This is a genomic window from Olivibacter jilunii (assembly GCF_900607235.1).
GTDB classification, from domain to species: domain Bacteria; phylum Bacteroidota; class Bacteroidia; order Sphingobacteriales; family Sphingobacteriaceae; genus Olivibacter; species Olivibacter oleidegradans.
In genome coordinates this window covers 57,672-115,342 of record NZ_LR027855.1, presented here as the reverse complement: position 1 = coordinate 115,342, position 57,671 = coordinate 57,672, and the positions used below count along the sequence as shown (strand labels likewise).

47 protein-coding genes and 1 pseudogene (2 of these 48 cut by a window edge) are annotated in these 57,671 nt (G+C 40.7%); 26 read left to right on the top strand and 22 right to left on the bottom strand.

What is annotated here, in order from left to right:
* The 4 genes from E0E36_RS21900 to E0E36_RS21885 all read right to left on the bottom strand — a co-directional run.
* On the bottom strand, nt 1-1,363 hold the 5' portion of the coding sequence (locus tag E0E36_RS21900; protein WP_130857758.1) for an LA_2272 family surface repeat-containing protein. It extends 248 nt beyond the left edge of the window; 1,363 of the gene's 1,611 nt are visible here — the first part of the coding sequence; the start codon lies at nt 1,361-1,363; the stop codon falls past the left edge of the window.
* Between the two features lie 60 nt (nt 1,364-1,423).
* Nucleotides 1,424-2,440 (bottom strand): FecR domain-containing protein, encoded by a 1,017-nt coding sequence (locus E0E36_RS21895; protein WP_130857757.1) that lies wholly within the window; start codon nt 2,438-2,440, stop codon nt 1,424-1,426.
* Entirely contained in the window at nt 2,437-3,036 is a 600-nt protein-coding gene (locus E0E36_RS21890) for an RNA polymerase sigma-70 factor (RefSeq protein ID WP_198140273.1), read from the bottom strand. The genes E0E36_RS21895 and E0E36_RS21890 overlap by 4 nt, the downstream gene beginning before the upstream one ends.
* A 447-nt stretch (nt 3,037-3,483) precedes the next feature.
* Nucleotides 3,484-4,317, bottom strand: coding sequence for a universal stress protein (locus E0E36_RS21885; protein WP_013666661.1), 834 nt, complete (start codon nt 4,315-4,317; stop codon nt 3,484-3,486).
* Nucleotides 4,318-4,478: 161 nt separating this feature from the next.
* On the opposite strand from E0E36_RS21885, the gene E0E36_RS21880 reads away from it, so the two are divergent.
* The 5 genes from E0E36_RS21880 (at nt 4,479) to E0E36_RS21860 (ending at nt 10,023) form a co-directional block, all read left to right on the top strand.
* Nucleotides 4,479-5,387: a UbiA family prenyltransferase gene (locus E0E36_RS21880; protein ID WP_013666662.1), complete on the top strand. Its 909-nt coding sequence runs from the start codon at nt 4,479-4,481 to the stop codon at nt 5,385-5,387.
* Nucleotides 5,388-5,394: 7 nt separating this feature from the next.
* The gene (locus E0E36_RS21875) at nt 5,395-6,042 is read left to right on the top strand and encodes a class I SAM-dependent methyltransferase (protein ID WP_130857756.1); all 648 of its coding nucleotides are present in this window, start codon (nt 5,395-5,397) and stop codon (nt 6,040-6,042) included.
* 107 nt (nt 6,043-6,149) lie between these two features.
* Nucleotides 6,150-8,156, top strand: coding sequence for a BamA/TamA family outer membrane protein (locus E0E36_RS21870; protein WP_130857755.1), 2,007 nt, complete (start codon nt 6,150-6,152; stop codon nt 8,154-8,156).
* Nucleotides 8,157-8,176: 20 nt separating this feature from the next.
* Nucleotides 8,177-9,268 (top strand): sensor histidine kinase, encoded by a 1,092-nt coding sequence (locus E0E36_RS21865; protein WP_130857754.1) that lies wholly within the window; start codon nt 8,177-8,179, stop codon nt 9,266-9,268.
* A gap of 8 nt (nt 9,269-9,276) precedes the next feature.
* Nucleotides 9,277-10,023 (top strand): LytR/AlgR family response regulator transcription factor, encoded by a 747-nt coding sequence (locus E0E36_RS21860; protein WP_130857753.1) that lies wholly within the window; start codon nt 9,277-9,279, stop codon nt 10,021-10,023.
* Here E0E36_RS21860 and E0E36_RS21855 read toward each other — a convergent pair.
* Nucleotides 10,020-10,556: a 5' nucleotidase, NT5C type gene (locus E0E36_RS21855; RefSeq protein ID WP_242627365.1), complete on the bottom strand. Its 537-nt coding sequence runs from the start codon at nt 10,554-10,556 to the stop codon at nt 10,020-10,022. The genes E0E36_RS21860 and E0E36_RS21855 overlap by 4 nt on opposite strands.
* 87 nt (nt 10,557-10,643) lie before the next feature.
* Between E0E36_RS21855 and E0E36_RS21850 the strand changes: the two genes are divergently transcribed.
* Nucleotides 10,644-11,393, top strand: coding sequence for a DeoR/GlpR family DNA-binding transcription regulator (locus E0E36_RS21850; protein ID WP_130857751.1), 750 nt, complete (start codon nt 10,644-10,646; stop codon nt 11,391-11,393).
* Nucleotides 11,394-11,651: 258 nt separating this feature from the next.
* Complete coding sequence (locus E0E36_RS21845; RefSeq protein WP_013666669.1) at nt 11,652-11,831, top strand: histone H1; 180 nt, start codon at nt 11,652-11,654, stop codon at nt 11,829-11,831.
* 245 nt (nt 11,832-12,076) lie between these two features.
* Here E0E36_RS21845 and E0E36_RS21840 read toward each other — a convergent pair whose 3' ends face one another.
* Genes E0E36_RS21840 through E0E36_RS21825 form a run of 4 tightly spaced genes read right to left on the bottom strand, consistent with a single transcriptional unit; the run spans nt 12,077 to nt 16,603 of the window.
* Entirely contained in the window at nt 12,077-13,303 is a 1,227-nt protein-coding gene (locus E0E36_RS21840) for an ABC transporter permease (protein ID WP_013666670.1), read from the bottom strand.
* A 23-nt stretch (nt 13,304-13,326) separates the two neighbouring features.
* A complete protein-coding gene (locus E0E36_RS21835; protein ID WP_013666671.1) occupies nt 13,327-14,073 on the bottom strand; it encodes an ABC transporter ATP-binding protein in 747 nt (248 codons plus the stop codon).
* On the bottom strand, nt 14,073-15,245 hold the full coding sequence (locus E0E36_RS21830) for an efflux RND transporter periplasmic adaptor subunit (protein ID WP_130857749.1): 1,173 nt from the start codon (nt 15,243-15,245) through the stop codon (nt 14,073-14,075). The genes E0E36_RS21835 and E0E36_RS21830 overlap by 1 nt, the downstream gene beginning before the upstream one ends.
* A 23-nt stretch (nt 15,246-15,268) precedes the next feature.
* Entirely contained in the window at nt 15,269-16,603 is a 1,335-nt protein-coding gene (locus E0E36_RS21825; RefSeq protein ID WP_242627364.1) for a TolC family protein, read from the bottom strand.
* A gap of 248 nt (nt 16,604-16,851) precedes the next feature.
* Here E0E36_RS21825 and E0E36_RS21820 point away from each other — a divergent pair, with 248 nt between their 5' ends.
* Nucleotides 16,852-17,904 (top strand): sensor histidine kinase, encoded by a 1,053-nt coding sequence (locus tag E0E36_RS21820; RefSeq protein ID WP_130857748.1) that lies wholly within the window; start codon nt 16,852-16,854, stop codon nt 17,902-17,904.
* Entirely contained in the window at nt 17,901-18,635 is a 735-nt protein-coding gene (locus tag E0E36_RS21815; protein ID WP_130857747.1) for a LytR/AlgR family response regulator transcription factor, read from the top strand. Before E0E36_RS21820 ends, E0E36_RS21815 begins: the two co-directional genes overlap by 4 nt.
* A 7-nt stretch (nt 18,636-18,642) precedes the next feature.
* Here the strand turns inward: E0E36_RS21815 and E0E36_RS21810 are convergent, their stop codons facing one another.
* Together E0E36_RS21810 and E0E36_RS21805 are read right to left on the bottom strand one after the other, a co-directional pair.
* Nucleotides 18,643-19,317, bottom strand: a complete 675-nt coding sequence (locus tag E0E36_RS21810; RefSeq protein ID WP_013666676.1) for a response regulator transcription factor — start codon at nt 19,315-19,317, stop codon at nt 18,643-18,645.
* Nucleotides 19,314-20,915, bottom strand: a complete 1,602-nt coding sequence (locus E0E36_RS21805; protein ID WP_130857746.1) for a sensor histidine kinase — start codon at nt 20,913-20,915, stop codon at nt 19,314-19,316. Before E0E36_RS21805 ends, E0E36_RS21810 begins: the two co-directional genes overlap by 4 nt.
* Before the next feature lie 182 nt (nt 20,916-21,097).
* On the opposite strand from E0E36_RS21805, the gene E0E36_RS21800 reads away from it, so the two are divergent.
* Together E0E36_RS21800 and E0E36_RS21795 are read left to right on the top strand one after the other, a co-directional pair.
* Nucleotides 21,098-22,489, top strand: coding sequence for a DUF4270 domain-containing protein (locus E0E36_RS21800; RefSeq protein ID WP_130857745.1), 1,392 nt, complete (start codon nt 21,098-21,100; stop codon nt 22,487-22,489).
* 6 nt (nt 22,490-22,495) lie between these two features.
* On the top strand, nt 22,496-23,494 hold the full coding sequence (locus E0E36_RS21795) for a Kelch repeat-containing protein (protein ID WP_013666679.1): 999 nt from the start codon (nt 22,496-22,498) through the stop codon (nt 23,492-23,494).
* Between the two features lie 99 nt (nt 23,495-23,593).
* On the opposite strand, the gene mgrA is transcribed toward E0E36_RS21795, so the two are convergent.
* Both mgrA and E0E36_RS21785 read right to left on the bottom strand, forming a co-directional pair.
* The gene (gene mgrA, locus E0E36_RS21790) at nt 23,594-24,625 is read right to left on the bottom strand and encodes an L-glyceraldehyde 3-phosphate reductase (protein ID WP_130857744.1); all 1,032 of its coding nucleotides are present in this window, start codon (nt 24,623-24,625) and stop codon (nt 23,594-23,596) included.
* A gap of 116 nt (nt 24,626-24,741) precedes the next feature.
* Nucleotides 24,742-25,650 carry a L,D-transpeptidase gene (locus E0E36_RS21785; protein ID WP_242627363.1) on the bottom strand — a complete coding sequence of 303 codons (909 nt, stop codon included), beginning with the start codon at nt 25,648-25,650 and terminating at the stop codon, nt 24,742-24,744.
* A 187-nt stretch (nt 25,651-25,837) separates the two neighbouring features.
* On the opposite strand from E0E36_RS21785, the gene E0E36_RS21780 reads away from it, so the two are divergent.
* Nucleotides 25,838-26,974 carry a putative sensor domain DACNV-containing protein gene (locus E0E36_RS21780; protein WP_013666682.1) on the top strand — a complete coding sequence of 379 codons (1,137 nt, stop codon included), beginning with the start codon at nt 25,838-25,840 and terminating at the stop codon, nt 26,972-26,974.
* Nucleotides 26,975-27,226: 252 nt separating this feature from the next.
* Here E0E36_RS21780 and ku read toward each other — a convergent pair whose 3' ends face one another.
* Complete coding sequence (ku, locus tag E0E36_RS21775) at nt 27,227-27,982, bottom strand: non-homologous end joining protein Ku (protein WP_130857743.1); 756 nt, start codon at nt 27,980-27,982, stop codon at nt 27,227-27,229.
* Between the two features lie 223 nt (nt 27,983-28,205).
* Between ku and E0E36_RS21770 the strand changes: the two genes are divergently transcribed.
* On the top strand, nt 28,206-28,427 hold the full coding sequence (locus E0E36_RS21770; RefSeq protein ID WP_013666684.1) for a DUF2795 domain-containing protein: 222 nt from the start codon (nt 28,206-28,208) through the stop codon (nt 28,425-28,427).
* Nucleotides 28,428-28,499: 72 nt separating this feature from the next.
* Here E0E36_RS21770 and gdhA read toward each other — a convergent pair whose 3' ends face one another.
* Nucleotides 28,500-29,840: an NADP-specific glutamate dehydrogenase gene (gdhA, locus tag E0E36_RS21765; RefSeq protein WP_130857742.1), complete on the bottom strand. Its 1,341-nt coding sequence runs from the start codon at nt 29,838-29,840 to the stop codon at nt 28,500-28,502.
* Between the two features lie 201 nt (nt 29,841-30,041).
* Here gdhA and dinB point away from each other — a divergent pair, with 201 nt between their 5' ends.
* Nucleotides 30,042-31,199: a DNA polymerase IV gene (gene dinB / locus E0E36_RS21760; RefSeq protein WP_130857741.1), complete on the top strand. Its 1,158-nt coding sequence runs from the start codon at nt 30,042-30,044 to the stop codon at nt 31,197-31,199.
* A 1-nt stretch (nt 31,200) separates the two neighbouring features.
* On the top strand, nt 31,201-34,143 hold the full coding sequence (gene dnaE, locus E0E36_RS21755; protein ID WP_130857740.1) for a DNA polymerase III subunit alpha: 2,943 nt from the start codon (nt 31,201-31,203) through the stop codon (nt 34,141-34,143).
* A gap of 230 nt (nt 34,144-34,373) precedes the next feature.
* Here dnaE and E0E36_RS21750 read toward each other — a convergent pair whose 3' ends face one another.
* Nucleotides 34,374-35,762 carry an exonuclease domain-containing protein gene (locus E0E36_RS21750; RefSeq protein WP_130857739.1) on the bottom strand — a complete coding sequence of 463 codons (1,389 nt, stop codon included), beginning with the start codon at nt 35,760-35,762 and terminating at the stop codon, nt 34,374-34,376.
* A gap of 260 nt (nt 35,763-36,022) precedes the next feature.
* On the opposite strand from E0E36_RS21750, the gene E0E36_RS21745 reads away from it, so the two are divergent.
* From E0E36_RS21745 to E0E36_RS28230, 3 genes are all read left to right on the top strand, one after another.
* Entirely contained in the window at nt 36,023-39,199 is a 3,177-nt protein-coding gene (locus E0E36_RS21745) for a SusC/RagA family TonB-linked outer membrane protein (RefSeq protein ID WP_130857738.1), read from the top strand.
* 12 nt (nt 39,200-39,211) lie between these two features.
* The gene (locus tag E0E36_RS21740; protein WP_013666690.1) at nt 39,212-40,759 is read left to right on the top strand and encodes a SusD/RagB family nutrient-binding outer membrane lipoprotein; all 1,548 of its coding nucleotides are present in this window, start codon (nt 39,212-39,214) and stop codon (nt 40,757-40,759) included.
* Nucleotides 40,760-40,940: 181 nt separating this feature from the next.
* The gene (locus tag E0E36_RS28230) at nt 40,941-41,075 is read left to right on the top strand and encodes a hypothetical protein (protein ID WP_256377680.1); all 135 of its coding nucleotides are present in this window, start codon (nt 40,941-40,943) and stop codon (nt 41,073-41,075) included.
* A gap of 9 nt (nt 41,076-41,084) precedes the next feature.
* On the opposite strand, the pseudogene E0E36_RS28075 reads toward E0E36_RS28230, so the two are convergent.
* Nucleotides 41,085-41,138 (bottom strand): annotated as a pseudogene (locus tag E0E36_RS28075) (hypothetical protein); the annotation flags it as partial.
* A gap of 399 nt (nt 41,139-41,537) precedes the next feature.
* Here E0E36_RS28075 and E0E36_RS21730 point away from each other — a divergent pair.
* Nucleotides 41,538-41,912: a hypothetical protein gene (locus tag E0E36_RS21730; RefSeq protein WP_130857736.1), complete on the top strand. Its 375-nt coding sequence runs from the start codon at nt 41,538-41,540 to the stop codon at nt 41,910-41,912.
* An 89-nt stretch (nt 41,913-42,001) separates the two neighbouring features.
* On the opposite strand, the gene E0E36_RS21725 is transcribed toward E0E36_RS21730, so the two are convergent.
* Both E0E36_RS21725 and E0E36_RS21720 read right to left on the bottom strand, forming a co-directional pair.
* Complete coding sequence (locus E0E36_RS21725; RefSeq protein ID WP_130857735.1) at nt 42,002-43,264, bottom strand: alkaline phosphatase family protein; 1,263 nt, start codon at nt 43,262-43,264, stop codon at nt 42,002-42,004.
* Nucleotides 43,265-43,353: 89 nt separating this feature from the next.
* Nucleotides 43,354-43,797 (bottom strand): hypothetical protein, encoded by a 444-nt coding sequence (locus tag E0E36_RS21720; protein WP_130857734.1) that lies wholly within the window; start codon nt 43,795-43,797, stop codon nt 43,354-43,356.
* 777 nt (nt 43,798-44,574) lie between these two features.
* On the opposite strand from E0E36_RS21720, the gene E0E36_RS21715 reads away from it, so the two are divergent.
* Nucleotides 44,575-45,192, top strand: a complete 618-nt coding sequence (locus E0E36_RS21715) for a hypothetical protein (RefSeq protein ID WP_130857733.1) — start codon at nt 44,575-44,577, stop codon at nt 45,190-45,192.
* Nucleotides 45,193-45,512: 320 nt separating this feature from the next.
* Here E0E36_RS21715 and E0E36_RS21710 read toward each other — a convergent pair whose 3' ends face one another.
* Nucleotides 45,513-48,143, bottom strand: a complete 2,631-nt coding sequence (locus E0E36_RS21710) for a TonB-dependent receptor (RefSeq protein WP_130857732.1) — start codon at nt 48,141-48,143, stop codon at nt 45,513-45,515.
* A 621-nt stretch (nt 48,144-48,764) separates the two neighbouring features.
* Between E0E36_RS21710 and lpdA the strand changes: the two genes are divergently transcribed.
* From lpdA to coaA, 5 genes are all read left to right on the top strand, one after another.
* Nucleotides 48,765-50,153: a dihydrolipoyl dehydrogenase gene (gene lpdA / locus E0E36_RS21705; protein WP_130857731.1), complete on the top strand. Its 1,389-nt coding sequence runs from the start codon at nt 48,765-48,767 to the stop codon at nt 50,151-50,153.
* A 96-nt stretch (nt 50,154-50,249) separates the two neighbouring features.
* Nucleotides 50,250-51,314: a patatin-like phospholipase family protein gene (locus E0E36_RS21700; RefSeq protein WP_013666697.1), complete on the top strand. Its 1,065-nt coding sequence runs from the start codon at nt 50,250-50,252 to the stop codon at nt 51,312-51,314.
* A gap of 90 nt (nt 51,315-51,404) precedes the next feature.
* A complete protein-coding gene (locus E0E36_RS21695; protein ID WP_130857730.1) occupies nt 51,405-52,637 on the top strand; it encodes a nucleoside recognition domain-containing protein in 1,233 nt (410 codons plus the stop codon).
* Nucleotides 52,638-52,736: 99 nt separating this feature from the next.
* A complete protein-coding gene (locus E0E36_RS21690; RefSeq protein WP_013666699.1) occupies nt 52,737-53,144 on the top strand; it encodes an OsmC family protein in 408 nt (135 codons plus the stop codon).
* A gap of 129 nt (nt 53,145-53,273) precedes the next feature.
* The gene (gene coaA / locus E0E36_RS21685; protein ID WP_130857729.1) at nt 53,274-54,230 is read left to right on the top strand and encodes a type I pantothenate kinase; all 957 of its coding nucleotides are present in this window, start codon (nt 53,274-53,276) and stop codon (nt 54,228-54,230) included.
* Nucleotides 54,231-54,413: 183 nt separating this feature from the next.
* Here coaA and E0E36_RS21680 read toward each other — a convergent pair whose 3' ends face one another.
* Together E0E36_RS21680 and E0E36_RS21675 are read right to left on the bottom strand one after the other, a co-directional pair.
* The gene (locus E0E36_RS21680; protein ID WP_013666701.1) at nt 54,414-55,295 is read right to left on the bottom strand and encodes a mechanosensitive ion channel family protein; all 882 of its coding nucleotides are present in this window, start codon (nt 55,293-55,295) and stop codon (nt 54,414-54,416) included.
* Nucleotides 55,296-55,299: 4 nt separating this feature from the next.
* Entirely contained in the window at nt 55,300-56,163 is an 864-nt protein-coding gene (locus E0E36_RS21675; RefSeq protein WP_013666702.1) for a helix-turn-helix domain-containing protein, read from the bottom strand.
* Nucleotides 56,164-56,433: 270 nt separating this feature from the next.
* Between E0E36_RS21675 and E0E36_RS21670 the strand changes: the two genes are divergently transcribed.
* Nucleotides 56,434-57,671, top strand: the 5' portion of a protein-coding gene (locus tag E0E36_RS21670) for a heavy metal translocating P-type ATPase (RefSeq protein WP_130857728.1). Its footprint extends 865 nt past the window's final position; 1,238 of the gene's 2,103 nt are visible here — the first part of the coding sequence; it begins with the start codon at nt 56,434-56,436; its stop codon lies beyond the right edge, outside the window.

Sequence of the window (57,671 nt, the reverse complement as noted above, 5' to 3'; positions counted from 1 at the left end):
AAAGTTCTACCGCAAAATAATTATCTTGATTTCTTCTTCTAAACTCATGCCCCAATCCGAAGCCCGTAGCAAAAGTTTGCTCACCATTCCAGCTTCCGTAGCCCGCAGAAAGAATGCTGTATAAATTTGCGTTTCCACTTTTAAATGCCAGATTGGTATACAGGACCTCATTACTTGATACACTCAGTCGTTTCATTCCGTTTTTTGAAATATTAACCAATCCAATGCTGATTCCCGAAGAGGTATCAGCCATATTTATTAAACCAAATTGTAAGCCGTGGTTCGTTTTCGTCCTATTGAGAATTCCGGCAATTTGTACGCCCCTTAGTTCCTCAGCATAGTTCATTATGCCGGCCAATTGAACGCCATTTGCATGTTTTTTAACAAAGTTAAAGACGCCGGCGGCTTGAAAACCCTTTAAGCTATCAATAACCGTATTATAAATTCCGGAGAGTTGAACCCCCGACATATTACCCCCTACCATATTGACAGCACCCGCCGCCTGAACATATTTCACGTGATAGCGATCGATATTGAATATTCCAGCCAACTCTACGCCATTGACTCCCGCGGTGTAACCACCAATGAGATTAGCCGAGAACTTGTTGACGACCTGACCACTCATCATGCCATGTGAGCTTAAGCCGGGAGTTAGCGAAACCTGTACGGGGGTATAGGCGAAAAAGTTTCCCAGATTTAATGCATTTAGCTTTTGTTTAGAACTTAAAAATAAACGAGCGAGCGCGGTATTGGAGACAGATTCTTCCCCATCTCCCATATATCCATAATGCCCACTACTATTGATGTTTTTTCCTAGGTTGACGGTAGGCAAGAAAACGGTGGTGGTATCTTTGTAAAGTTCTTTGCTAACCGTTAAAATCATGGGATTTCCGTCCTTGGTTTTCAGCTTTAATTTAAAATAACCCTTTCTATCGGTCATCGTTCCCACGAGTAGCCGTTTTTCATAAACGCTGGCATTATGGATTCCTGCTCCGGTTTTTTCATCCACTACATAGCCTTTAATGGTATATATTTTTTTTCCTTCGCCCAATTCTTCAGGCATGAGCGTTAAACGAAATGGAGCCGGACGGATAATTAAATGATTCGGACTCTCTTGATATTCGTAACTATCACCCAGTAATGTATTGAGTGCCGTCTTTACGTCGCCATTGAAATGCTGGATGCTAACCAAACTGTCACTTCGGATAATGCCGCTGCTATAAGAAAAATGAAAGCCACCTTGCCTTCCGATATCTTCCAGTACGGTTACAAGTTTTTGTTGGCTCACATGAAGTTTAACCGGCTTAAAAAGATAGTTTTGACTAAAAGCGGTGAAACCCGCTAAAGACAATACGAATGTCAATAGCAGGCTTTTACAAGAATGCAATAATTGGTTCTCCAAGGGGATAGCGATTATGTTATATTATAACGTTTCTTTTTTTAATATAATTGTTTTACCATTTTTTTCCATTTCCAATCGTAATGTTTTACATAACGTATGCAAGATGCCGGGTAAAGAATCATTGTCAAAGGTAGTAGTTATTGGCAAATTGCCTGTGGCTATATTCTCCGGTACAATCCGCACTTGATAAACTTCGTTGAGTACTTCTACAAATCGCCACAAAGGGGTCCCGTCTAATTTAAACATCCTACTTCTGTAGTAGTCATACAGTTTATCGTGTTGCTTTTCCTGTTTAAGGCCCTTTTGTTCTACCATTGCAATGGCTTTTTCGTCTGGCTTTAATTTGATAATTACATCTTCTCGACTTACTTGAACAGCTCCGGTCTCCACAATAACCTCCGTCAATTTTCTGTTGCTTTTTACATTAAACGAAGTGCCCAGTACGTTGATCGTCAAATCTTTTACGGCTACATTGAAAGGGCGTTTCTTGTCGCTGGCCACATCAAAAAAAGCCTCCCCCGACATATATACTTTGCGTTGGCCGTTAAATAAATCTTCGGTATAGCTGAGTTTAGCATGACTGTTAAGTGTTACAACGGTTCCGTCCGGTAAAGTATCGGTTAGGGGCGTTTCATTAGCCGTCACCTCAATGCTATGCAAATACGGATGCTTTGGTGCTATAATGTAAAGGTAAATACCTGTCATTAAACCCATAACCGCTAGGATGCTTGCCGCTACCCTTAACCATCCCGTACCCTTACCTTGATATTCTTGAAGATGTGGTATTGAATCGCCCTCGTCGACATCTTCTGGGGGTCTTTCAAAGCGTTGATCTCTCAGCAGTTGAAACCTTTTCCATGCTATATCTTCGTCCATAGGTTGCTGCAACGCAAGCTGCTTGCTGGTATCCCAAATCAATTTGAATTGTTCAAACTTTTTCCGGTTGGCCTGGTCCTCTGCAAGCCAAGCTTGTACATCTTGATCTTCCTCAGGAGATGCTTCCTTAAGAAGGAATTTTATAAGTAATTCATCTTTCATTGCCCGAGAAATAATTTTAGTAAACAATAAACCATAAGCGGCAAATAATCAGCCAATTCCGTCCGTAATATTTTCAGTGCCTTTCCCATTTGATTCTCCACGGTCTTAATCGATATCTCTAGTCTGTCTGCGATCTCCTGATACTTTAACTCCTCAAAGCGACTCATCTGAAAAACTGTTCGACATTTTTCCGGTAATACGTTTAAGGCCTTTTGAAGTTCCCTTTTTAGTTCGTTTTCATGCAGCTGATTAGCAGTATGTTCGTAGGTGAAATCATTTACATAAGTAATATGATCTTGGTGTCTTTGTTTTACCTGCCAATGCTTAATGGTGTTCATGCAATCATTGTAAGTAGCTCGATATAGGTACGATTTTAGTGAGCTTCGTATGTCCAGATTCTCTCTTTTTTCCCAGAGTTTTAAAAAAAGTGATTGTACGATCTCCTCTGCTGCAACGGCATCTTTTAAAATTGTAAAAGCGTAAGCATGTAGACTATTGAAGTGCTGTTTAAAAACATTTTCGAAAATTTCTTCATTCCCCTGTTGCAACAGGTTAAGCGTGACGTTGTCGCTCTGCATATTTAATTGTGTTAGCATATAAGCTATATCAAGTCAAACTTAGATAAACTCGCTGTCATATACAATTCTTGCGCGTATCCTAGCACGTTTATCATTTTCTTCCTCTATTTTTTTATGAAATACCGATAACCTTCCTCATTCCGCTTCCCTTCTTTGCTACTATGACAACCGTTCCTTCATCTACCCCTATGGCTTCAATTATTTTTTTATTAGGGAAATAGTTGAGTGGTTGAGTAGAAAAGTAGTTTATTAGCCAATGTGATGATGAGCCAATTAGCCAATGTGATAATTATTCATTCGTGTTCACTTTAAAGGCATTCATGAGCTCCCTACGGTCGGTTAGCTGATGTGATGATGGGCTTTTGTGGGCTTAAAGCTTACTGCTTATAGCTTATACCTTAAGGCTTACTATAAAGCTTACTGCTTATAGCCTAATGCCTAATGCCTAAAAGCCTAAAGCCTAATTCACGCCTGCTTTGCTAAAAGTAATGGTATATGGGTTACATAAGCCATCCGCTCGGTAATGTCTGTTAAGAAGAGGCTTTCAAAAAAGTTTCTTTTCTTCTCAATATGGACGATTAACGAGATGTCATGCGACTTGGAGAACTCCAATATTTCCCTTACAATATCAATTTCGCTGATGGCATAGTACTTGGGATTGTATCGACTAATTTTTTCCTTTACAGCGGTAAAATTATGATTGTGCAAGGTTTGTAGCGGTATGCCTTCGCTTTCATGACTGAGCACGTAGAGTTCGAGGTGGTTATGGAAATGCAAAGGATTCAATAAATTGGTTATTGTTTGCGCCTGTTTAGGATCTTGCAGATCGATCACCGATGCGATTTTAGTGATAGGTGTAAGCTTTGCAGACTCGGGCACAATTAATAGGGGCCGGTTGACAGTTTTAGCGATCTTTATGGTATTGCTTCCTATTAGGGTTTGCTCAAGTTTACTTTTACCGGTTAAACCCATCACCACGTAGTCCACCTGATATTTGTTGATTAAATCATTGGTAAGCTCATCCAAATCACCTTCTTTTGCTAAGTAGGTCAATTCGGTGTCCGTATGTTTTAAAAATTTCAGTTCATTAACCAATCGCTTTAAATGCGTCATCGATTCCTCTTTGGTTTCGTGTGTTTTATTTACTACCAACGGACTGCTGGGAATTGATGTAATACTCGGCAACTTATTGAATAATAATATACGTGCGATTTTCAACTGCTTCGCTAAGATAGCAGCGTATTTCGCAGCATGTGTGGCTGCGTCAGAAAAATCCGTTAGTACTAAAAGCGTCTTCATAAAATTAAATTTAAACTCAAGCGCTAACACTTAAAGCAATATACTAATAAGCTAAGTTAATATGCAAGTCATCCGATTAAATTTCCGCAAAAGTATGATGAAAAAAACTCCGGTCAATCAGATACAAAAACTGTATTTTAGCTTCCATATCCGTTGAGGGCATGATAGATCGCTTTATTAAATTTGTGTTTTTTGGAAACATTTTTGTCGGTATTCTGGCCATCGCCTTATCGCTGGAAACCGCCGTTCAACTTGCCATTCCTTTTAATAATACAGCTTATTATCTGCTTTTGTTTTTTGCAACGATGGCATACTATACATATGCTTATATCAATGTAACAGTAAGCAGTAGACATAACAATCCGCGCACCCAATGGTATCAACAAAATATCCGATTTGCTAAAGGAAACTTAGGATTTTCCATTTTGATCAGCCTACTGCTTGCTTTAGGGCTGATTTGGCAAAACATACAGTCGTTGAGCTCCCTACATTGGATTTATTGGTTGATTCTTATTATTGTACTCGTTGCAATTATTTTATATTACGGACTTTTACCCCGATCATTTATGGCGCTGAATATTCGAAATTCGGGTTTATTGAAGGCCTTTATCATCGGATTCGTCTGGGCATGTTGCGTCAACCTTTTTCCTATTATTATGTTGAAAATACAGCACCCGCTAAATTCGGTCGATCCCTTTCTTGTGCTATGGCTTTTTGTTAAAACCTTTATGTTCTGTACGGTAAATGCCATCATGTTCGATATTAAAGATTATGCAGAGGATGCCAATAAGCAATTAAAAACGTTTGTCGTGAGATTTGGTCTTCGAAATACAATCTTTCAGCTATTAATTCCATTGCTATCCGTAGGTGTCCTATCCATGGTCATTTTCGGCTATTATAGGCATTTTAGCTTCATTCCTTTAGTGATCAATATTTTCCCTTTCGCCTTATCTTTGGTAGTGGCTTATTCTATGCATAAGCGGCATCGGATACTTTATTACCTAATTGTTATTGACGGTTTGTTACTGGTGAAAGCAATTTGCGGAATATTTGCCATGCAATTTGTGTAACAATACGATGAAGAATAACTATGATAATATTGCGCCCTTATATGATAGGTTAAGCCGATTGGTGTTCGGGCGGGCGCAGGTCAACGTTCAATTAGATCTGATACACAGCATTGCAGCGGATAGTCGTATTTTGATTGTTGGAGGTGGATCGGGATGGATACTGGAGGCGCTGGCCAAGTTACATCCCGAAGGTTTAACGATAACCTATGTGGAAATTTCAGAAAAAATGTTGCGAATGGCCCGAGATCGTAATTGTGCTAATAACAAGGTTGTATTTGTTGAGCAAGCCATTGAAGATTTTGAGGCACTTCAAAATTCTTATGATGTGATCATCACTTCCTTTTTGTTCGATAATTTTTTGCGACCAAAAGCGGAAAAAGTATTTGGTCATTTGACGAGATTACTGGCAAGCGAAGGCCTCTGGCTTTATGCTGATTTTTATCTTGATCCGAATAAGAAAAACGGCTGGAAAAAGGGAATGCTCAAACTTATGTATAAATTTTTTGGGTATCTGTGCCAAGTTGAAGCACGCAATCTCATCGATATGAGCCCCTATTTTCAGCGCAACCGGTATCAGATGCTTTTCTCTTCCCTACACTATGCCGGTTTTATAAAGGGTATTGTTTATAAGAAATCCAAAACTGGTCCCGAATAAATAGCTGTTGGTAGAATTAGTGCTTAAGTTGGTGTATTCTATTTCGCAATTCGGTAAATGTCTTTTATTTTAGTCCGGTTTCCATGCTGTGAATTAACATATTTTACATGATTTTTTCGTTGAGTTTAAAAAAAGAAGTTATAAAACAGATTGCTTGTTTCCTACTCGCACTCATCAGTGTCTTTACGGTACATGGCCAAAAGGCAATCACCTTGCAAGAGCGTGTCAATCCTACGTTGTCCCTTTCCGTGAGCGAACTACCCGACCGGATCTTATTTCAGGACATGCGTACAAAGGCTATAGTGAATGAATTATTGGTGCCTGGAAGAGGTGTAGGCGGTTTGTTGACCTTTTCGCCGGACGGACAGTTTTTGGTAGCCTCGGGGAATGACGGACAAACCACAATTTACGCACTAAGTAGAGATATCATACGCCAGCTTGCGCGGCTTCCTTTTAAAACGAAATTGGCTGCTTTTAGCCCTGTAAAAAAAGAATGCGTATTTGTTCATTCCGTGAAAACTTTTAATGCAAGAATGACCAAGTATGATACAAACACATGGAAAGCGATTGCGACTAGGAATATTGCATCCGACATTAATGCGGTCGGTATCAGTTACGATGGTAAGTTGATTGGATTTACAAACAATCGGCTTATCCAGTTATTAGATTACGAGTCGCTAACCAAAGTAAACGTTAACTGGGAAAAAGAAAAGCAACGCTTATTGATCTTCCATCCCAACAAGCAAGAAATAGCAAGTGTAACGGCAGAAAATAACATACAGATTCGCGATTTTCAAGATACCTTAATTCGGGAAATCAAAACAGGCTCATCAAAAATTACTTGGTTGGGTTACGATCGTGTCGGCGAAAATATAGTTAGCGTTGATGTGGACGGTCGCCTATCCATTTGGAATCCCGTTCAAAAAAACAAGGAGCAAGAACTATCAAATATTTTTACTCCTCCAGGTTTTACTAAAGATAATAATATACTCATAAAAAAAGAACAAGGTTGGACAACAGTTCCCATAGACATAGAAGCTTCACAGGAAATACATGATCGCTTGTCTTCTTCTAAAAACCATGAAGGGAAAAGGCTGAAATTTTTGCCACAACCCATCATTGGGTTCAAGCGAGAAGCAGGTTTTATTGTAGGTGCGGGCGCTACGATGATTTGGTACCCAAAGACCGGTCATGCTTCCCGATTTTCACAACCAACCATCTTTGCTCCAATTGTCAGTTACGGCTTCAATGGAAAGCAATTGGCAGTGGGCGCTTATATGGAAGCTTACTATAAAGAAAAGTGGTATTTTACGAACAATTTCTTGTTTACAAACAATGCAAAAAACTATTTTTTCGGCATTGGAAGAGAAAGCAACGATCGTCATAAAACGGCCTATGTTTCGGACAATTTTGTGTTAGAAGGATCGGTGAGCAGGATTTTATCCGATCAGTTCTTTGTAGGAATTAACTATAAATTGAGAAAAGATAATGAATTGGATTTTGAGGAAAAGCCCACGTCCAATTTTCACGGCGGCCAAGGAGGTTGGCTTTTTGGTATCGGTCCTACCCTACGCATGGACAAGCGAAATGATGTTCTATTTCCCACAAAGGGAAGTAGGTTAGAGATTAATTATTACTGGTTTAATCAAGAAATTATCAGCGATTATCAGTATCAGGAATTGAAATTTGATTATCGGAAATTTATACCTGTAGATTGGCTTGTACAAGGCGATGTATTAGCTTTCCAAGGAATGTTTAACGCAACGTGGGGAGGTGAAGCTCCTTTTTATCAGCTGCCTTATATAACCGCCGATAGAGCATTTAGGGGCGTTTGGCGAAATTTATATATCGCAGAGCAGGTGTTTAGTGTGCAAGCGGAGTATCGATCTTACTTTTCAAGCGCCGACCGTCGCTTTGGATATGCCATTTTCGCCGGTTTGGGAGATGGTGCAAAAAATTTCTTTAAAGATTACAAAGCCTCCATTAAGGCATTCTATGGTGTTGGCTTTAGGCAACAGCTTATTCCAAGATATCGATTGTATACCCGTGTCGATTTTGGTTTAACAAGTAAGGGCGATTTTGGCGCTTTTGCGGGCACCGGTGTTGCGTTCTAAAACGAAATTTTAAGGGAAGGATGATGCAGCAACTTAAAATATTGATTCACAAGCAGTGGAAACGTTTTGCTGTTCTTTCCCTGTTTGGTGTATTTTTATACTGTTTTGTTTTTTTTATTTCTTATGTGTCTAATCCGCAGGAGGCGGTATTTTACTTTGGTAGACGCTATGGTTTTGTTATAAATGCCATCCTTTTTATAACAGAAAATGTATTGTCGTACTTTTTTCTAATTTTTTATATTATACTTCCGGTTATTCGCGAAGGAAAATGGAAAAAACCAATCCTCTGTTTTATTATCCTCTACCTTATCAAATTTAGCTATGGATATTTTGATTCTTTGGAAACCAACTCCATGCATTCGGTTCGTCATATACAAGACTCCAAAACGCTCATTCCGGAAGATAGCTTTGCATGGTTTATGCTATGGTTCATTGTGTTTTCCATTTTTGATATACTCATTTGCATTGGCGCGTCTTTAACCATCGAGTGGTGGCATCGGAAAAGGCAGCAAATAGTTTTAGAAAAGCAAAGGGCACAGGCCGAATTGAGCGCTCTTAAACATCAGATTAATCCTCATTTTTTATTCAATTCCTTAAGTTTTATTTATTCAAAGAGTATTCGACTCGATGAAGATCTGGCCAAGGCTGTATTGTTGTTGTCTGATATTATGCGCTATGCTTTAACCGTAGAGGAAGATAAGGAAGGAAAGGTGGTGCTCGAAAAAGAGATTGTACACTTGCAGAACATTATTGAAATTAACCAGAAAAGACTCAATAGTCGACTGAATATTAAGTATGACGATCAGGTGAAGAATAAGCAACTCAAGATTATCCCGTTAGTTTTGATAACCTTGGTAGAAAATGCATTTAAGCATGGCGATTTGTTGGATGTTAAATATCCACTGGAAATCAACTTGTTAGAACAAGACCAACATTTCTTTTTCTCCATAAAAAATAAAAAGGGAGAAGGACGCAAGGAACTTTCGAATGGTATAGGCTTAAGTAATATCCGGCAGCGGTTACATTTAATCTATGGAGATAAACATCGCTTTGTAGTGCAGGAAGATAAAGCGACATTTTCCGTATTATTGCAAATTCCGATCGAACAATAGTTTTAGCCATGATAAAAGAAGATACCCGCCAAAGGATGAGCTGCTTTGTAATTGACGATGAAGAACACGCGATTGATCTTTTAACACATCATATCGGAAAAGTTCCATTTCTGGAGCTAGTTGGCTCGTCTACGGAGCCAGTGAGCGCTTTGTCGGCAATCAAAGCAAAGCCGGTTGATCTACTTTTTTTGGATGTGCAGATGCCCTACCTTACCGGAATAGAGTTACTTAACGTCCTAAATATGGATGTACAAGTTGTTCTCACAACAGCTTACACGGAGTATGCACTCACGGGCTATGAATTTGCTGTTGTTGATTATTTGCTTAAACCTATTTCCTTTGACCGATTTTTGCAGGCTGTTAATAAAGTTCAAAATCATCAAGATAACAAAAACGAAGTTGAACTACCAGGTAGTCCGTACCTCTTTATAAAAACAGATCGCAAAGGAAAACTATTTAAAATAGACGTAAGTAAGATTGTCATCATTGAAGGACTTAAAAACTATATTTCTATCTATTTAGATCATGGCGAACGAATCATTGCATTCATTACCATGAAGGAAATAGAAAAGCATTTAAGCAAAACGGCTTTTATGAGAATTCATAAGTCCTATATTATCGCACTAAAGCATGTTCGTGCGATAGAGGGAAACCAAATTAGGTTAGCTTATTATCCTCAAAGAAGTATTCCTATTGGAAACATCTTTAAGGACGCTTTTTCAGCTTGGCTAGATAAAAAGACCTTGTCTCGTTAATTTGTAGGGACTACGTCCAGTATATCAAGTATTTCCTGCCAATTATTAGCGCGAAGATGATGGGTTATACCGGCATTATGACCAGCGCTAAACAAAATGGGTTTTCCTTTGCAGAAATCCAGATTCTTACAATAGTCATCAATCATAAAGTCGGTATCAATAATACTTTTGTCTCCGCAAAAAATGATGTTGTGCCAGTGAATAAATGGAAAATGTTCAGCAAGCCATTCCTTCTTTTCAAATAGAGAAAGTGGAAATTCCATCGCGGCAGAAACAATGTAAACTTCATATCGCGTCTGAAGCCTCCTTACAGCTCCCACTGCTCCCGCCATTACCGGTATCGTTCTAAAAAAACCCGGTGTATAAAGGTATTTAAATATAGATCCGTTTGGCAAAGCTTCCGCCTCGGGGACATTATGGAAGATGTCCTTCGTTAAACGCTTTCCATATTCCTGCTCATAATAATGTAAATACTGACTTTCCGTGTCGGCTAAGACGCCATCCATGTCAATAGCAATTGATCGTTTTTTCATATATTGCAATTTAATGCAACAAAAATACATAATATTTGCAATTTATTGCAATATATTTTTATTAACTTTGCATTAAATTGCAAAAAGATGATCAAAGCAGAAAGGCAACAGCGATTAACGGAGCACATAAAGAACAAACAGTCGGCGCAACTGAAGGAGTTAAGTGAGTTACTAAATGTTTCGGAAGATACCGTGCGGAGAGATATCAAGGAGTTGTCCGACCTAGGAATTGTGAAAGCTGTGCGGGGAGGTGCCATTGCTCACTCGCCGGTTCCCCATCACTATCGCGATCGGGAACATTTACAACTGGAACAAAAGCGATTAATTGCTGAAAAAGCGTTAAATTTTATTGAGGATGGACAAGTAGTGTTTTTTGACGGGGGAACATCAAGTTTGGCGGTGGCCGCTGCCCTCCCCCCCGAGCGGAACATTGTTGTTGTTACAAACAGTTTTCCCATTGTCAACGCATTGGAGGATCACCCCTTAGCAGAAGTTATATTTTTAGGGGGGCGTTTAAATAAAGGTGCCTTTACGACTGTCGGTGCTGATACCGTAGATGCGATTCGTACGATTAAATCAGATCTGGCTTTTTTGGGAATTTGCAGCATTGATTTAGTAGCCGGGATCACTACGCGTGATTATGATGATTGTATTATCAAGCGAAATATTGTAGCCAATGCGAAATATGTAATAGCCTTGTCAACCGTTAATAAAATTGCTACGGCCGAACCTTTTTTCGTAGGACCGGTTCATTCGATCGATCTGATTTTGACCGATGCAGAACTCGACGCTACACTGCAAGCCGCGTTTAAAGATGAAGGCGTTTCTATACAGTAGAACCGATAGCGTATATAAAACGCTACAATAAATGTAATGAAGACTCTTTTGGGATCGGTCATGCCGAATTGATTCCATGACGTTTTATGGCCTATTTTAGATAAATCAATGCATTTTTATTGCTTTTTACCATTTTTTTTAAAAAAAACTGTGTTTTTAGCTCATTTAAAGCGATTTGGTACGAAAAATGTGGTTTGTAGCCCATTAGGGCAAGATCATCTTGTCGTCAAATTATCACTTAAATAAAAAATTACTACAATGGACAAATTTGGAAAGTTAAAAGAGCTTATTAGCTCAGTTGAAGTTGATGCCGACAAATTCTACAACAAAGGAAATGCAGCTGCCGGTACACGGGTACGTAAAGCAATGCAAGAGTTAAAGAATCTTGCCCAAGAGATTCGCAATGATGTTACCTCTATCAAAAATTCGGGTAAATAATCATTAAAAAATTATTACCTATGAAATACCGGAGCCCGAGGAAATCGGGCTTTTTTGTTTTAAGCATTAGGCTATAAGCTTTAGGCAGTGTCGACTATAAGGGCATTGGTACAAGGCCTGCCTACCGGCAGGCAGGCAAGTATCAGGATTTCCTATCCCGTGTCTTATGTCTTATATCCGATGTCTTTCATCTTATGTAGTACCAACGATTCAACAGCTCATCCACCACTAAAAACCCTACGATACTACTCATATCTCAAAGCTTCTATAGGGTCCAGTGCTGCGGCTTTTACCGCAGGATAATAACCAAAAAAGACACCGGTAATAACACAGACAAAGAATGAAATGACGATTGATGATTCGGAAATCAAGATCGGCCAATGAACGAGACTGGATATCGTGAAGGAGGCTATAATTCCAAGTATTGCTCCCATTACACCGCCTGTCATGCTAATAACGACGGCTTCCGTTAAAAACTGCCACAAAATATCCCGGCCACGAGCCCCTATTGACAGCCGTAATCCAATTTCCCGTGTACGTTCTGTAACCGATACATACATAATGTTCATGATACCAATTCCGCCAATGAGAAGTGAGATACCGGCTACTGCAGTCAATAAGGAGGTCATCATGCCGCTTGTTGAACTGAGCATTTGTATAAGTTCGGCCATGGTGCGTACTTCAAAATCATTTTCAGTACCTTCCCGAATACGGTGATTTTCTCTTAAGACGGTTGTGATATGTTCCATTGCTTGATTTGACAAAGCTTCGTTCGGTGTTGCTGCATAAATATTTTGAAGATAGGTTGTAGCCAAGATACGTTTCATGACGGTTGTATAAGGAGCAATGATGATATCATCCTGGTCCTGTCCGAAAGTATTTTGCCCTTTTGCATTAAGTACACCAATAATCTGAAAAGGAATTTTTCCAAAACGGATAATCTGGCCCACAGGATTCTCGTTTTCTTTGAACAAATTATCAACAACGGTTTGGCCTATTAAACAGACCTTGGCAGAAGCCTTCACTTGTTCTTCCGTAAAGTTTGATCCATCCTTTATACTTAATTGGCGTATCTGTAGGTAGTCGCTGGAAACACCTTGTAGCGATGTTGGCCAGTTATTGGCTCCCCGAATTGCCTGTCCGCTACTGGAAACACCAGGTGAAAGCGCGTTAATTTCACTTACCTCCTGCTTGATCTTGTTAACGTCGCTAAGGGTGAGCGATTGCACACTGGCTGCGCCTAGACGAACACCGCCCGGCATCGGACTGTTGTTGTAAGGCATAATCGTAATCATATTAGAACCCATGCTTGAGAAGGTATTCTGTATACTTTGTTTGGACCCTTCGCCAATAGACATCATGGTAATCACAGCGGCGACACCAATGATAATGCCCAGCATGGTAAGAAAGGCTCTCAGTTTATTCCTTTGAATCGCCCGGAGCGCTATGCGTAATAAATTGACGTAATTCATAAATTGAATTTTCTGCAAATGCGTTAATAATCATCATTTGTCGGTAAGGCAGCCAAGGCCTCTTTAGCGGAACGAATCGCCGTATTTGGTGTATCTCGTTGAATCTTTCCATCCCGCAATAGGATGGTTCGGCTGCTGAATGATGCAATGTCAGGTTCATGTGTGACGAATACAATGGTCTTTTGTTGCTCTTGATTCAACTCTTGCATCAAGGTCATAATTTCGTACGAGGTCCTCGTATCGAGATTTCCCGTTGCTTCATCTGCTAAGATCATCACAGGCTCATTCACTAAAGCTCGGGCAATAGCCACACGCTGTTGCTGCCCACCTGAAAGCTGGCTCGGCGTATGATCATACCGGTCTTGCAGTTTTACCATTTCCAGTGCATGCATCGCTTTTTCCTGCCGCTCTTTATGAGAAATGCCGGATTGGTACAATAAGGGTAGTTCCACATTTTCCAATGCCGACGTTCTAGGCAATAAATTGTAGGCCTGAAAAACGAAACCAATTTTATTGTTTCTCAATTTGGCTAATTCATCCCGATTTAAACTTTTAACATTAATTCCATCTAAAAAATACTCACCCGAACTCGCTTTGTCCAGGCAGCCTAAGATATTAAGCATGGTGGATTTACCCGAACCACTACTTCCCATGATCGTAACAAATTCACCCGTATTTACATCGAAGTTTACACCTTTCAAGGCACGTACCACCTGCGATCCGACGAGAAACTCTCTTTTCAGATCCTTAATATTTAATATCGCTGCCATTATCGTCTTCTCCTTGGTGTCGGCAAGAAAGGGTTTGACCCCATATTTTCCGGTGTACCTTGTCCGGTACTCACAATAGCTGTTATAATGCTATCTTTGGCGCCTACCCCTCCTTCTACCTGAACCTTTGTATTATCATTAATGCCTACTTTGATGGCCTGCCTAAACACTTGATTTCCTTTCAGTACCCATACGGCATTCTGGGCCGTATCGGCGGCTTGGTTTTCGATGAGTCGATACGGTGGTGTAACCTGCCCTGGTTCGATGGTGAGTTTCAGGGCACTGACAGGAACTGTAAGTACGTTGCTAGCTTCTTTTGTGTAGATCGTTACTGTAGCGGTCATACCTGGTTTTAACTTCATATCAGCATTACTGGTTTCAATAATCGTTGTGTACGTGACAACATTATTGGAGGTACTGGGTTGTAAACGAATTTCAGAAACTTTGCCTTCAAAAGTTTGATCGATATAGGCATCCACCGTAAAAGTAACACGATCACCCATTTGGACATCGCCAATATCGGCTTCGTCTACTTTGGCCTGTACTTGCATTTTGGTAATATCTTTGGCTAAACTGAATAAAGTAGGCGTATTAAAACTGGCGGCCACTGTTTGCCCAACGCTGACACTTCGATTAAGCACAACCCCATCAATTGGTGAATAGATTTTAGTAAAAGATAAATTCTGCTGCGCCGATCGCAACTGCGCCTTAATGCTGTTGACACTTGCCTGCGCCGTTTCATACGAATTAGTTGCCAGATCGTAAGTGGCCTTGCTGATCGCCCCTACTTGGAAAAGCTCCCGTTGGCGATTGAAATTGATTTGCTGATAATTAAAATTACTTTGCGCCTGCGCCAGCTGTCCCTTGATTTGATCAACCGTTGCCTGCATTAAGGTCGGATCTAGCTCCGCTAATAGTTGACCTTTTTTTACCTGCGCGTTGTAGTCGGTATAGATGCTGGCTATAATACCGGAAACCTGCGTTCCCACGGCTACCGTGTCAACCGGCTGAATAGTACCCGTTGAGGTAATGATGGATGCAATGGGGCCTTTTTCAGGCACTGTTGTTTCAAAAGCTACTCCGTTTTCCTTTTTCCTGCCGAAAAAGAAATAAAGTAAAACAGCGAGCATTAAAATCAGGATACCAATAATGATTATTTTTTTACGATTCATATATATAATTCAAGAGTTTGCACTTATTGTTGATTTTCCAAAAAATCGCCCTTGTAGAAATTGAATACATTGAGCGAAAGCATGGCACTATATTTTGCTTGCGTATATGCTTGTAATGCTTGTATGTATAGATTTTTTTGCTGTATATATTCTACTGTATTAGCCGATCCTACACGTAATTCTTCACCTGCTATCCGGTATGCTTCCTTATTATAATTTAACTGTTCGGCGGAGGCATCGTATTGACTATATGCATTCTGCGTGTTGATGTAAGCCTTTTCCACTGTTTGTGAAAGAATAGTTTTTGTATTCAACAGATCAAGCTCTGCTTGTTTAATGGCAATATTGGACTTTGCTACATTGGTTTGATTAACCTTTCTGCTGAACAAGGGGATGGTCGCAGTAATGCCGATTTGTTGATAGAAATTATTATCAAATTGCCTAAAGGTACCTATATTGGTGCCGTTGTTGTAATTGGTGCCTATCCCGCCATTCAGAGATATAACCGGCAAATAACCCGCTTTTGCCTTTTTGAGATCGAGCTTTGAATTTTCGATATTGAGTAAGCTATTCTTTATCTCGGGCCGCTTGTTTATTGCGTCCTGGATCACTTCATGTAACGAAGGAATGGCTGCAAGGGCAAAAGTCGTATCGGCTTTTACAATATCGAAAGCGCTGTCCACCGGAAGCTGAAGCAATTGTTTCAGGGTAATTTTATCTTGTCTTTCCGCATTCTTAGCACTGGTTAATGTATATTGATCAGAAGCTAGTTGCGCCTGCAATTGAATTAAATCTTTTTTCGCTGCCGCACCGGCCTTATACTGTTGATCCATTTGTTCAGTTTGCGCTTGGGATGTTTGTACCAGGTCCTGCGCATAAACAATGGTTTCTTTATCAAGCATAATGTTGGTATAAGCTTGAATAATCTGTAAGTATAAGTCGTTACCTGCCTCAGAAACGTCCAAATCAGCCATTTCAGTAGCTAATTGTGATTGGCGAATATCGGCTCTTAGGGTTCCCCCATTAAAAAGCGTTACGGAAGAGTTTAAACCCGCACTTCCATTTAAATTGATCGATTTACCGGTATCCCCCCAGGCTGTCCCGTAGTGAGTCGCATTCTGTGAAGCTGAGGCATTTAAATCGGGCAATACAGAAGCTTTGGCACTGATGAGGTTTTGATCCGCACTTTGTTTGGCCAAACGTAAATTATTGAGGGTTATATTATGTTGTTGGGCATAAGCCAAGCATTCTTTTAAAGACCATTGTTTGATATGCGTTTGTTCTTGCTGGGCATTACCAGCCAATGTGCACGATATGAGCGCGAAAAAACTCATATATTTTAACCATCTAATTGCCATATTTCATGTTTTGGAACGGCACAAAAAGACAAGCTTTACGAGATATAAAAAAGCTTTCTAGATTGAAAGGACGGTATGCTCGACAGAAAGTGTTATTTTGCAGATAAAACCAGCATTGTTAAATTGTGTTGTCTAAAAAGGCGTTAAAAGATGATTTTGTCGGTTTGGACGAGAAAATCTGACTCTCTATCGGTTAATCTTTACAGAGTTTGGGATATCCCTTAACATTGTAAGTCAAATGCGAAATAATGGAGAAAGCAAATAGAAGAACACTTGGTATTATTTTTACGCATATTTTGTTGTGGGTACTGTTAGGGTTTACCCTACTCGTTTATCCTCCACTTAGTTGGGGAATTAAGTTACCTGCTGCATTTTGGATAAAGCATGTCAGCATTATCTTTTTTTTCGTTGTTATTTTTTACAGTAATTACCTGCTCTTTACCCCTAGACTCCTTTTTAGGAACAAGCGATTGCTTTTTCTTATATGGTTATTGATTGCACTTTTCTTTGGGCAAGGGCTTGCCCTTTTACTTGAAAGATGGCTGGATTTTCAGGTAATGATGGCGAATGCAAGACAGCGGCCGCCAAAACATGAAGAACTTATCGATGGTTTCACTTTGATGTTCAGTTTACTGGTACTGGGAATAAGTACAACAGTGGCAGCCGTAAGACAATGGCAGCAAGAGGCACGTTTAAAAGACGAGTTGCAGAAACAGCAGATAGCATCCGAACTTTCTTTTCTTAAAGCACAGATCAACCCACATTTTTTCTTCAATACACTTAACAATATTTACGCTTTATCGTTTTCCGATGTGGAGCTCTCCCGAGAGGCCTTGCATAAATTATCGAGAATGATGCGTTATTTGCTATACGAAACAGCGCAAAACGAAACTAGCTTAGTAGAGGAGTTAAAGTTTTTGAAAGATCATATTGAGTTGATGCAATTACGGTTGCATGTCAATAATCAGGTAATCTATAAGGAGCCTGTTTTGTCCCATGATTACAAGATAGCACCGATGCTGTTATTACCCTTTGTTGAAAATGCGTTCAAGCATGGTATTAGTGCAACGAAAGCAAGCGAAATACGGATTGAAGTCTCGGTAAAGGACCAAACTTTACACTTAAAGGTAAGCAATACCTTACAAGAGAAAACAAGCAATCCTTTAGAAGAAAGCGGTATCGGTTTACAGAACACAAAAAGACGCCTTAATTTGTTGTATCCAGGCAGGCATCTTTTAACAATTAACAAAATTGCCAACGATACCATTTATCAAGTCGATTTAACACTTATATTATCATGAACTTGAATTGCATTGCAATCGATGATGAGCCGCTAGCATTGGGGCTAATTAGCAACTATATTGAGAAAACGCCTTTTTTAACGCTGGTAGGCTCTTATGGTAGTGCAATAGAGGCTTTGGATGTATTAGATAAACTTTCCGTCCAACTGATATTCTTAGATATTTATATGCCTGAACTAACAGGAATGGAATTCTCGAAGTTAATGGCACAATCAAATCAAAAAAATACCTGTCGAATTGTATTTACAACTGCTTTCAATCAATTCGCTATCGAAGGTTATCAAGTTGATGCGCTTTATTATCTATTAAAGCCGTTCAATTATAATGAATTTTTACAGGCGGCTAACAAGGCGAAAAGTTACTTTGAATCAATGGAAACGTTACCAGTCGACCAAGATAAAGGTAAAAAAGAGCGTTATCTATACATTAAGTCGGATTATAAACTGATTCGGATTGATTTGAATGATATCGCCTATATCGAATCTATCAAAGATTATGTAAAGATCCATCTGCTCAATAAAGAGCAAGCTATCAGTTCGTTAACAACTTTAAAGAGTATCGAAGAACGGCTTCCTGAAGCGGATTTTATCCGCATACATCGTTCCTTTATTATTGCCGTTAACAAAATAGATGCGTTGGGAAGAAATAGTGTATATGTTGGCTCAGCAGAAATACCCGTTGGCGATCTGTACAGAGAATCGTTTAAAAAATTATTGAACCAATGGGCTTAATTCTCCATTATACAATCATTTTATAACCTACTGCACGAACATTTACGATAGAAATACGATCATCCTTTTGTAAATAGGTCCGAATTCGACTAATAAATACGTCTAAGCTTCTGCCAGTGAAGAAACGATCATGAGGCCATACGGCATGGATAATATCTTGGCGGTGAATGACTTTATTTTTGTTTTCGTAGAGCATTTTGATCAGTTCACACTCCCTGAAAGACAAATTAATTTCCTTCCCTTCCCGATGCTTCAATGTTTGTCGCATACTATCCATGGCATAATCACCGATATGTAAAAAGCGTTTTTGATTTTGCCATTGATTACGTTGTACCAAGGCATTGATACGGACTTTCAGTTCTTCCAGACTAAAGGGCTTACGTAGGTAGTCGTTTGCCCCTAATTCAAAAGCGTTAACAACATCTGCTGTTTGCGTTCGGGCCGTTAGAAATAAAATAGGAGTTTCTGTATCCACTTCCCGTATTTTTTTTGCGATTGCAAAGCCATCCAAACCGGGGAGCATCACATCGAGAATGACGATCTCCGGCTTCATCTGATAAAATAATAAAAGACCTTGCTCCCCATCTGAACAATGGTTCACGTCAAATTCAGCAGATCGCAAATTATCAGCAATAATAAGTCCCAAATCGGTTTCGTCTTCGATTAATAAAAGTGGTATCATATGTTCAGGGGTAAATAAATAGTAAAGGTGGTGCCCTTGCCCGGCGTGCTAATAACCTCAATTTGTCCTTTGTGTTGGGTGATTACTTGTTTTACATAGTGTAATCCCAAGCCAAAACCCTTCACGCGGTGGATATTACCCGTTGGCACTCGATAAAATGGCTGAAAAATATGTTTAATATCGGCAGAAGCAATACCAATGCCGTTATCAGCAATACTCAATACCCATTGCCCATTCTCCATTTTGCTGATTACCCGAATATTGATCGGTTCGACGGTATACTTAATCGCATTATCTAATAAGTTGTTAACGGCATTAACAATATGCATCTTATCAACATTTATTAAGGGTACCTCTTCCTCTATCGATAAGGTGACTTGATGTTGATTGATGAGTTGATGTGTCTCCACCAATTGTAGTAGTAGTTTGTTGGTGTCCACCGGTTCGGGGTGTAAATGCATTCCCTTCTTCTCTCCTACCGCTAAATGCAAAATTTGATCGATAAGGTTCGTAAGGTGCGTCGCCGATCGATGCGTCATTTGCAAATATAGATCGGCTTTTTGCTGATTATCTTTTAACCTCAGCTGTTGCAATGTCTCAGTTGCCGCTAAGACAGTCGCTAGAGGCGTTTTCAGCTCATGCGTCATATTGTTTACAAAGTCGTTTTTTATATCCGCCAGTTTCTTTTGCTTAAAAATGGTGTAAAGCAAATACACAAGACACCCAATCGTAAGGCTTGTAAGTGCAAACGACGAAAGGAGTGCCCATGCCAGGTGCCTAAAAATCCACCAAGTAGGCGTTTTTAGGTATAAGGACAGAAAAAGGTCTTTGGAGGGATCAAGCATCATCGTTGTCGCCTGTATCGGAAAATCAACGATCACTTTTGGATTGGTTTTCCCAAAAGGTACGGAGAAGTGATGACCTCGCAGTGAGCCATTTCGATCTGATCCGGAACGCATAGCTATGCCAAAAACCGGTCTGGTGAGGGTGTGTAGCCTAATCGGTTCAGCAGGTCTCGCCGGTAGCGATCTCGTTACGCTTATGGTGGTCTTTGAGGAACCGCTCATTTTAAATAAGCGAGGCGTTGGCCCAACCATACCGGCTTCAATGCCTTTATCATCCACTCTCTTCGCTTTCAGCGTATCAAGAAAAAATACATTCTGTAAATCCGGACCTAATTTGTTGCGATACCTTTTTTGCAGTGCATGAAAATCCATATGCATGAGAGCAACAGGAAATACCCCTTGCATCGGTAGCGAATCATGTGCAAGCGTATCGTTTGCGGCTATCGCCGTTGCGGGCACACCGCTTATAGCCAGTGCAGCAACTCGATTCTTTTCGTCTGCCTGTTGATAAAACAGCTGCCTAGCCGCGGGAAAGCCGCCTTGTTTTAAAGAGGTATATGCCTCTGGATAAGCGGATCGAAACTGTAGCTCGCGTTCCTCCTGCATGCTTTCGAAGAGTAGGCGCTCGGCATAAGCAATGAAGTTCTCTTTCTCGTGTTGGTAATTACCAACAAGCCAAAAACACTGAAACACAATGGTTACTAAACTGGCCAAGGTAATTAATCCCAATAGATAACGGTGTTGTTTAGACATGCATTTTAAAATAAGAATGAGGCAAAATTAAGAGTAACTCAGTGTCAATGGGTTAAGCTTAACTATTTTTAACAATATGTAACAGTATTTAACACTATTCCTGCACACCTTTGCCTCAGTTGAGCAAGCGAGTTTATGTTTTAAGTTCATCTCGCCCTCTTAATTTGATAATCACTTGATTTATGACGATAATAAAACCCGGACTTTTAGGAACGAAGCTTTTTATTTATTCCTCTTTGATTTTTCTTCTGGTTTCCTGTACGAAAGATGGTACCATTAGCTTGAGCAATACCAATGATAATATCGGCGCAGAAATCGTGGATAGCATTACCGTTCGCACGGCTACCTATCAGCTAGATCCGCTACCCTCCAACGGGCAGGGAGTCCTATTGGTCGGTCATATGAATGATGAAGTAATGGGTAATCTAACGGTCTCCAGTTATTTCCGAATCGGCAATTCGGCCATTAGTAATGTAACTTTACCTGATGACGCGGCTTTCGATTCATTGTCACTTGCCTTGCCGTATCAAGGTTATTATTATGGCGACACTACTTTAACTCAATCTTTTAATCTTCATCGGGTCACGGAAGAGATCGAACTTATTGACGAATCCAATGCTTGGGAGGAAGATGAAAAACCCGTATTTGCCAGCGGTTCTACGCTATTTACGAACAGTGCATTTAGCTACGATGCTATCCCTTTGGGATCTGTCAGCTTTAAACATCGGCCTAAGACTAAAACTTATTCCAAGTCGGATACGGTGTTTGTCAAAGCGAATCAATCATTTGGGGAAGATTTATGGGCAAAAATAAAAAGTGGCAGTAGTCAGGTTAGCAATTCCGAAGAATTTTTGGAATATATAAAGGGCTTTGTATTAGTGCCCACTAGTAAGACTTCTATGTTAACGGCTTTCGCCACCGATTCAATTTTAATGAAAGTCTATTATTCCTATACGCGGAATACAGATGGTAAAAAAGTGCAAGATAGCTTAAATATGAAAGTGGATGATGGCAGCTATCAATTCAATAGCATTAAGGTTGATCGCAGTCAAAGTCTTATCAGCGCATTAAAAGCCGACACCGAAGCTGAGCTGCCCGGCACTGAAACAAAACAGCAGGTTATGTTGCAAGGACTGACCGGTTTGGTTACCAAAATTCAGTTTCCTTATCTCTATGAATTTGTTAACCGGAATGACGTCATTATCAATAAAGCCGAGCTCACCATTGAAACGCCGCCCAATTCACATATACCTTACACACCTCCTCCTAGCTTAAATATGATGCTGGCTGACGAGCATGGTGTGCCCAAATCCTTACTAACCTCCAGTTATGAAACCACTACACAAGTTGCCTATTTGGCAAACGACTTAAGTGGTGGTGTTGGTAATTCAAAATACACCTTCAACTTAACCGAATATGTAAGTAATTATCGAGGGGCAATGGAAGACAAGAAAAGCTCCTTGTATTTAACGATACCTGTAAGTGATCTGCTTACGAAAGTTGACCGGCTATTGATTGGCAAAGGCGATGGTAATTCGCCGATTAAGCTTCGCATATTATATACTAAATACTAATAAAAAATGAAGACTAGATTTATTAAATTGACCATGATGTTTCTCGTGCTGATTACCGCTGCTGCATGTAGCAAGGATCAGGAAGATGATGACGATGAAGAATGGGTACGGGGTGTTGATTTTGACGGACTCCCTAGAAGTGGTGCAGCCAGTTTTATCATTAACGACGATGTTTATATTACAACAGGCTACGGAACCAGCAGTACTCGTTTCAATGATACTTGGGTTTATGATGTGGGAACGGCTACCTGGACGGATCGGGCCAGTTTTCCGGGAGAGGCCCGTAATAACGCTGTTGCCTTTGCCATTAATGGAAAAGGTTATGTGGGATTGGGTACGAATGGAACAAAAATGTTCAATGACTTTTATGAGTATGACCCTCAGCAGGACACCTGGACCCCCATCGCACCTTTTCCCGGTACAGCTCGATATGGCGCGGTAAGCTTTGTAGTCAATAATATCCCCTATGTTGGTTGCGGACAGGATGTTGATGCACAGGATTATAACGATTTCTATACGTATTCGCCGAGTAGCAACAGTTGGACGAAAGTAAACAGTGCGCCGGAAAAAAGAAGTTTTGCCTTCAGCTTTGTGATCAATAATGTCGCCTACCTCGGAGGTGGGACCAATAATAAAGCGTATGTTTCCAGCTTTTATGCCTTTGATGGACAAAACTGGATTGCAAAAGAACCGCTCAGCGGCAGAACGGACGACTATACATATGATTTGCGGCGAAACTTTCCGGCGGTTTTTGTCATTGGTAGCTACGGATTTATAACGGGAGGAACTAATAGCTCTATACTAAGTTCAACCTGGCGATATGATCCGTCGGTTGATTACTGGATTGAACATGACGATTTCACCATAGATGGTGCGTCTTCCCGGCAGCAGGCGGTCGGATTTTCATCGGGTGGTGTGGGGTATGTTGTCGGTGGAAGAAGCGGAAGTACACCATTTGATGATATATGGAAATTCACTCCCGATTTGGTGAAGCATCCGAATTAGTTAGAGTTGAGTGGTTGAATGGTTGAGTAGTTGAATAGTTCGGTGGTTGACTACCAGTACTATTTACCGTTATGACTACTTAACCACTCAACCCATATCTTACTCCAATTCTGCTGATTTTGCCCAAATATTGATGTCGCCGTCTTGTGCATAGCGGTCGATGGCACTCAGCTCTTCTTCCGTAAACGCTAAATTGTCAATAGCGCCGGCGCAATCAATCACTTGTTCCGGTTTACTGGCGCCAATTAAAGCTGACGTCACTTCATTTTTTCTCAACACCCAGGCAATAGCCATTTGAGCCAATGTTTGTCCGCGGGCGGCAGCAATGTCATTCAATGAGCGTATGTTAGCCAGATTACGTTCACTTAGGAAATCGGGGTTTAAAGATTTATGTTGGTTGGCGCGACTATCCTTTGGAATATCCTTTAAATATTTTGTTGTCAGCATCCCTTGTGCCAAAGGCGAAAATACGATGGAGCCCATTCCGGTGTCTTCTAACGCTTCCAATAAACCATCCTTCTCAATCCAGCGATTTAGCAGCGAATAACTTGGTTGGTGGATTAGACAAGGCGTTCCCAATTCGCGCAATATAGCTGCAGCCTCTCGCGTCCTTTGGGCATTATAGGAAGAAATTCCAACGTACAGCGCCCTGCCGGAACGTACAATGTGATCAAGAGCCATCATTGTTTCCTCCAACGGCGTATTTGGATCGAAGCGGTGCGAATAAAAAATATCGACGTAGTCCAAACCCATACGTTTTAAACTCTGATCACAGCTTGCAATGAGGTACTTCCGACTACCCCATTCGCCGTAAGGACCTGGCCACATATCATAACCCGCCTTAGAAGATATGATCAGCTCGTCACGAAGACCGGCAAAATCTTCTTTCAGAATCCGTCCGAAAGCAAGTTCTGCACTTCCGGGAGGCGGTCCATAATTATTCGCCAGATCAAAATGCGTAATACCCAGATCAAAGGCGGTTTGGCAAATGGTTCTTTTTATGTTATGTGGCGTGTCATCGCCGAAGTTATGCCAAAGACCTAGCGAGATGGCGGGAAGCTTTAAGCCGCTGCGTCCACAGGTGTTGTACACCATCTGTTTGTATCGATCGGGATTTGGAGTCCAATTCATTTTCGTATATTTTATGCTTGTTATGGAAGGCTAATATATCATTTGTTTTATAGAAATGATGTCGTGAAATTGCTCATAATAAAATTAGCATAAAAATTACACGGCACGAGGCTTGTTTAGATCGAGTCGCGTCGCGAAGCCATCACTTGTTTCCTTTTTTCCTGCTCTTGCAGTATTCGTTCCAGATGCGGTTTAAATTCCTTGACCAGTTGCTCCTCTGTGATGTTAGTGGCTTTCGGATCTTGCAATAACTTAAACCAAGGTTTATCTCCCTCATAGTCGTACGACCCAAAAACAATAACAGGCGTTCCTTCTGCCAATACATGCTGGTCTTTCTCTACGACCCACTGTTCGGCCCAATCATAGAGCCACTTGGCATCATTTTCCAATAAACGTAAACAAGAATGCGAAGCAGGATAACCCGGCATGGTGTACTGATGCCAGCCAATTCCTTCCTTATTCCGGATATTGAAGTTCCATCGAAGGAGCCATTCGTCGTCCGCCGTACTTACATGCTCCTCCGCCTTCCAGTTGGTAAAAGAAAGTCCTGTTTTAGTAGGGTATTTCTTACTGCCCATGCTACTAGGGCCCCAACGGATAAGCTGTCCGTTTTCATAAGCGGCAAAAGCCTGAATCGGGTAAGAAAAAAACACCATTTTATCAACAGGCTTCAGCTCTTTTACCGTTAAGGGAAAAGGCGTATAGCTATTGATATCGGTTTGTACAGAATCAGGAATAAGCAAGGAATCGACATTATTAAAATTATTGAAATCAATACGGTTCAGTGCTAAAATAACGTGCTGTTGCTGCGCAGTGTACCGTTTTTTAAAACTTTTGAATGCGGTGTCATTATCCTTGATAACGAAAGTTTTATACCCTCCTGAATAAAGGTTAATTTTAGGTGTTTTACGTTCAGGTTTACCTACATCAGTTTGATCGTTTGTTTGTCTATTTTCGCTGCAGGCTATTAGTAGTCCCATAGAAAGGGTTACAACTATCCAATGAACGTGTTTTGTCATACTCATTTTAATTTGTTTAATTAAGTAACAGCCATTTTGTGAAATTGTGTGAAGGTGTTGTTTATTTGAATAAAGGGTAAGGGAATGATGGGATCATATATATTTGGTTTGACGATTTAAAAAGAACCTTTTTTATTAACTTAAGTAACAAGCTACTATTCGATACTCAGTAAAAATTAGCTAAGTTTGAACTATGATTTCTGAAACTACCTATCTCGCTGCAAAAATGATTTCCGCGACATTGGAAAAGTATTTTGCTGAACAGGCTGAATATCAAATGGGAGCGTCGGAAAAGCGCTACCTTCCGAAGGCTAATATCATTGAAGCCGTCATTGATGCAGCGTTTTGGGCCAGCCTACGACGAGAAGAGGGGTATTCACCAAAAATTTCGATTGCGCTAATGGCTTCGGATAATGTCGTGCAGCCATTACGTTTTGCTAATCCGGTACGATTTACCCCCCATAATTTGGTGAAGCTCTCCCCTGCAGTTATTCAACCAAGCATTCATTTGGGCGTTTGGCATGAAGAAGACAATCTGTTTATTTGGGGAACCACTCATGATATTTCCGAATGGTGTTTGGTTTTGGAGGTCATAGAACCGGGACTTTTAGTGGTGAAACATAAAAGGCACGAAGGGTATGGAAAGTTTGTCAATATTGCCGTGCTAAAAGGTGATCAAATTAAAATGGTAGATGAGCGTAATTTAACCTTAAACGGTTATCCCGATTTGCTAGCCTCGCTATTAGGTATGCCGTTACCCGATGCTATTGACGATTCCGTCAATATTTTGGTGGAGTTGGCTGTTGCGATGCGCAGACATAATCGAGGTGGACTATTACTGGTGGTACCCACTCATCAAGATGAATGGAAAGAATCCATTGTACATCCCATCGGTTACTCCATTGATCCGGTGTATTGTGCCCTCGGTGAATTAATCTCAAAACAAGCGGAGGACGAATCGGGAGGTGTTTGGCGAGAGGATATTCTAAGAACGATTGATGTGATCGGTGGATTTACCGCAATAGACGGTGCTACCATTATTACTAAAAATTATGAATTATTGGCCTTCGGAGCGAAAGTAGCCCGAGCAGCGAGAAACGCGCCGGTTCCCAAAGTACTGATCACCGAGCCGGTGGCGGGGCAGGAAGCTGAGATTGTCGATCCGGTAAAGATCGGCGGTACGCGCCATTTGGCAGCTGCGCAATTTGTGCACGATCAAAAAGAGGCTATGGCCTTAGTAGCTTCGCAGGATGGACTTTTTACGGTTTTTGTTTGGTCCGAAACGCTGCAAATGGTTCACGCGCATCGTATTGATACGTTGTTGCTGTAGTTAAGGAGATCAGGTGTGAGGTTTTAGGTGTAAGGTGTAAGGTGTAAGGTGTAAGGTTTTAAGTTTTAAGTAGGTATCAAGACTTTTTTAGTTGTGAGTTGCGAGTTGTGGGTTGCTGGTTTTTTTCCTGTCTTATGTCCTATATCAATATTAAGCTATAGGCGATAGGCTTTAAGCAACACTATGCAAAAAATTCATCGTTCATCATTCCTGCCTACCGGCAGACACTCATCACCCATTCATATACTCAACCTACCCCAAACTTGCTTTCAATTGTTCCAATAAATCGTTGGTACGCGTGGCCTTCACTTTCATCTTACGTACTTTTGGTCGTTTACCTTTTGCTCTTTCCTTGATAATCTTAAGCAGTTCGTCTGTGTATTCGTCTTTGTAAGCAGAAACATCGAAAGAGGTGCTATGCCTATTCACGAGCTCGAGAGCCATATCGATTTCCGCTTTCGTCAATTTTACATTTTGAGGGATGTTTAGTTCCTCGGGTGAGCGTATTTCCTGTTCAAAGCGAAGCTTATTAAGGATCAAAATATTTTCTTTTGCCCGAATCATACAGAGATTTTCGCCTGCACGCATAACAAAGGTCGCAAGCCCTACCATGCCTGCCTTCTCGAGTGCTTTTACCAATAGATGGTACGCCTTTTGTCCACCCTTTTGCGGCTCAATGTAATAGGGAGTTTCAAAATACATGCTATCCACCTCTTTTTCCTTTACGAAGGATTGGATATTGATCATTTTATTTTTTTCAGGACTTGCCTCCTCGAAATCCGTATCTTCCAGTATGATATAATTGTCATTCAACATATAGCCTTTGACGATATTTTCCCAAGCTACTTCCTTTCCGGTGTTTTCATTTACCCGTTGATAGCGGACTCTGGAATGATCCTTTCTGTCCAACATGTCGAAGTCCAGTCGACTTTGTTCTGTAGCACTAAATAATTTAACCGGTATATTTACTAAACCAAAGCCGATAGCGCCTGTCCAAATTGCTCTCATATGCTAATTTATTACAATCTTATTACAGGAAAATAACAGTCGAGATTGTGTTAAGTTTGTTATTAATAATGCTTTTAAAATTGTTTGCAAAATCTTATATTCGGGCCAATATTTTTGGAGTATATCAAAAAAACGCAATTATATTTCCATTTGGTTCAGTTTTTGTTTAATGCGTTTTGATTTTATGACAAAAATTTTTGTATAAAAGTATTAAGGAAGAATTATGTATTGGACATTAGAATTGGCTTCGCATCTAGAAGATGCACCATGGCCGGCAACAAAGGATGAATTAATTGATTATGCTATTCGTTCCGGTGCACCAGAAGGCGTATTGGAGAATCTGAATGAAATGGAAGATGATGGTGAGGCATACGAGAGTATCGAAGAAGTATGGCCTGATTATCCTACTAAAGACGATTTCCTTTTCAATGAAGATGAATACTAAGGTTTTATAGGGCGCCGAGATTTGTAATTTTGGATCGGCGCCTCTTATTTCAGGTCATTTTGTCAGTATCCATCAAACTAACCCCTGGGCTAACATCGCATCTGCAATTTTTACAAAACCACCAATATTCGCTCCCTTTTCATAATTGACATAACCATCCTTTTCTTTACCGTATTTGACGCATATACTGTGTATATCATGCATAATTTGCTTTAGACGTTGATCTACTTCTTTACGAGTCCAGGCATAACGTAAGGAATTCTGAGACATTTCCAGTCCCGATACGGCCACACCTCCGGCGTTAGCCGCCTTGCCAGGGGCAAAATAAATATGTTCTTTATTAAAAACGGCGATGGCAGCTGGCGTACAAGGCATATTCGCCCCCTCGGCTACGCAAATACAGCCATTTTTTGCCAATTGTTTTGCATCCTGCTCATCCAATTCATTTTGCGTTGCATTAGGTAAAGCGATGTCACACTTTATACGCCAGGGCTTCTCATTCGGATAGTATTCGCACCCGAATTTTTCAGCGTATTCACTAATTCTTCCCCGCTCCTTGTTCTTTAGGTCCTTAATATAGGCTAAACCTTCCAAGTCAATACCTTTTTTATTGTAAATGAAACCATCCGAGTCCGATAAGGTTAGTACCTTTGCCCCTTCCTCAATACACTTTTCAGCGGCGAATTGCGCCACATTGCCCGAGCCGGAAATGACGACGGTTTTGCCCTTGATCTCCTGTTTCTGTTGTTTCAGAATCTCCTCTACAAAGTAAACCAAGCCATAACCGGTAGCTTCCGGTCGAATTTGACTTCCGCCCCATTCAAAGCCTTTACCCGTAAGTACACCGGTAAACTCACCCTTAATGCGTTTATATTGACCAAAAAGATAACCGATCTCTCTTGAACCGACACCGATGTCGCCCGCAGGAATGTCAATATCGGCTCCGACATGCCGATAAAGTTCTGTCATGAAACTCTGACAAAATTTCATTACTTCATTATCTGATTTTCCTTTTGGATCGAAATCCGATCCCCCTTTTCCGCCTCCCATTGGCAAACCCGTGAGACTATTTTTAAAGACCTGTTCAAAAGCAAGAAATTTCAAAACACTTAAGTTAACTGAACCATGAAAGCGCAAACCACCCTTATAGGGGCCGATGGCACTATTCATTTGTACACGAAAACCACGATTTATTTCCACCTCGCCCCGATCGTTTAACCAAGGAACCCGAAAGATAATGACGCGTTCCGGTTCGGCTATGCGCTCCAATATCTTAGCGTTTCGATATTCTGGATGTTTTTGCAAAAAGGGAATAATGGTTTCAGCAACTTCCTCAACTGCCTGTAAAAATTCAGCTTCCCCTGCATTTCGCTTTTTGATATCTTCAATAAACTGCTCTTTTGATAGATCCATATAAAAAATTGCGTTAATATAGTTTTAAATGATTGCAGCTGAAATGTAAGGAAATTTTGTCAAAAGCAAAGCAATCATTGAAATTATCGTCGTTTTTTCATCAAAAAGATGATTTTATAGTGAATATGTTAGTTTTTTGATTCCGGTCGAATTTAAAATACTAAAAATATTAGTATATATTTGTGATGTAAAATGAACGAGATGGAGCAAAATAAGCATATCATCCACATGGATCAGGACGCCTTTTTTGTATCTGTTGAGATGCGTAAAAACAGCAGCTTGACGGGAAAGCCTGTTATTATTGGTGGTACCTCTGATAGAGGAGTGGTTACTTCTTGCAGCTATGAAGCCCGTAAATTTGGGGTACACGCAGCCATGCCCTCCCGTATGGCAAAACAGCTTTGTCCACATGCTATCTTCATAAAGGGTAATATGGACGATTACACCAAAGCATCACAGGAGATTACGGCAATTTTGGCGGAGAAAGTCCCCTTGTTCGAAAAGGCGAGCATTGATGAACATTACATTGATTTAACGGGCATGGATCGCTTCTTTGGTTGCATGAAATACGCGCACGAATTGCGACAGTTGATTATAAAAGAAACGGGTTTACCGATATCTTTCGGCTTATCCATTAACAAAACGGTATCGAAGATGGCGACGAATGAATGCAAACCGAATGGAGAACAAGAAGTGCAATCTCGGGATATACGCTCTTTTATGGATCCCCTATCTATAAAAAAAATCCCGGGATTAGGATCCGCTACCTACATCAAGTTGAGTGAAATGGGAGTTCGTTATATTCGCAAGCTTATTGAGATTCCACCCGAGATGATGTTTAAAGCGATGGGACAAGCTGGCCTGACCCTTTGGCACCGGGCAAATGGCGTCGACCCCACACCGGTAGTACCTTATCGAGAGCAACAGTCAATCGGAACACAGCGTACTTTTGCAGCCGATAGTATGAACATCGAAGTGATTAAGGAACTTTTAGTAGCGATGGTGACCAGCATTGCCTACGAGCTTCGACAAAAACATAAGTTAACTGCTTGTATTACCGTTACCATCCGTTATGCCAATTTCGAAACGGTTACAAAGCAGGCAAAAATTGCGTATACCTCGTTGGATCATATATTGATATCGAAAGCCAAAGAACTTTTTGAAGCCGTATACAATCGCCGTATGTTACTTCGATTGATCGGCGTCAAATTATCCCATTTGGTAGGTGGGCACGAGCAGATTCAGCTTTATTCAGCCTCCGAAAAGCATTATAGTTTGTATCAGGTGATGGACAAGGTACGCAATCGGTACGGTGAAGAGGCTATCGGCTTAGCTTCTTCTTTACAGTTGGATTGGTAGTATGTATTTGAATGTTCATAGCTCTTACAGTTTGCGTTACGGTACAATTGATTTAGATGTACTTATTGAAGAGGCGCGTAAGCTCGGCATTTCTGAGATAGTCTTAACCGATATCAATAACTCTTCAGCGAGTATGGACTTTATCCTGAAGGCACGAGTTGCAGGAATACGTGCCTTGGTGGGAATAGAATTCAGAAAGGAGGATCGGTTACTGTACATAGGCATCGCCCGGAACAGGAAGGGTATGAAAGAGCTGAACGATTTTTTAACCTATCACCAGCTCTGCGATTTGGTATTGCCGGAGCGAGCGCCTGTATTCGAACAGGCCTATGTGATTTATCCCTTCAAGGCAGTGTCCTTTATGCTGGCGGAACACGAATATGTGGGTGTACGACCGCAAGATATTAACCAGCTTTTCCGATTGGATATGGCCCTTATTCAACGGAAACTAGTGGCGCTTTATTCGGTTACATTTCAGGATAAAAAACATTACCGGCTCCATCAGTATTTAAGAGCGATTGATCAGAATACATTATTGACTAAGGTGAACGAAATCGCCATTTGTCAAGAGACGGAGTCTTTACGCCCCTTAGAAGAGTTACAGCGATTATACAGCGGTTATGAATATCTTTTGGACAATGCCCATCAACTTTTAGCAAACTGCTCTACCGATGACTACCACTTTGGTCGATTAAACAAACAAACATTTACCGATAGCAAAGCCAATGATGCTATTTTGCTGGAGAAACTGACCTTAGCAGGTATGCATGATCGTTATGGCTCCGGAAATATGCAGGCAAAGCAAAAAATTGAAGCCGAGCTTGCAGTGGTTAAACAGATGGATTTCTGTGCCTACTTTCTCATCACCTGGGACGTTATCAATTATTCCAGAAGTCGTGGTTTTTATCACGTAGGACGCGGATCCGGGGCAAATAGCACGGTGGCTTATTGTTTAGGTATCACCGATGTTGATCCCATTGCCCTGGATCTATATTTTGAGCGCTTCTTAAATTCAAAACGAAGCAGTCCGCCCGATTTCGATATCGATTATAGCTGGCATCAACGGGAAGAAATACAAGCATATCTGTTAAAGCGTTACGGTATTGCTTATACCGGGCTGCTGGGCACCATCAGCACCTTCAAAGGACGCTCCGTCATACGGGAAATTGGTAAAGTACTTGGGTTGCCAAAGAGCGAAATCGATAGCTTTACCGATCCTACACAAGATGCAGTCAATCAAGACAACCCGACCTTCCGGAAAATCATGGCGGTTTACGAGCTAATGGATGGGATGCCAAATCAACGATCCATCCATGCCGGAGGGGTATTGGTAAGTGAAGAGCCGATCACCTTTTATACGGCTTTGGACTTGCCGCCTAAGGCCATGCCGACAGTACAATGGGACATGTATGCAGCCGAAGCCATCGGTTTAGATAAATTCGATATCTTGAGTCAACGCGGCATTGGCCATATCAAGGAAGCTGTTGAACTGATCCGACAAAACAAGGGGAAATCCGTTGATATTCACGCTGTCAAGTCTTTTCTGATCGATGAGCAGATCAATCGGCGTTTAGGCGCGAGCGATAGTATTGGCTGTTTTTATATTGAATCACCAGCGATGCGCCAGCTTTTACAAAAGCTCCAATGTCGGGATTACCTGACTTTAGTCGCTGCCAGCTCGATCATCAGGCCCGGCGTGGCCTCGTCCGGTATGATGCGAAACTATATTTATTATTTTCATCATCCGGATGAAGTAATCTATTTACACCCTGTTATGAAAGAACAGCTAAAAGAAACCTATGGCGTGATGGTGTACCAGGAAGACGTTATTAAGGTATGCTATCATTACGCCGGATTGGATTTAGCCGACGCCGATGTGCTCAGACGGGCGATGAGTGGTAAATATAGGAGTCGAGATGCCTTTCAAAAATTAATAGATAAATTTTTTCTCAGTGCCAAGACTATCGGTCGAGACGAAGCAACCACTGAAGAAGTGTGGCGCCAAATTTCCAGCTTTGCCGGCTACAGTTTTTCCAAGGCCCATTCCGCTAGCTTCGCCATAGAGAGCTATCAAAGTTTATACCTTAAGACCTACTTTCCTCAGGAGTTCATGGTTGCGGTATTGAATAATTATGGGGGGTTCTATGCGCGCTGGTTATATGTGCACGAGCTAAAAAAAACCGGTGCAACCGTTCATTTGCCCTGTGTTAATAACAGCGAAGAAAAAGTGACCATTAACGGACGCGACGTTTATTTGGGTTTAATAGGTATACAGGGACTTAATGAAGATTTCATAAAATTGATTCCCTGCGAACGGGTAACAAACGGGCCTTTTCAAGATTTAACCGACTTTATTAGGCGAACCGATATTGGTTTAGAGCAACTTGCTATACTGATTAAAGTTGGCGCGTTACGTATTACCGGGCGCACGAAAAAAGAGTTGCTATGGGATAGTCATTTATACATGGGCGGATCAGTCAAACCAAAAAGGGATAAGGAGTTGTTTGCCATCGTTAATAAGCAATACACAATGCCGGTACTTCCGGATGAACGTTTGGAAGATGCCTACCAAGAGCTTGATTTACTAGGCTATCCCTTGACGCTTACGATGTTTGATATGCTTAAAACCAGCTATCGAGGCGACGTAATGGCAAAGGATTTGCTGACACATGTCGACCAAACGGTCAAAATGGTCGGTTTATATGTGTGTGAAAAAACGGTACGCATGAAGAACCAAAAGAAAATGTGGTTTGGTACATTTTTAGATGTCCATGGAAACTTTTTCGATACCACCCATTTTCCAGGTCGTACGCCCATTTATCCTTTTAGAGGGCATGGTTGTTATCTCCTATTAGGTAAAGTGGTGGAAGACTTTGGCGTGCCAAGCATTGAGGTGGAGAAATTTGCCAAACTGCCCATTCAGGATAATCCTATTTTGGGGTGAAGTTGAGGGGGTAGTTAAGTTGTTGAGTAGTTAAGTTGTTGAGTGGTTAAGTTGTTGAGTAGTTGATTTGTTGAGTGGTTAAGCCGTTAAGTTGTTGAGTAGTTAAGTCGTCGAGTAGTTGATTTGTTGAGTGGTTAAGTTGTTGAGTGGTTAAGCCGTTGAATTTCTACCGACTATTTCAACTATTTCCCTACTCAACTATTTCCCTACCCGACTACTCAACTAATTCTCTACTCAACTACTTCCCCTTCCATTAATCGATGGATTAGCTTGGGATGTTGATTGGCATAGCTCATGATGAGGTGCATCATATAATCGTTGGATGGATAGCGGGTTAAGGTGTCTTTTATCTCTTCAGGATGGTTGATATCACTTTCATAAGCAATGTATCCGATGCCAAAGAGCTTGCCTTTTTCTACCCAAATACAACTTTGTTCGTCTTCTGTGCGACCTTTATCAAGAATTATGAAGGAGGGTAGCATTTTCGCTAAATTATCTAAAGCGGTATACATGCGCTCGTTATAATTATCCTTATTCTCCTCTCCTATGCAGGCTCCCAAACAGCCACCATTTCTGTGGTTCAAACAAGCACCTTGCACCTTTTGTATTCCATTCAATTTGGGGCAGAGCCGATGCTCCTGGATCAGTCTGTTAACGAGGTTGTAAGCTTCAATCACATTTCCAAAACTGCAAATAGCCTGTTGAAAGCGTTGATGCTTATCAATAGCCACACGTATGTAGCCTTTTTGATCCTCATAGCTATATAGCCCATACTTGGGTTCAAAGCGTTTAAGGGCCCGGTTGTTTTCAGGCCATAATCTTTTGATTTCGACTGCCTCGAGCAAAAAAGCTATCAATTCTGTTCCGCAGCTAACAAAGTCAATATCATAAATGCTTCGCATGAAATTCTGACGCTGCGGGTTAGGATTTTGGCCTGAAAAATGAGCAGATACTCGTTTTTTGATGTTTTTTGCTTTTCCAACATATACCACTTTTCCCTTTTGGTTTTTAAAGTAATAGACGCCGGGTGTTTGAGGTAAGCGTTCAAAATTTTCCTTGGGTAAGTTAGGTGGCAAGGCCTGTTCCTTCGACGCTTTTTTAAGCATAGCCTGTATAGCGTCCGGGCCTTTCTCGAGCAATAGGGAGAACAAAATCCCGGTGGCAGTAGCGTCTCCACCTGCGCGGTGACGATTGGTTATGGAGATATTCAATTGCTGACAAAGTTTGCCAAGACTATAAGACGCGAATCCCGGTAATACTTTGCGACTTAACCGGACCGTGCACAATTTTGGGGCATTCCAACTATAGCCACAAAAGGCCAGGTGATGCTTTATAAAGGAGTAATCAAAGTTTACATTGTGTGCAACAAATATCCGGCCTTCCAGTAGTTGGTAGACAGTGGCGGCTATTTCTGCGAAGGTGGGTGCATCTGCAACCATTTCATTACTGATGCCTGTTAATGCCGTAATATGAAGTGGAATATGCGCTTGCGGATTGACCAGTGTTTCATATCTATGGCATATACCGGCACCATCATGGATGCAAATGGCGATTTCGGTAATCCCATGACCGGCCGCATGTCCCCCGGTAGTTTCAATGTCAACAATAGCATATTCCATGAAAAGCAAATATACTAAAAAAATTAGTACACAAAAAAAGAAAAAATTTGTGTATCAAAACATTTTTGTCTAGGTTTGTCTATTAGATTACTATACTTTATTATTTTGAATAATATGGATCAACACTTACAAAAATCGAAATTAATTGCATCGTTTATTTCTTCCTTATTAAAAAACAGCATGCGAATGCATGTGCAAGTCATCTGCTGCTAATTAGGCGGTACTCACCCTATATTAATCAAATTAACTGACAATTTCTTATGAATTTACAATTACTGCGGTACGTAGGCATACTGCTCATACTGTTGCCTACATTAAATTTTGCCCGGCAACGTACGCTTACAGGAACGGTGCTGGACGAAAACACACAGCCCATTGCAGGTGCATCCGTGCTGGTTAAGAATACCACGCAAGGAACCCAAACAAAGAGTGATGGAACATTCTCTCTTGAAGTAGCTGACAACAGCGTTTTGGTGATCTCTTACGTCGGTTATCAACCAAAAGAAGTGGTGGTTGGTGACGAGCAAAAGATCCAAGTGAGTTTAGTGCCTGATAACCAGCTTTCTGAGGTGGTGGTTACTGCCCTAGGTATTAAACGGGAGAAGAAAGCATTGGGATATGTCGTGCAAGATGTGAGCGGCGATGTGCTCAACACCCGACCCACCAATGCACTGAGCGCCATTTCCGGTAAAGTGGCAGGTTTACAGATTATACCCTCCGGCGGCAATATGGGAGGATCAACGCGTGTTTTGCTTCGTGGTATAAAATCCATTACCGGTAATAATCAACCGCTTTACGTTATTGATGGAACCCCTATTGACAATGCCGATTTAAATACCGCTTCCACCATTGGGGGAAGTGCCGGTAAGGACGTAGGGAATATGATACAAGATTTAAATCCGGATGATATTGAAAATATTTCGGTATTGAAAGGTCCTTCCGCAGCGCTTTACGGAAGTCGTGCAGCCAATGGCGTTATTTTGATTACAACGAAAAAGGGAAATAATAAGGAAAAGACTGAGATTAGCCTGAATACAGGAATTGAATTGGAACAAATAGTACGTTTGCCAAAAAGACAAAAACTATACGGACAAGGTTATAGTACCGAGTTTCCGCAGGCTACGATTAATGGCACAACGTATAATATTGTTGATTATGCTGCCGACGAAAGCTGGGGCCCTCGTTTGGATGGCACACCCGTTTTGCATTGGTATAATTTAGACCCCGGATACCCCGAATATTTGAATCCTGAGCCTTGGCTGTATCCCGAGCACGATGTCAATTACTTTTTTCGCACGGGTATTGCCAATACCAATAATCTGGCGATCGCAGGAAGCAGTGGGAAAACAAGCTATCGGCTATCGTATACCAATAAGAATGTCCGCGGAACTGTTCCAAATGCCAGCTTAGGACGTAATACATTGAGTTTTTCAGGGTCTACAGGACTGGGAAAGGTAACGATTTCCAGTAATCTTAACTACGTTAAAAATAACTCAACGGGTAGACCTTGGACCGGTGCTTCCAATCGGAATATTATGTTAGAGGCTTTTCAATGGGGAGGTGTGCAAGTCGACTATAAGAAGCTGAGCGATTATAAACGACCCGATGGAACCCCTAGACCGTGGAATCGAACCGGCTATCGCGATACACCGGGCGATCGTGCTACGCGTTTTATTGATAATCCCTATTGGTCGGCTTATGAGAGTTACCTGGAAGAGAGCCGCGACAGGTTATATGGTAATGTCGGGGTGTCGGCTCCTATCAATTCGTGGCTTAATTTGAGTGGTAAAGTTTACGCAGATATTTATCAATATCAATATCAAGATCGTATCGCAGTGTATTCCCGCTCACAGTCTATGTATCAGGAATATAGTAATAATTTCCATGAATTCAACTATGAATTTCTGGCAACCGCCAATAAACAATGGACCGACTTCTCGCTATCCGGTTTGGTTGGTGGTAACATTCGGGATGCGAATCGTCGCGTCAGTGATCTCCAAACGGGTGGACCCTTAGTAGTTCCGAATTACTATGACTTGCGGAATTCAAGTGGTATCTTAGCCAATAATGGACATGGTTTATTTAGAGAACAAGTGTATTCGATCTTTGGCAGTTTTTCTGCCGGTTGGAAAAATATGCTCTATTTAGACGGTACCTTACGGAATGATTGGTGGTCTACCCTACCTACTAACAATAATTCTTTTTACTATCCATCGCTCACAAGCAGTTTTGTTTTCAGTGAATTGGAAGGAATAAGAAACATTCCTTGGATTGACTACGCCAAATTCAGATTGGGCTGGGCGGAAGTCGGTAACGGTGCAGCACCCTATAGCTTAGCACAATTATATAGTTCGTTACCTGCATTTAATGGCCAACCGTCTTATACGCAGCCTGATATCATGAACAATCCCAATTTGAAACCCGAACTGACTAGTACTTGGGAAACGGGATTCGAGTTTCAATTGTTTAAAAATAGATTAGGCTTAGACGTTACCTATTACAATAACCGTAGTAGAAACCAGACAATTGCAGTTCCGACTTCCGATGCTTTTGGATATCAACAGAAATTCTTAAATGCAGGTCTAATAACCAATAAAGGATTTGAAGTAATCCTAACCGGAGCACCGATAAAAAATGATCGTTTCGAATGGAATAGTTCAGTCAACTGGTCGTTAAACCGTAATAAAATCGCCCGTTTATATGAGGGCATCAGTACGCTCGAGCTAAACAATACACTGGTGTCATTAGTAGCACAAGAAGGAGAATCCTATGGACAAATCAGAGGTTATGACTTTGTTTATGCTCCTGACGGGCAACGCGTGGTGCAGGAGGACGGTACTTACTTACGTACTTCGCAAATGACAGATTTAGGAACTGTGCTACCTGACTATTTAGTAGGCTTTCAAAACAGCTTTAAGTATAAAAACTTTACACTTGGATTTTTAATCGACGCACGTGTTGGAGGGCATTTCTTCTCGCAAACCTATAAAGTAGGTATGTACGCAGGAATCCTGGACCGTACTGCTGCCAATAATATCCGAGAAACGGGTATCGTAGTAGATGGTGTAAAAGCGGATGTACAGTTTAATCCGGACGGAAGTTATAACGTAACGAATACAAGGCCAAATGATACGCGGATTAGTGCACAAACCTGGGCACGTAATGAATATAACGGGCCCACCACCTTTAGTGTTTTTGACGCCACATTCGTGAAGTTACGGGAGATTACACTCGGGTATAATTTTCAGCTGAAACCGGACGGAGTAATCAAAACGTTGGGTATCAACGCTTATGGCCGTAACCTTTGGAATATTTATACTAAAAGTAAATACATTGATCCTGAATTTACCAATAGCGGAGGTAATATACAGGGGATTGAAGGAGGAAATCTACCAATACCTGCCACCTACGGTTTAAATGTGAACGTTAAATTTTAATTTGAGAAGACAATGAATCTTTATAAAAATATCTTATTTCTCCTTCCCCTAGCGTTTTCAGGCGCTTTGATCTCCTGCTCTGACGAGAAGCTGGCGGAGATCAACGAAGATCCCAATCGCCCGGGAAATGTTCCTACACCAACGATTCTGTTGACGGCGGAGAAACAAATAATGGACAATATCAGAAACGAAAATTTTTCGTTACGTGGAACGATGCTTTTCGCCCAATATTATAGTCAGAATATCTACACCGATCAGTCGCGTTATGATATTCCACGTTCTTATTCCGACGTCTTTTGGGCTAACTCTTATAAGGCACTGAATAACTTGAACCAAATTATCAAGTTAAATACCGATGAGCTGACAAAATCGGTGGCAAGTGCCGGAACAGCTGGTAGTAATGCGAATCAAATTGCGATTGCACGTATATTGAAAGCTTTCACCTTCCATTCCCTGACGGATGTTTTTGGCGATGTGCCCTATGAATCCTATGGAAATAAAGACCCTGAATTTGAAGCGCTGCAACAAAATCCCGACAATTATACGCCGGTGTACGCGTCACAGGAAAAAATATATGTTGATATCCTAAATGAATTAAAGGCGGCAGGCGATACCCTGTTGAAGTATAAAGGGCAAAATACTTTCGGCAGCTCGGATATTATATACGCAGGCAGTAATGAAAAATGGGCTAAATTTGCGCAATCACTTCGGTTACGCTTGTCTACGCGTATCCGTGTGAAACTTCCGGCTGTTTCAGAAGAACATTTTTCGGATGCCTTGGCAAAAGGTGTATTTACGTCCAATGCAGATAATGCCGCTTTTAAATATTCCAGTGGTGCACCAAATGAAGCCCCCCTCTATCGAGCGACCGTTACCGCGAATAGAAAAGATTTTGCGGTTTCGCATGTTTTGGTAAATGTATTAAAAGGAGAATTAGGACCTTTTAAGACGGCCGACCCGCGTCTACCGCGTTACGCTTTACCTAATGAGCGCCAAATTTACATAGGTCAGCCTTACGGATTACCTTTGGAAGCAGGAGGTATTAATGGGCCTACTGCCATTAGCTTACCAGGAGCCATTGTGAATGCGCCCGACTTTGCGGAAGTCTTACAGGAGTATGCCGAGGTGGCTTTTTTAATTGCCGAATACAATAACTGGGATGATGCAAGCTACCGAAAAGGTGTAGAAGCTTCTTTAACTAAATGGGGTATTGATGGTGCGACTGCGAAATCATATGCTGATGCCTTGCCGGCGGCGAACAAAGAAAATGTCTTAACGCAAAAATACCTGGCTTTGTACACTCAAGGCTTGGAGGCTTGGTCAGAAATCCGTCGTACCGGTTATCCTATATTTTTAGTGAAACCTGGAGATGTTGTTTGGAGTAGGCAAACGGAGAACGGAATCGTCAACTATACGTTCCAGCCTATTTTCGGAAACGGCATTCCGAAACGCTTATATTATCCGAATAAAGAGCAAAACGTTAATCGTGAACATTATCAACAAGCCTTGGCACGTCAAGGCGATGACGTGATTACAACAGCGCTTTGGTGGAATAAGTAATCAATCTTAGTGCATGAACCGTATAGTAGTGTTACTAACTACTATACGGTTTCTTTTATCTTCCTTCCTCTCCCACCCACTTGGTCTTTGGTCGCTACTTATTCGCTACTTTACCGCTAAAAGTCCACTAAATGGTGGATAAATGCGGATATAACGTGAAGATACCGTGAATATACAGTGTATGGACCCCGAAGGAGGGTCGAGCGAAGTGCCTCTTTTTATGGGATCAGGACTGGTGTTTGAGTTTAAGATTCCCACACAGCTCTTCAAACATTTCACCCGGTTTAACGCCTATGGCCAAGGCGATAAGATATAATTCCTCGATTCGAACATGCGATTTTGGATTAATGGAAAGCTGGCTCAACCGATAAGTACTCAAACCCGTCTTTCTGGAAACTTCCGCTTTGTTAATTGATCGCTTTGCCAAATATAAACCCAGTGCTGTCAAGTTCTATGTTCTCCTTTATTTTCCATAAAATTAGTTTAAGAACGTTTAGCTAGTTAAAGTATTTGTAAATGGATGTATTTTACCTATTTTTGTAGAGAAAAAACAAATATTTTGAGCTGGTTAAATGGTTGAGTAGGGTCTTAAGTGATGAGTGTTGCCTGCCTGCCGGTAGGCAGGAATGATGAACGATGAATTTTTGCGTAGCGAGAAAGTTTAAAGTGTAGAATAAAGCCTACAGCTTACAGCCTATAGCCTAACATGGACATAAGACAGGAAGAAAGCCCGCAACTCACAACTCGCAGCTCACAACTAAAAATAAAACCTAAACATATGGAATTACATGAAAAACTAAGATTTCTACGTTACGCCAATGATTACAGTATGGCCTATGTGGCTTACAAGTTGAAGCTTACTAAAGAAGAGTATGAGCAGCTGGAGTCGGGTGAAAAAAAACTAACAATAGAACAAGCTAAATTGGTTGGTATACTTTATTCGATGACCAGTGATGAGCTAATGGGGCCGCACCTCGATCTGGATGAAGAAGTAAGCTGGCAGAATTTGGTGACTGATGATAACGTGAGGCAAGGACATTCACCCACTTTAGAGGAACTTAAAAATGAGTTGATTAATATTAAGGAGCTACTTCAGGTTTTAGTAGAGAAATTGACAGAAAATGATAGTAGTACCTACTATAAAGATCGATGATATTACTAATAAAATAAAGTTCACCGCTTCCTGCCTACCGCAGGCAGGCAAAATTTACAGGAATGGTAATGCGTCCGGTGCTGGCTGTATCACTTCAAGACTTCTTTAGCTACTTTATCATTTCCATCGATACGATGTTTGTATTTCAAACCTAATATCTTCGCCAATAGTGGATAGATATGAATATTCTCAAAGGCACCGATCGTTAAACCTTCTTTAAAGGCGGGTCCCCAAGCGATGAAAGTAGCTCGCATTTCCGGTGTTTCATAGGGGTCAAATCCATGTGCTCCGGGATGTGGTTTCTTATTGGAAAAATAATAAGGTGCTTTCGCAACCAATACGATATCGCCTATTCGGTGATATTTGTCCTCTTTTTTTCCGTAATGATAATTGCTTGGTACTTGATCACTTAGATAGGCATCAAACTTATCAGACTTTTGAATGGATTGGTAAATCGACTGAAGGTTCTTTTTGTCTTTCACATGTATATTTACAAGTGTGCCATTTGAAGCAATGATCACTTGCGTTGTATCGACTTTAAAAGGTAATGGCAAGGGTTCGTCTCGATTGATGGCCTTCATACCATGATCAGAAACGAAAATAAAACTGACAGGAAGTCCCGTTTGTTGTACGGCGATGTTGAGGGCATTAACGGCAGAATCAATGAAGTGCACCGCTTTTTTCGTCTCGGTTGCATCGGGGCCATAGAGGTGTCCTGCATGATCGACTTCGGGGAAGTAAAAATTAATGAGGTGCGGACGTTTTTCCGATGGTAATGATAGCCAGTTCACAACAGTCTGTATGCGTTTTGCTATTGGAATCTTTTCATTGTAAGCATAATAATAAGACGGCAACATTCCACCAATAGCTGCTTCCGATCCCGGCCAATAAAAGCTAGCACTCAGTAAACCCTGTTGCTCGGCAAGTGTCCAAATGGGGATACCGCCATACCAAGCCGGATTCTTGACGGCCTTCGCATTTGACATGCTATATCTTGCTTGCATTTTCGGGTCGTAGATATTATTTCCAACCAAGCCATGATGCGATGGGTACATGCCCGTTACGATTGTATAGTGGTTGGGAAAGGTAATGGAAGGAAATGACGGAATCAGTGCTTTGGCACTTACGCCACTTGACGATAGTTGTTGTAAATGAGTTGCCTGGAATTTTTCTGCGTAATCATACCGAAAACCATCGGCAGAGATCAGGATTACATAGGGTTTGTCTTGTTGCTTGGCTACATTTTGACGATTTGGAACTGATTTTTGCGTGGTGTCTTGGGCATGCGTAGGTGACACCAAAAAAACAGCTAATGCGACACCTAGCAAATAAGAAAAAACTCTTGTTACCATGACGCGATTATAGGTATTTTACTTGACTTAAATGTTAGCTGAAGGTTATTTTTAGCTCTAAGGTGTTAGGTGTAGGTATTAGCTATCAGCTATCGGTCGTCGGCTGTCAGCTTAGGTGTGTTTGTTGAGTAGAAAGCGGGTTTCTGACGGTCATATAAAGAAATTCGTTCGCCGACAAGGGAAAAGTCAGAAACTTGACTATCAATATAGCGTAGCCTGTTACCGACGTAGATTATTGTGTTATCAAAATGTTTTATTGACCTGTCGAAATGATTGATTGTGCTATCGAAGTTGAGTATAATGGTATCGAAATACGGCATTTCGGTAGCGGAATACGTAATCGTGCTATCGAAATGATTGATTCCGCTACCAAAGTTGAGCATCAAGGTATCGGAGTACGGCGTTTCGGTAGCAGAATACGTCATCGTGTTATCAAAATAATTGATTCTGCTATCAGTGTTGAGCATTACGATATTGAAATACAGTGTTTTGCTAATGAAATAACCCATTGTAATACCGAAAATAGCAATCATTTTTAGATGCCTTCAGGGAAATTGCTTTTAAAAGATAACGTTTATTTTAACTAATTTTTTCATTTAATATAATGTTCTTTATCCTTGATGATAAAGAACCAAACAACCGAGAAGCTAGCTTCGAGCTCATGAATACCTTTTAAAACAAACACAAATGAATAATCAAGGCTCTGTAGGCTACCTTGCACCTGATTGCAAAGCATTCATGGCGCGTATTGGAGCCGTTTCACTTCCTCAATCCGCTTAGATATTGCGACATGAACGATAATGCACATACTTTGCTGCTCGTTGCATCGGTATCCTCCAAGGCCGTTTTTCCCAACACACTGGCTATATACAAAGCTAAAGCTAGTACGTCCGGTTAAAAGTAAAAGCCTATCGTTCTACTAAAATGCCTCCTCCAAAATTTACAGTCAGCACTGGGAGGCACTACCGCTCCTGTAAATTTTGCCTGCCTGCGGTAGGCAGGAAGCGGCGATTTTATTCACTACTTCATTATTTTCAAAGGTGTTCATGGACTTCCTACGGTCGGCTCTTGGCTTCTTTTCTTTCGCGGACCTTCCCGTTAGGGAAAGCTTGAATGCCTTAAAAAACGAAAACTTAATGAAAAGAAAGAAGTCAAAATAAACGTTCTTATAATATATACATCTTCATCTATTAGGTTAAAGGTGAATTCCTTGCAGATTCCTTTGTTAAGTTAAGAGCTGATTTCTGAAAGTTGTTGTAGCTCTTTTTTAGCTAAACACGTTACGATATAATAGATATAAACACCTTATTATGGAAAGAAAAATGTACCTTTTTGTTTTTTTTCTGTCTCTCTTTTGCATCGCTTGTGATAAGAGTGATATGGACTATGAAAATGACTATGAGCAGAGTTATAAAGCTTGGTTGGATTTTAAAGAATCGAGTAATAATTCTTATAGATATGTGGTAAGTGGAGCTACATGGGCAGGTGCGGCATGGGAAACAACTATTACCGTAAACAATGGAGAAGTAACGGGGCGAGATTTTCGTTATACTGTTTTTAATGATATCCGAATGCCAGCAGACGGTTGGAATTTAGAAACTGCTCAGCTAATGCTTGATAGTTTATCAAAGAGGTATCAGGGAAACACCGAACATTTACCCAGTGCAGACAGTATGCTGAAAATGCTAACATGGTCCGAGAATCAGGCTAACTTAAACAATCACGCAAATACGGGCGGTGCACTAACTTGCACCTTGGACCAAATATATGAAAAGGCAAAGAGTGATTGGTTGAAGAAACGGAATAATGCTCAAACCTTCTTTGAAGCAAAGAATAATGGTATCATTTCCTCTTGTGGATTTGTGGAGGACAATTGCGCGGACGATTGTTTTAGGGGGATTACGATAACTTTGGTTGAAGGGATTTAATTCTGCCCCAAAATAATTTTCGGTATCAATGAGGTAACGAGAACCAACATCTATTCTAGAAAAGTGGACCTTTATAAATAGATTGATTATCTCTTTCTTGGATTTTGTGTACTCGTCTTATGAGATCGGCCTAAGGGTATACTATCTTTTCACAGTTTGAATCACAATCATTGATATCGTAATCCTAAATTCCAGTCATTCTCGTATGATTTTGCGAAGCTAGTTTACGTGGCTCAATAACAACTAGATATTTGTCTATAAAACGAAAAGCCGTCTCAAGATTCTGAGACGGCTTTATGTGAAGAAAAAGTATGTTCAATTTAGAAACTAAATTTCATACCAAAGTTCCAAGTAGTACCGTTTCCAAAGAAAACGTTATTGCTTGTATTGATTCCTTTATACGTCTCGGTTCCTTCTTCGACTGGTCTTGCTGAAGTCATTTCTGAAAGATAAACTCTGTCAAATATGTTATTTACGTTTAGACGTAAGTTTAAAGCAGTTTTGTTAAAGCTTATACGATAATTTAAGCCTGCATCTACAAGGTCATAATTTGGAAGTTTGATGTTATCTTTAGTAACCACATCGGCATATAAATTTGAATAGTTCCTATAGTCGGCATCAACTGATAAACTGCTTGTTATACGATACGCGACGCCTAATCCGAAGGTTGTCTGTGCAGCATCGCCAACTTTTCCACCCTTTACATCAGTTACTTCTTCAGATAAAAGATTTAAACTTTCATCGTATGTCCTTTGTAATGCATTGTCATCATATTTCCAGTCACCAATGGACGCAAACCCTCTTAGGTCAAGTTTTGGCAACGGTTTTGCAACGAAGTCCAATTCAAGGCCTTGATGCAATTGGCTTAATCCAGAGTTGTTTGTGTAGATCAACTGCCCATCATCATTTGTATCTGAAGTAGTTGTAACTCTATCTTTCCATGATGTTCTGTAGGCGTTCAAATTTGCACTAAAGAATGTGCTGATGAATTTGTAACCGAACTCAACGCCGAATATCTTCTCGTTGCTAGTCAGTGGATTTACATCATTACCGAAGTTCAAATAAATGTTATCGTGGTACGGTTGTCTTGAATAATACCCTGTGTTTCCAAATATGACATGATTTTCCGTAATATTATAACTAAGCCCCCCTTTAATATTGTAACCGATATTGTTTACTTTTTCTGACTTTTCATTTTCTTTCGTGTATTGAAATCTATCCCATCTCACGTGAGACTGATTAGACAATGCGCCTTGTAGGAAAGCTGAAAAGTCTTCGTTTGAATACTCGATCTGACCGAATAAGCCACCGTAAGTTATTCGCTCATCATAATCGTAATCAACCTTTTGATTATTGTCTACACTGTTTGTTAGTGCTTTCCAGGGATTAATACTGAATGTTTCAGTTACGTTATAACCGTTAGGGTATTGCATATTGTCATTGATATGCCAACCAGTCAAACCCATCAGGTTGGTTAGCATTCGATAATGAGTACCTTTATAGGTTCTTACATCAAGACCAAGATTATAAGTTAGATTTTCGTTTATCTGCCTGTTGAAATTAGAAACCAAACCATACCAAGCGTGATTATTTACGGAAGCCCGAATAGCATAGGCGCCATTATTGAAATCACCGATCCCTCCTTCAATAGCTTCGTTATTTGTTTTTATAGCATTGAAATCGATATGGCCACTTGGTGTATATTTTTTAGCACTGCTGCTTCCCCAGTTACCTGTGCCGCCACCGCGTCCCCAGGATGCATAAGCCACAGTTGATAAAGTCGATTTTTCGTCGATATTGAAATCCCAGTTCAAGTTAACTACGGGTTTATGATAATAATTAGTTCTTTCACTAAGATAATCTCCACCTAGGAAGCCATAGTTTGTATTGTATCTTTTTCCATTTTGAAGATAACTCGATATACTTTTGGTGAAATTTTGATCGTGTTTCTGAGGGGCTCCGAAAATCAAGAAGTTAAAGGCATGTTTTTCGTTAGGTTTGTAGCCCAGCGAGAAAAAATAATTCTGTCCATTTCCTCTCGTTCCTTTGTTATAACCGTCTCCTGCCCAGTTTGTCAACATAATACTTGCTGCCCACCCATTTTCTGATAAACCGGTGTTATAGGCAAGAGTTGTCTTTTGGTAATTGTTATTGCCAATCAGTGCTTGAGCAAAACCACCTCGGGTTAGGTCTGTAGACTTTGTAACGATGTTAACTGTTCCTCCGACGGATGAAATGGCTAATTTGGAGGAACCTAATCCTCGCTGTATCTGTAATGCATTTGCCACATCAGCAAGGCCTGACCAGTTAGACCAATACATGTTACCGTCTTCCATTCCGTTTATGGGCTGACCATTTAAAAGAAACGCGGTATTCGTTTGATCAAATCCACGAACAATGATTCTAGAATCGCCATAACCTCCTGCTTGACCTGCCACGTAAACTGAAGGAGTATTTTTCAGGAGTTCTGGGAATTCTTGATTTCCTGCTTTCTGCTGGATTTCTGTAGTGCTTATAGTAGATACTGCAATTGGTGTTTTTCTATCCTTTGCCAAATCTATTAAACCACTTCCTATCTGTACAATCACTTCGTCAAGAGATTGTGCGCTTTGTTTTAGTGATATAGTACCAATGTCAGTAGTCCCAGATGAAAAGTTGACTTTTTCCACGTCGTAACCTACATAGCTAATTACAATCTCACCCGATTCCCTAGTTGTACTTAACGAGAACTTTCCATCAACGTCCGTAGAAGTTGATCGTGACGTTCCGGTAATTGATATCGTTGCCCCGGCTATTGGGTTTGTTCCGTCGGTTACAATCCCTTGGATAGCTTGCTGCGCAAAAGAAAATTTGGTATTAATTAGCAAGAACAATGCTAATAATAGCGTAGCCTTACTGAAAAGGTATTGGCTACGTCTTAATGATTTGAAAGAAAGTAAAAACTTCTTCATGTGCGTTGAATTGATTGAATAATTTGTTTTTCGGTACAAAATTAAATAGCTCGCGAGGAATAATTAGCAGGTTTTGTGTTAATTTAATATTAAGTTAATGTTACTTGATGCTTGGGTGTGAATAATTTACAGATCGATCTTGCGGTATCCAATTGTTTTTGTAACTGTTTAGAAATCTATAAAGTCTTTTCTGATTTTTAATTGTTTATTGGTTAAAATTGTTTCGAATTTTCGAATGTGGATTGTGGATAACTTTTTTCAAAATCACAATCATGCCCCCTGTGGTACATGCTTTAGGTAATGGTAAATGTAACAAGAGCTGTTGTCTGCTGTCGGAAATAAGCTATCAGCCTGATTAGACTGCCTGCCGGTAAGTATATACTGTTGCTGTTGTTACTAGTAAATCCCCTACCCAACCACTTAACTATTTGCCCACTCAACTACTCTACTACTTCAACTATTTCCCTAAGGTAAAAAAATGCCGACACAGCCCGGAAATCTTCTAATTCTAAGAATTTTTATTAGGTTTGCGGAAGTAATACTTGTTTGACAAACACGTTCTTGGCTTGTTCAATGGGTATAAGCTAATTGTACTATCGAAACGAATTAATTTTTATAAGAATGAATTACGACATCATTGTAATTGGAAGTGGCCCGGGAGGCTATGTTGCAGCCATCAGAGCTTCACAATTAGGTTTCAAAACGGCTATTGTTGAACGCGAATCTCTTGGCGGTATCTGCCTTAACTGGGGTTGTATCCCAACGAAAGCTTTACTTAAAAGTGCGCAAGTTTTTGAGTATCTGAATCACGCGGCTGACTACGGTATCAAAGTAGAGGGCGGTGAGGCTGATTTTGGCGAGATTATTAAAAGAAGTCGCGGCGTGGCCGATGGTATGAGTAAGGGTATCCAATTCTTGATGAAAAAGAATAAAATTGATGTAATCATGGGTACCGCTAAGATAAAAAAAGGCGGTAAGATTGAGGTAAAGGGTGGTGATGGTTCTACTAAAGAGTACACGGCCAAACATACAATACTGGCAACGGGCGCCCGTTCGCGTGAGCTTCCGAATCTTAAGCAGGATGGAAAAAAAATCATCGGCTATCGTCAAGCCATGAACTTGGATAAACAGCCTAATTCATTAGTGGTCGTAGGATCTGGTGCTATCGGTGTAGAGTTTGCTTATTTTTACAATGCGATCGGAACGAAAGTAACGATTGTTGAATATTTAGATCGTATTGTACCAGTTGAGGATGAAGAAATCTCTAAGCAGTTGGAACGTAGCTTGAAAAAAAGTGGCATCAATATCTTAACCGGTGCTGAAGTAACGGCGGTGGATACCAGCGCTTCGCCTAGCAAGGTGAAAATCAAAACGGCAAAAGGTGAAGAAGTGATCGAAGCGGAGGTTGTGTTGTCTGCCGTAGGTATTACTCCGAACATCGAAAACCTTGGTTTAGAAGAAGTCGGTGTAAAAACTGATAAAGGCCGGGTTGTTGTAGATGATTTCTACAAAACTAATGTAGAAGGTGTATATGCTATTGGTGATATTGTTAAAGGACAAGCCTTAGCACACGTTGCTTCTGCCGAAGGGATTACCTGCGTAGAAAAGATCAAAGGTTTACATGTTGAACCAATTGATTATAATAATATTCCTGGATGTACTTATTGCTCGCCTGAAATTGCCTCTGTTGGTTATACAGAAAAAGCCGCTAAGGAAGCCGGATACGAAATTAAAGTGGGCAAGTTTCCTTTTTCAGCTTCAGGTAAGGCAAGTGCCGCGGGTGCTAAGGATGGCTTTGTAAAGGTTATTTTTGATGCGAAGTACGGCGAGTTCTTAGGAGCACATATGATCGGATCCAATGTGACGGAAATGATTGCCGAGGTAGTGGCCGCCCGCAAACTGGAAACTACCGGACATGAAATTATTAAAACCATACACCCACACCCTACGATGAGTGAAGCTGTTATGGAGGCTACAGCGGATGCTTATGGTGAGGTAATCCATTTGTAGGAGGTTGAGTAGTGAAATAGATAAATAGTTGAGTAGGATAAATTCCTACTTAACTACTTAACGACTCAACTACTTGACTAACTGATATCAACCTTTATGAAGAAAATCTTATCTATTGATGGTGGTGGGATTCGAGGGATCATTCCGGGAATGATCTTGGTTGCTTTGGAAGAAAAACTGAAGCAAAAGACGAACAATCCCTCAGCAGCTATCGTAGATTTTTTTGATTTTTTTGCCGGTACGAGTACCGGAGGTATTTTGGTTTGCCTACTGCTCTGCCCTGATCAATCAGACCCCAAACGACCTCGTTTTTCTGCCAAAGAAGCTTTGGAAATGTATCTAAAATATGGTCACGATATTTTTAGAATGAGTTTTTTCAAGCGCATTACCTCAAGCTTGGGTTTAACCAGTGAGCGTTATAATAGTGCTACATTGGAAAGTGTGCTGCAGAAATATTTTGGAAAGACGCAGTTAAGTGAACTCATCAAACCTTGTATCATCTCTGCTTATAACATAGAGCTTAGGAAGACACATTTTTTTAGGCAGCAGACAGCTATTGAACGGGGTGACGTGCGTGACTTTTATCTCAAAGATGTTTGTCGGGCTACCTCTGCCGCACCGACTTATTTTAGTGTCGCCGAAATTTACTCGTTATCAGGAACACGGTACCCTTTATTAGATGGCGGTGTTTTTGCAACAAATCCTGCTTTAAGTGGTTTAGTTGAAGTAACTCGGGCATTTAATCAAACGAAAATCAATGATATTCATATTTTTTCTTTGGGAACGGGGCGATCGAGAAAATCGTATAACTTAGAGCATTTTAAAAAAAGTCGGGCTATTTCCATGGTACCGGCTCTAATTGACATCATGATGAGCGGTGTGGCCGAAAGCAGCGACTTTTTCCTTCACCAGCTGTTCCGGTCGTCAAACAAGGAAAAAGATTATCTGCGGATCGAACCGGAAAATCTCAACAGCATTCAGGAGAGTTTAGATGCTGCAGAGGAATCGAATATGAAACGTTTAATTGCTTTGGGAGACCGTACGGTGAGTGAGAATCATTTAATACTGGATGAAATGGCTGACTTCTTAATCGAAGAACAAAAGAAGAATGGTTCCCATGAAAAGCCTTGGAGTTTTTTGAACAGAAATTTATGGTCTTGAGGGATGAAATATAGGCTTTAGGCTTATGCAACTAATAACTAATAGCTGACAACTAATAGCTGACAACTAATAACTAACAACTAGCTAATAATGGCTTTAAATTACGTTTGGATAGCCTTCTTCTTAATTGCTTTTGTTGTCGCGCTTTTTAAGCTGATTTTTCTTGGAGACCAGGAGATTTTTCAGGCGATTGTAAATGGAACTTTCGATACGGCAAAGACAGGCGCCGAGATTTCCCTGGGCCTGATCGGTTTAATGTCTTTTTGGCTAGGCATCATGAAAATTGGCGAAAAGGGCGGCATGATTAACATTTTTGCTCGTTTAGTAGGGCCTTTTTTTAATAAACTTTTTCCGGAGATTCCTAAAAATCACCCGGCGTTGGGTTCGGTTTTGATGAATTTCTCGGCTAATATGTTGGGCCTTGATAATGCGGCGACACCGGTAGGTCTAAAGGCTATGAAAGAACTACAGGAACTGAACCCAAATAAAGATACGGCAAGCAATGCGCAAATCATGTTTTTAGTATTGAATGCGTCAAGTTTGACACTCTTGCCAATTACCATCATGGCTTACCGGAAGGAAGCAGGAGCTATAGATCCGTCCGATGTGTTCATTCCCATCCTGCTGGCAACCTTCTTTTCTACTTTGGTCGGTTTGGTAGTGACCGCTATTTATCAGCGTATTAACCTGTTCAATAAAGTTATCATAGCTTATGTGGGCGGTCTGACAATCTTGATCGGCGGACTCTTGTACTACTTTTCCACGCTGAGCCAGGAAGAAATCAATGCTATATCGCAGGTTGCAAGCAATGTCATTCTCTTCACGGTAATTATTTCATTCATTGCCCTAGCCTTCTACCGCAAAGTGAATGTTTTTGAATCATTTATTGAGGGGGCTAAAGAGGGTTTTGAAGTTGCTGTAAAAATTATCCCCTATTTAGTAGGGATTTTGGTAGCTGTAGGAGTTTTTCGAGCATCCGGTGCGATGGACTACCTGGTTCAGGGCGTCAGTGCAATTGTTAGCTGGGCGGGTTTGGATACGCGCTTTGTGGAGGCGCTTCCTGTCGCTTTTATGAAACCGATGAGCGGAAGCGGTGCGCGTGGATTGATGATTGATTTAATGCATGCCAAAGGTGCCGATGATTTTGCGTCGCGCGTGGCTTGTGTCATTCAAGGAAGTACGGAAACAACTTTTTATGTGTTAGCAGTATACTTCGGATCAGTGGCCATTAAAAGAACGCGACATGCTTTACCTGCTGCTCTCTTAGCCGAACTCGCAGGGATAATTGCAGCCATTATTATCGCTTACATCTTTTTTGGATAGTAAAAAGTAAAAAGTAAAAAGTAAAAAGTAAAAAGTAAATTTTCACTAACAACTAACAACGAATAACTAACAACTAACAACGAATAACTAACAACTAGCATGGCGGAAGTAAATGTAACAGTTACCATCGGAAAGGAACGGTATAAAACAGAAGTCAGCAATGGACGAAATATCGTAATAGCGGATGAACCGGAGTCTATGGGAGGTACTGATCAGGGATTAGGACCGAAGGAATTGTTACTTTCGAGTTTAGGTTCTTGTACGGCTATTACATTAAGGATGTATGCCGATCGAAAGCAATGGGATTTGCAGGAAGTTATCATAACGGTAAAAATGGAGGTAGTACCAAGCAGTCATCAGCAAACGACTTACATAAAAAATCATATTAAATTGGTTGGCAATTTGGATGATGACCAACGGCAACGGCTGCTTCAGATTGCGGAGCTCTGCCCGGTACATAAAATATTATCAAATCCAATCGTAGTTGACAGTAATTTGGTTCCCTAATAGTTACGTGGTTAAGTGGGGGAATAGTTAAGTAGTTAAATGGATTGTATTGGAGCCCCTGGCGGGGACGAATTTTGATTTTTGGCTTTTGAATTATTACGTTTGCGCGTGCAAGCTTAAACTTGGAATATGACTGATATGGCAATGAAGGAACAGTATTCTCCGTACGTGAGCATTACGCGAGACGAATGGAAATTACTGAACGGATCACTGAATTTCTCTCTTTCAAATGAGGATATTGGAAGGTTACATGCGCTGAATGAGCCATTAAATATGGAAGAGATTCAGGAAGTTTATTTCCCGCTTTGTCATCTCCTGAATATCCATATTGACCACGCACATAAGCTTTACGACGCTGAAAATGCTTACTTGAACAGCGGACGCAAACGCTCGCCCTTTATTATTGGTATAGCAGGCAGCGTGGCGGCGGGTAAGAGCACCACCGCACGCGTATTACAAAAGGTCTTGTCTTTATGGCCCGATAAGCCAAATGTCGCTTTAGTAACCACTGATGGCTTTTTATATCCCAATAGTGTGTTGGAACAACGCGGAATAATGAATCGAAAAGGCTTTCCGGAAAGTTATGATACGAAGAAGTTAATCAATTTTCTGGCGGATGTGAAGGCGGGCAAGGAAAGCCTTCAAGTGCCTATTTATTCGCATCTTGAATATGATGTGATGCCGGATCAAATGCAGGAGATTTATAATCCCGATATTGTCATTGTGGAGGGGATCAATGTCTTACAAGTAAATTTGAGCGAAAAACACAAAGGACCGCAGGTTTTCGTGTCTGATTTTTTTGATTACTCCATTTACGTGCATGCTAACGAAAAAAACTTACTCGAATGGTATGTGTCTCGATTCAGACAATTGCAAACAACTGCTTTCCGGAATCCTAATTCCTATTTTCATAGATACGCCAGTCTTTCCGAAGAAGAAGCTATCGCGCGAGCAAATAGCATTTGGGATCTCATCAATAAACCAAACCTTATTAAAAACATACTGCCGACGCGCTTTCGCGCTAATCTTATATTGGAAAAGGGAAGCAATCATTTCGTAACAGGCGTCAAATTACGGAAGGTGTAGTTGTCGGTTGCGAGCATGAATGATGAGTGATAAATGATGAGTGATGAGTAAAGAGTGAATCGGCAGACAAGCTTCAGAGCATTATCACATTGGTTAATTATTGATCTCAGCTTTACATTAGGCTTTAACCTATAAGCAGTATGCTTAAGCTCGTACAAACCGATCATCACATTGGCTCATTGGCTAATTCCCAATTTTTAGTACTTCATTTAGCACAATGTTTTTGATAAACTGCGATTGCGTTTTTCCCAAATTGGTTAAGGTGAACTGTACCTTATACTTGACAACATCCTTTTGTACAGCCAATACCTTTAATTTCATACTATTTTCGAGTACTTCATTGCTGTGTTTGTTAAGCAGATCATTAAGACGCTTTTTGAGGTCCTCCCGGTCCATGGTATGGTTAATGGCTAATTCAAATTCGACGCTCACCTTGCGGGAGTTCTGAAAAGACTGGTTGACAATGTTTGTCGTAAAAACAAAGTTATTAGGAACCATGACAATATCATCATCATCATTATTGATAACAATATTAACCAGGGTGATGTCAATAATTTGCCCTTGGTACTCGCCGATCTTAACATAATCACCCAATGTCAATTGATCAGAAAACATGATAATTAAACCACTGATCATATTCGTGATGTAATCCTTAAAAATAAGGGCTATAGCCGCTGCAACGATGGTGATACTGGTTAGGAAATCTCTGGGGTTGATTCCAAAGGCCAACATCAGACTAAAAATAATGACGACGGCGTTGAGCACCGAGGCAATGCGGTTAATACCTAATACGAAGCTACCGCGCGAACTGGTATGAAAGTAAAGAGAGCGTCGTTTATACCAAGACAAGAGGATGATTCGGACAGTTGAAATGATGATATTACTGGATAGAAAGACATTCAAAGCATACACCAATCGTTGTAAAACCCTCTTGTCGTTATAGTAGGACTCATACTCTATTAAAGTGTATGTTATCGGAATGAATACAAGGATTTTGATTACCAGTATGAGCAAGTCTTTTTTCAGATGAATGCTACGTTGTATATATTCTTGTTGACTATTCATATTTTCAATGATGTATCTTTTTTTGCAGATCGCGTTGAAAACTAGCTGGCAGCTTGCCGGTATGTTTTTTAAAAAATCGAGTGAAGTAAGCAGGATCTTCAAAGCCGATTTTCCAGCCCACTTCGCGAATCGGGAGCTGCGTCCAAAACAGAAGGCGTTTCGCCTCCAGCACACGCCGTTCATCAATGACCGTTTTAGCGTTTGTCCCTGTCATTTCTTTAACTACATCATTCAAATGGCCTGCCGAGATAAACAATTTAGATGCATAATCAGCAACTTTCGTATGGCTAAGAAAGTCTTTTTCCACTAAAGCTATAAATTGACGCATTAAGGTACTATAGCGCTTCCGACCGGTGATATGGGTATGCGGACTGACATAGCTTTCTGTTTTTTCCAACAGCGCCAGTAAAAGTTGAGCTACAACCGCTCTATTCTGTTTAAAGAGTGTATATTCTTCCTCGATTAATGCAACAAAAGCCAAAATTCGTTCAAGTTCATGTTTCTTTAAGGATAACAGATTACTGCTAAACTGCTGTTCCCAGTGATTGTCTGCCGAATAAGAAAATAGAAAGTCGCCTTTAAAGGTAACCAAGTACATTTCCGCATTACCCGGGTCAACTTCATAATGAACCTGCCCGGGGCGCATAAATAATAGCGCAGCATCTTTCGCTTCATATTCTTTGAAATCGATAAATTGACGCGTCGTTCCTTGACAAAGAATGATCAAGGTATAATGATCGTGCCGATGCGGAGCCGTGGTTTTTTCATAGCGGTCGTGACCATAGCTTAATCTTTTGATATCGAATTCGTCCGAATATCCTTCACCGGTACTCGGTACATTATATATCGGAATGTTCTGCTTTACCATTTTTAAGCTAGTTTTACAGTGCAAAGTTATTAAAATCCATGAAAAGTACCATTAATACCTTGTTTTGTTATGAAGGAGCTACCGCTCTAAACTTACATTTGTACAACAAAGAAGAAGTTACCCAAAGGTATCACTTGTTTGTTCTCTCGATCTGCGGCAGATAGGAAGAGATCGGTAAATGCTAATTGCTTGTTTATGGCGGATATACCCGATCTCTCAATCTCACTACGTTAGGTTTGAGTTGGCATTAAGAAACATTAAGACAAAAAGATGCAAGGAGAAAATCAATTAGTCGAATTACACGTAACCGGCATGCATTGTAATAATTGTGCGCTCTCCGTACATAAAATGTTGGAGAAAAAAGGTTACCAAAACGTTTTCGTGAGTTTTGCAAATGAGGAAGTAAAATTTACAGCCGATAAGGGACTGAACGTAAATAATGTAATACAAGATATTGAAGGTTTAGGTTTCAAGGTGCAGCAGGAAGAACAGGGCTTTGTGAAAGAAGGTTTTTTAGGAAAAATAGAACATAAATTTATTTTTAGTCTATTGTTTACTTTGCCGCTTTTCCTGCACATGTTTTTACCTTTTCATTGGCTGCATAACCCCTATGTTCAATTGAGTTTATGTCTTCCTGTATTTGTTTTAGGATGTGCTTATTTTGGAAAAAGTGCTATTAATTCAATCAAGGCAGGTGTGCCCAATATGGATGTCCTGATATTTGTTGGCTCTACGTCGGCATTTATCTACAGTATAATAGGTACTTTGTTGGGCTTAGGGCCTAATTATATGTTCTACGAAACAACAGCTACCATTATTACGCTTGTACTTTTAGGAAATGTATTTGAAAAGCGATCGGTAACACAAACGACTTCGGCCGTCAAAGATCTGATGAAAATCCAGGTCGACAGCGCCGTCCGTATTGTAAACGGTCAAGCCGAACGCGTCGATATAAATCAATTAAAAATTGGTGATACCTTATTAGTCAATGAAGGCGACAAGATACCGACCGATGGTGATATTGTATGGGGAGACGCATCTGTGAACGAGTCGATGTTAACTGGCGAAAGCATTCCGGTTGAAAAGGGAAAATATGATGCGGTTATTGGTGGAACCATACTTGAACGAGGTAGCATTCGAATGCTGGTGACGAAAGTGGGTAACAAAACGGTGTTGGCACAAATCATTGATTTAATGAAAAGAGCACAGGCCGCAAAGCCACCCATACAACGCTTAGGTGATAAGGTGGCGGCGATTTTTGTACCGGTGGTAATTGGCATCGCATTATTAACGTTTGTCCTTGCATATTTTGCCTTTGATATAGGTTTCCGTCAAGCCCTATTAAATGCCATTGCTGTGATGGTAATCTCCTGTCCTTGTGCCATGGGGTTAGCCACACCAACCGCAGTGATGGTTGGCCTGGGAAGAAGTGCTAAACAAGGTGTGCTTATAAAGGGCGGTGATACGGTAGAAGAAATGACCAATTTAAAATATATGGTGTTCGACAA

What these genes read in the sequence shown, in the direction of transcription:
- E0E36_RS21895 (WP_130857757.1), bottom strand. Translation starts at nt 2,440, where the DNA reads ATGAAAGATGAATTACTTATAAAATTCCTTCTTAAGGAAGCATCTCCT.
- E0E36_RS21890 (WP_198140273.1), bottom strand. Translation starts at nt 3,036, where the DNA reads ATGCTAACACAATTAAATATGCAGAGCGACAACGTCACGCTTAACCTG.
- E0E36_RS21885 (WP_013666661.1), bottom strand. Translation starts at nt 4,317, where the DNA reads ATGAAGACGCTTTTAGTACTAACGGATTTTTCTGACGCAGCCACACAT.
- E0E36_RS21880 (WP_013666662.1), top strand. Translation starts at nt 4,479, where the DNA reads ATGATAGATCGCTTTATTAAATTTGTGTTTTTTGGAAACATTTTTGTC.
- E0E36_RS21875 (WP_130857756.1), top strand. Translation starts at nt 5,395, where the DNA reads ATGAAGAATAACTATGATAATATTGCGCCCTTATATGATAGGTTAAGC.
- E0E36_RS21870 (WP_130857755.1), top strand. Translation starts at nt 6,150, where the DNA reads ATGATTTTTTCGTTGAGTTTAAAAAAAGAAGTTATAAAACAGATTGCT.
- E0E36_RS21865 (WP_130857754.1), top strand. Translation starts at nt 8,177, where the DNA reads ATGATGCAGCAACTTAAAATATTGATTCACAAGCAGTGGAAACGTTTT.
- E0E36_RS21860 (WP_130857753.1), top strand. Translation starts at nt 9,277, where the DNA reads ATGATAAAAGAAGATACCCGCCAAAGGATGAGCTGCTTTGTAATTGAC.
- E0E36_RS21855 (WP_242627365.1), bottom strand. Translation starts at nt 10,556, where the DNA reads ATGAAAAAACGATCAATTGCTATTGACATGGATGGCGTCTTAGCCGAC.
- E0E36_RS21850 (WP_130857751.1), top strand. Translation starts at nt 10,644, where the DNA reads ATGATCAAAGCAGAAAGGCAACAGCGATTAACGGAGCACATAAAGAAC.
- E0E36_RS21845 (WP_013666669.1), top strand. Translation starts at nt 11,652, where the DNA reads ATGGACAAATTTGGAAAGTTAAAAGAGCTTATTAGCTCAGTTGAAGTT.
- E0E36_RS21840 (WP_013666670.1), bottom strand. Translation starts at nt 13,303, where the DNA reads ATGAATTACGTCAATTTATTACGCATAGCGCTCCGGGCGATTCAAAGG.
- E0E36_RS21835 (WP_013666671.1), bottom strand. Translation starts at nt 14,073, where the DNA reads ATGGCAGCGATATTAAATATTAAGGATCTGAAAAGAGAGTTTCTCGTC.
- E0E36_RS21830 (WP_130857749.1), bottom strand. Translation starts at nt 15,245, where the DNA reads ATGAATCGTAAAAAAATAATCATTATTGGTATCCTGATTTTAATGCTC.
- E0E36_RS21825 (WP_242627364.1), bottom strand. Translation starts at nt 16,603, where the DNA reads ATGGCAATTAGATGGTTAAAATATATGAGTTTTTTCGCGCTCATATCG.
- E0E36_RS21820 (WP_130857748.1), top strand. Translation starts at nt 16,852, where the DNA reads ATGGAGAAAGCAAATAGAAGAACACTTGGTATTATTTTTACGCATATT.
- E0E36_RS21815 (WP_130857747.1), top strand. Translation starts at nt 17,901, where the DNA reads ATGAACTTGAATTGCATTGCAATCGATGATGAGCCGCTAGCATTGGGG.
- E0E36_RS21810 (WP_013666676.1), bottom strand. Translation starts at nt 19,317, where the DNA reads ATGATACCACTTTTATTAATCGAAGACGAAACCGATTTGGGACTTATT.
- E0E36_RS21805 (WP_130857746.1), bottom strand. Translation starts at nt 20,915, where the DNA reads ATGTCTAAACAACACCGTTATCTATTGGGATTAATTACCTTGGCCAGT.
- E0E36_RS21800 (WP_130857745.1), top strand. Translation starts at nt 21,098, where the DNA reads ATGACGATAATAAAACCCGGACTTTTAGGAACGAAGCTTTTTATTTAT.
- E0E36_RS21795 (WP_013666679.1), top strand. Translation starts at nt 22,496, where the DNA reads ATGAAGACTAGATTTATTAAATTGACCATGATGTTTCTCGTGCTGATT.
- mgrA (WP_130857744.1), bottom strand. Translation starts at nt 24,625, where the DNA reads ATGAATTGGACTCCAAATCCCGATCGATACAAACAGATGGTGTACAAC.
- E0E36_RS21785 (WP_242627363.1), bottom strand. Translation starts at nt 25,650, where the DNA reads ATGAGTATGACAAAACACGTTCATTGGATAGTTGTAACCCTTTCTATG.
- E0E36_RS21780 (WP_013666682.1), top strand. Translation starts at nt 25,838, where the DNA reads ATGATTTCTGAAACTACCTATCTCGCTGCAAAAATGATTTCCGCGACA.
- ku (WP_130857743.1), bottom strand. Translation starts at nt 27,982, where the DNA reads ATGAGAGCAATTTGGACAGGCGCTATCGGCTTTGGTTTAGTAAATATA.
- E0E36_RS21770 (WP_013666684.1), top strand. Translation starts at nt 28,206, where the DNA reads ATGTATTGGACATTAGAATTGGCTTCGCATCTAGAAGATGCACCATGG.
- gdhA (WP_130857742.1), bottom strand. Translation starts at nt 29,840, where the DNA reads ATGGATCTATCAAAAGAGCAGTTTATTGAAGATATCAAAAAGCGAAAT.
- dinB (WP_130857741.1), top strand. Translation starts at nt 30,042, where the DNA reads ATGGAGCAAAATAAGCATATCATCCACATGGATCAGGACGCCTTTTTT.
- dnaE (WP_130857740.1), top strand. Translation starts at nt 31,201, where the DNA reads ATGTATTTGAATGTTCATAGCTCTTACAGTTTGCGTTACGGTACAATT.
- E0E36_RS21750 (WP_130857739.1), bottom strand. Translation starts at nt 35,762, where the DNA reads ATGGAATATGCTATTGTTGACATTGAAACTACCGGGGGACATGCGGCC.
- E0E36_RS21745 (WP_130857738.1), top strand. Translation starts at nt 36,023, where the DNA reads ATGAATTTACAATTACTGCGGTACGTAGGCATACTGCTCATACTGTTG.
- E0E36_RS21740 (WP_013666690.1), top strand. Translation starts at nt 39,212, where the DNA reads ATGAATCTTTATAAAAATATCTTATTTCTCCTTCCCCTAGCGTTTTCA.
- E0E36_RS28230 (WP_256377680.1), top strand. Translation starts at nt 40,941, where the DNA reads ATGGACCCCGAAGGAGGGTCGAGCGAAGTGCCTCTTTTTATGGGATCA.
- E0E36_RS21730 (WP_130857736.1), top strand. Translation starts at nt 41,538, where the DNA reads ATGGAATTACATGAAAAACTAAGATTTCTACGTTACGCCAATGATTAC.
- E0E36_RS21725 (WP_130857735.1), bottom strand. Translation starts at nt 43,264, where the DNA reads ATGGTAACAAGAGTTTTTTCTTATTTGCTAGGTGTCGCATTAGCTGTT.
- E0E36_RS21720 (WP_130857734.1), bottom strand. Translation starts at nt 43,797, where the DNA reads ATGATTGCTATTTTCGGTATTACAATGGGTTATTTCATTAGCAAAACA.
- E0E36_RS21715 (WP_130857733.1), top strand. Translation starts at nt 44,575, where the DNA reads ATGGAAAGAAAAATGTACCTTTTTGTTTTTTTTCTGTCTCTCTTTTGC.
- E0E36_RS21710 (WP_130857732.1), bottom strand. Translation starts at nt 48,143, where the DNA reads ATGAAGAAGTTTTTACTTTCTTTCAAATCATTAAGACGTAGCCAATAC.
- lpdA (WP_130857731.1), top strand. Translation starts at nt 48,765, where the DNA reads ATGAATTACGACATCATTGTAATTGGAAGTGGCCCGGGAGGCTATGTT.
- E0E36_RS21700 (WP_013666697.1), top strand. Translation starts at nt 50,250, where the DNA reads ATGAAGAAAATCTTATCTATTGATGGTGGTGGGATTCGAGGGATCATT.
- E0E36_RS21695 (WP_130857730.1), top strand. Translation starts at nt 51,405, where the DNA reads ATGGCTTTAAATTACGTTTGGATAGCCTTCTTCTTAATTGCTTTTGTT.
- E0E36_RS21690 (WP_013666699.1), top strand. Translation starts at nt 52,737, where the DNA reads ATGGCGGAAGTAAATGTAACAGTTACCATCGGAAAGGAACGGTATAAA.
- coaA (WP_130857729.1), top strand. Translation starts at nt 53,274, where the DNA reads ATGACTGATATGGCAATGAAGGAACAGTATTCTCCGTACGTGAGCATT.
- E0E36_RS21680 (WP_013666701.1), bottom strand. Translation starts at nt 55,295, where the DNA reads ATGAATAGTCAACAAGAATATATACAACGTAGCATTCATCTGAAAAAA.
- E0E36_RS21675 (WP_013666702.1), bottom strand. Translation starts at nt 56,163, where the DNA reads ATGGTAAAGCAGAACATTCCGATATATAATGTACCGAGTACCGGTGAA.